The following is a 56,499-nucleotide window of genomic DNA, read 5'->3' as shown; positions in this document are numbered from 1 at the left end:
CGCTGCCCTTCGCGCTGTACGACCTGGCGTTCTGGCGGATCGTCGGCGGCTTCGCGATCGGCATGGCGTCCGTGATCGGCCCGGCCTACATCGCCGAGGTCGCCCCGCCCGCCTACCGCGGCCGCCTGGGCTCCTTCCAGCAGGCCGCCATCGTCATCGGCATCGCCGTCTCCCAGCTGGTCAACTGGGGGCTGCTGAACGCCGCCGGCGGGGACCAGCGGGGCAAGCTGATGGGCCTGGAGGCCTGGCAGGTCATGCTGGGTGTGATGGTGGTCCCGGCCGTCCTGTACGGCCTGCTGTCCTTCGCCATCCCCGAGTCCCCGCGCTTTCTGATCTCCGTCGGCAAGCACGAGCGGGCCCGCACCATCCTCGCCGAGGTCGAGGGCGACAAGATCGACCTGGACGCGCGGGTGGCCGAGATCGAGCACGGCATGCGCAGCGAGCACAAGTCGACCTTCAAGGACCTGCTCGGCGGCTCCTTCTTCTTCAAGCCGATCGTCTGGGTCGGTATCGGCCTGTCGGTCTTCCAGCAGTTCGTCGGCATCAACGTCGCCTTCTACTACTCCTCGACGCTGTGGCAGTCGGTCGGCGTGGACCCGACGGACTCGTTCTTCTACTCCTTCACCACGTCGATCATCAACATCCTCGGCACCGTGATCGCCATGATCTTCGTGGACCGGATCGGCCGCCGGCCGCTGGCCCTGATCGGCTCCGTCGGCATGGTGATCGGCCTGGCGCTGGAGGCCTGGGCCTTCTCCCACCACCTCGTCGACGGCAAGCTGCCCGCCACCCAGGGCTGGATCGCCCTGATCGCCGCCCACGTGTTCGTGCTCTTCTTCGCCCTGTCCTGGGGCGTGGTCGTGTGGGTCTTCCTGGGCGAGATGTTCCCCAACCGGATCCGTGCCGCCGCCCTGGGCGTGGCCGCCTCCGCGCAGTGGATCGCCAACTGGGCCATCACCGCGAGCTTCCCGTCGTTGGCCGACTGGAACCTCTCCGCCACCTACGTGATCTACACGGTCTTCGCCGCGCTCTCCATCCCGTTCGTCCTCAAGTACGTCAAGGAGACGAAGGGCAAGACGCTGGAGGAGATGGGCTGAGCGCCCGCACGAACTCGGGGGGAAGGGCCTTCAACCCCGCCGCCCCTCCCCTCGTCACCCGCCGTCGCCCCCGGTCCGGCCACTGCCCGGACCGGGGGCGACGGTGCGTGGGGGCCGACCGCGGCGGGCAGGTCAGCCGCCCAGCTCCGGCACCACCCGCTCCGCGAACAACCGCAGACTCCGCCACCCCTCCTCCAGCGGCATCCCGCCCGCCAGCGGATGCAGCACGAGGTTGTCCAGGCCGAGCTCCACACACTCCCCGGGAGTCAGGATCCGGTACACGCCCTCCGCGCGCAGTTCGTCGACCGTCGTGGCCGCCGACCGCACCGCGGAGCGGATGTCACCGGACTGCCAGGAGGCGTATGTGCGGGCCTCGTGCAGGAAGTGCTCCCCGTGCCGCTCCCACGCCTCGTCCGGGTCCTCGGCGATGTGCAGCAACGGCGTCTCGGCGGCGGGCATCATGGTCCAGCCCTCGGTGCCGTACTCCACGAGCCGCTCCTTGTAGTACGCCTCCAGCTCGGGCAGGTGCGCGCTGGGGAAGAAGGGCAGACCGAGCCGGGCGGCCCGGCGGGCGGCGGCCCGGGACGAGCCGCCGACCAGGAGGAGGGGGTGCGGGTCGGTGTACGGGCGCGGGGTGACCCGTACCGTACGGCCCCGGTACGTGAACTCCTCGCCGGACCAGGCCTTGAGCAGCGTCTCCAGGACCTCGTCCTGGATCCTCCCGCGCCGCTTCCACTCCACGTCGAAGAGCGCGTACTCCTCGGGCCGGTAGCCGATCCCGGCGACCGTGACCAGCCGGCCGCCGCTCAGCAGATCCAGTACGGCGATGTCCTCGGCCAGGCGCAGCGGGTCGTGCAGCGGGCCGATGACCGCCGAGACCGTGACCGCGATCCGGCGCGTGGCCCCGAAGACCGCGCCCGCGAAGGCGAACGGCGAGGGCAGCCAGTTGTTCGCGACGCCGTGGTGCTCCTCGGTCTGCACGGTGGTGATCCCACGGGCGTCGGCGTACGCGGCCATCTCCAGGGCGGCCCGGTAGCGGGCGCTCAGGGAGGCGGAGGTCGCGCCGGGTTCGACGAGGTTGAAACGGACGACCGTGACGGGCATGGGTGCCCCCTTTGCCGGGCGGATGGGGTTCCGGTGCGGGGACGTTAGCTGACGAGGCGTCAGATCGCCATGGGGATGAGCGTGCCGCGAAGGAGCGAGGGCGTGTCGCAGCCCACTGCATGGACCACGACACGCCCTGGGTGACGCTTCAGTGCGCACCCGACCCGTTCCGATACTGGACGGGTTGTGACTCCGCTCCTGAGGAGCTTCCGGCCGACACGAAGTCGGACCGCGGGCCAGCCCGACCCGGTGGGACCGCAAGCCCACGCGCATGTAACGAAGGCGCGAGAGGGGGGTCACGCCATACTGGACCTGTTATGGAAATCGTCATCCTTGCTGTAGTCATCGCCGTGGTCGTGCTCGGTGCGCTCGGCGGGCTGGTCGTCGGCAGCCGGCGCAAGAAGTCGCTGCCCCCGCCGCCGCCCGCCGCGCCCGACATCACCGCCCCTCCGGCCGAGCCGCATGTCGGCGACGAGGCCGAGACGCCCCGCGAAGAACCGCGCCGGACGATAGAGGAGGTGGATCTTCCGGACGGCTCCGCACCGGTCGTCGTCGAGGAGCCACCCTCGCTCGAAGTCCCCGAGATCGAGGTCCCGGAGCCGACGGCCGGACGTCTCGTCCGCCTCCGCGCCCGCCTCTCCCGCTCACAGAACGCGCTCGGCAAGGGGCTGCTCACGCTCCTGTCGCGCGAGCATCTCGACGAGGACACCTGGGAGGAGATCGAGGACATCCTCCTCACCGCCGACGTCGGCGTGACCCCCACCCAGGAACTGGTCGAGGGCCTGCGCGAGCGCGTGAAGGTGCTCGGTACCCGTACCCCCGACGAGCTGCGCGGGCTGCTCCGCGAAGAGCTGCTCAAGCTGGTCGGCACCGGCTTCGACCGCACCGTGCGGACCGAGCCGGAGACCTCCAAGCCCGGCATCGTGATGGTCGTCGGTGTCAACGGCACCGGCAAGACCACCACCACCGGCAAGCTCGCCCGCGTCCTGGTGGCCGACGGCCGCAGCGTGGTCCTGGGCGCCGCCGACACCTTCCGTGCCGCCGCCGCCGACCAGCTCCAGACCTGGGGCGACCGGGTCGGCGCCCACACCGTGCGCGGACCGGAGGGCGGCGACCCGGCCTCCGTCGCGTTCGACGCGGTCAAGGAGGGCAAGGAGACCGGAGCCGACGTCGTGCTCATCGACACCGCGGGCCGCCTGCACACCAAGACCGGTCTCATGGACGAGCTCGGCAAGGTCAAGCGCGTGGTGGAGAAGCAAGCTCCGCTCGACGAGGTGCTGCTCGTGCTCGACGCCACCACCGGGCAGAACGGCCTGGTGCAGGCCCGCGTGTTCGCCGAGGTCGTCTCCATCACCGGCATCGTGCTCACCAAGCTCGACGGCACGGCGAAGGGCGGCATCGTGATCGCGGTGCAGCGCGAACTCGGCGTACCGGTCAAGCTGGTGGGTCTGGGGGAGGGCGCCGACGACCTGGCGCCGTTCGAGCCGGAGGCGTTCGTGGATGCGCTCATCGGCGACTGACCGTCCGTATACGCGAAGAAGCGCCCGCCCCAAGGTGCAGTTGGAGCGGGCGCTTCGCTGTGTACGCCTCTGCTGTGTGTGCCGGTGCTGTGTCCGGCCCCGTAGGACCTACGCCCGCGACCGATGCGCCACGTACGCCAGCGTCCCCAGCAGCAGCCTCGCCGCCGGAGGCTTGGTCGCCGTGTCCAGGGACGGGGGGCGGAGCCAGCGGGCGGGGCCCAGGCCGGCGCGGTCGGACGGGGGTGCGGTGATGTGGCTGCCGGGACCGAGGCCGTGCAGGTCGAGGGAGGTCGGGTCGTCCCAGCCCATGCGGTAGAGCAGCTCGGGGAGTTCGGCGGCGGCGCCGGGGGCGACGAAGAAGTGGGCGCGGCCGTCGGGTGTGGCGGTCACCGGGCCGAGCGGGAGGCCCATGCGTTCGAGCCGGACCAGGGCGCGGCGCCCGGCGGGCTCGGCCACCTCGATCACGTCGAACGCCCGGCCGACCGGCAGCATCACCGCGGCGCCGGGGAACTCGGCCCAGGCCCTGGTGACCTCGTCGAGGGTGGCGCCCGCCGGGACGGGGGGCGCGAAGTCGAGGGGATGCGCGCCGGGGGCGGCGCAGTCGGCCCGCCCGCACGAGCAGTCGCCCGCCGCGGCCCGTGCGCCCGGGACGACGTCCCAGCCCCAGAGCCCGGTGAACTCGGCGACCGCGGTGCACTCCGACGAGCGACCGCGCCGACGTGAACCGGAGCGGATCTCCCGAATGCCGCCGATCGTGAAGCCCATGCCCCCTCCAACGTGTCCGGCGCGCCGGTGGTTACGTGACGAACGCGAACTGTGACTCTCCGTCGCCGACCCGGTGAACACGTAGCGCTCGGAGGCGTACAGGGTGGTGCGCTCGGATGCGCGCGCCCCTGAGTGCATCGCTCCGCCCACTCCCGGTCGGCCTATGTCAAGTGAATCGTGTGGAGACGACCGTGAGTTCATTCGAAGGGGTGGCGAATGGTGGCGTTTCCGGGATCGCCATGGCTGGACCAGTGATCGTAGGATTACTTTGAGTGCACGAGTCCTGGGGGCACATGCACGCGTGGGTATGCCGGAGGCAAGTCGGGTTCCCGTTCGAAGGGTGACAACTGCCGGACGGGCGGCCGTATTTACCGGCATTCTGATAAGGCTTGGCGCACTCAGTGACAAGTGGTCTCAGGGATGGGGGCGTTCCAGTGAGCGGCAACGGCGGTGGCGGATCGAGCGCGACGAATGCCGGCAACACGGACAAGCGCCCCAACGAGCTGCTCACCTCGTGGTTCGTGCGCAGCGGCTGGTCCAAGGGCGAGCTGGCCCGGCAGGTGAACCGGCGGGCCCGCCAGCTGGGGGCCAACCACATCTCCACCGACACCTCGCGCGTACGCCGCTGGCTGGACGGTGAGAACCCCCGCGAACCCATCCCCAGGATCCTGTCCGAGCTGTTCTCGGAGCGGTTCGGCTGTGTCGTCTCCGTGGAGGATCTCGGACTGCGCGCCGCCCGCCAGTCACCCTCCGCGACCGGGGTCGACCTGCCCTGGACGGGTCCGCAGACGGTGGCCCTGCTCAGCGAGTTCTCGCGCAGCGACCTGATGCTGGCGCGGCGCGGCTTCCTCGGAACCTCGCTGGTCCTGTCCGCGGGCCCGTCCCTCATCGAGCCCATGCAGCGCTGGCTGGTGCCGGCGCCCTCCGCCGCGCGGCACGAACCCGAGCCGGCGCCGTCCTCGGCCCGCCGCGGCCGGCTCTCCAGGCCCGAGCTGGACCTCCTCGAATCGACGACGGCGATGTTCCGCCAGTGGGACGCCCAGTGCGGCGGCGGTCTGCGCCGCAAGGCGGTCGTCGGCCAGCTGCACGAGGTGACCGACCTCCTCCAGGAGCCCCAGCCCGAGGCCACCACCCGCAAGCTGTTCAAGGTCGCCGCCGAACTCGCCGAACTGGCCGGCTGGATGTCGTACGACGTGGGGCTCCAGCCCACCGCGCAGAAGTACTTCGTCCTCGCCCTGCACGCGGCCAAGGAAGCCGGTGACAAGCCGCTCGGCTCGTACATCCTCTCCAGCATGAGCCGCCAGATGATCCACCTCGGGCGGCCCGAGGACGCGCTGGAGCTGATCCACCTCGCGCAGTACGGCAGCCGCGACTGCGCGAGCCCGCGCACCCAGTCGATGCTGTATGCGATGGAGGCCCGCGCCTACGCCAACATGGGCCAGCCCGGCAAGTGCAAGCGGGCGGTCCGGATGGCCGAGGACACCTTCGGTGAGGCCGACGAGTGGGACGAGCCCGACCCCGACTGGATCCGCTTCTTCTCCGAGGCCGAGCTCTACGGCGAGAACTCCCACTCCTACCGCGACCTCGCCTACGTCGCCGGACGCAGCCCCACCTACGCCTCCCTGGCCGAGCCCCTGATGCAGCGGGCCGTCGAGCTCTTCGCCAAGGACGACGAACACCAGCGGTCGTACGCACTGAACCTGATCGGCATGGCCACCGTGCACCTGCTGCGGCGCGAGCCCGAGCAGAGCACGGTGCTGGCCGCCGAGGCCATGCAGATCGCCAAGAAGGTGCGCTCCGAGCGGGTCAACACTCGTATTCGAAAGACGGTCGACACGGCCGTACGCGATTTCGGTGATCTCGCCGAGGTCGTCCACCTCACCGACCAGCTCGCCATCGAGCTGCCCGAGACCGCGGAGGCGGTCTGACACCGTAGGAGAACCCCTGAACCCCGGCCGCGGCCGGCCCTCCCGAACTGCCCGACTCGGCTCCCCCATGCCAGGTCATCGGAAGGCCGACCGCGGCCGGCCTCGTTCCCCGGCCGAAGGTTGCGCCACGATAACGATCGATGCGGCCCGATTCCGCCAGTTCATCTACGTGTAACACCCGAGGTGCCTTCGTCACGGCGGCGAAACAACGAGGGGCGTCCACCGAAACCGCGCTGCGCCAATCTCTTGCCGCATAACCGGCCCGCCCCTCAATCCGCTCAGGCTTCGCCCGCACGGGGCCGTACCAATGACGAGGAGACGCCGATGGCACCAGCCATCATGATGGCGGCAGACAAGGTAGAGCTGTCGCCCGCCAACACAGGTTTCATGCTCATCTGTTCCGCCCTGGTGATGCTCATGACCCCGGGCCTGGCCTTCTTCTACGGAGGCATGGTCCGCGTCAAGAGCACCCTGAACATGCTGATGATGAGCTTCATCAGCCTCGGGATCGTCACCATCCTGTGGACGCTCTACGGCTTCTCCATGGCCTTCGGTACGGACTCCGGCAGCCTCATCGGCTGGAACTCCGACTGGGTGGGCCTCAGCGGCGTCGACAAGGGCGAACTGTGGGGCACGTACAACATCCCGCTGCTCGTGTTCTTCGTCTTCCAGCTGATGTTCGCGATCATCACGCCCGCCCTGATCAGCGGCGCGCTCGCGGACCGCGTGAAGTTCAGCGCCTGGGCGCTGTTCATCGCGCTGTGGGCCACCGTCGTGTACTTCCCCGTCGCCCACTGGGTCTGGGGTGAGGGCGGCTGGGCCTTCGACATGGGCGTGATCGACTTCGCCGGTGGTACGGCGGTCCACATCAACGCCGGTGCCGCGGCCCTCGGCGTGATCCTGGTCATCGGCAAGCGCGTCGGCTTCAAGCGCGACCCCATGCGCCCGCACAGCCTCCCGCTGGTCATGCTCGGCGCCGGTCTGCTGTGGTTCGGCTGGTTCGGCTTCAACGCCGGTTCGTGGCTCGGCAACGACGACGGCGTCGGCTCGCTGATGTTCGTCAACACGCAGATCGCCACCGCCGCCGCCATGCTGGCCTGGCTCGTCTACGAGAAGATCCGCCACGGCGCGTTCACCACGCTGGGCGCCGCCTCCGGCGCGGTCGCCGGTCTGGTCGCCATCACCCCCTCCGGTGGTGCGGTCACCCCGGTCGGCGCGATCTGCGTCGGCGCCATCGCCGGTGTCCTGTGCGCCATGGCCGTCGGCCTGAAGTACAAGTTCGGCTACGACGACTCGCTCGACGTCGTCGGTGTCCACCTCGTCGGCGGTGTCGTCGGCTCGGTCCTGATCGGCTTCTTCGCCAGCGGCAAGGGCCAGTCCGACGTCGCCGGTGTCTTCTACGGCAAGCACGAGTGGGCCCAGCTGTGGAAGCAGCTCGCCGGTGTCGGCGGTGTCCTCGCCTACTCGCTGATCGTCTCCGCGATCCTCGCCCTCATCCTCGACAAGACCATCGGCATGCGGGTCACCGAGGACGAGGAAGTGGCCGGCATCGACCAGGCCGAGCACGCCGAGACCGCATACGACTTCAGCGGCGCCGGCGGCGGTTCCGCCAAGCCCGCCGCCCCCTCCCCGGTCGCCGCAGGAGCAGGCAAGAAGGTGGACGCATGAAGCTCATCACCGCCGTCGTCAAGCCGCACCGGCTCGACGAGATCAAGGAAGCCCTCCAGGCCTTCGGGGTCCACGGCCTGACGGTCACCGAGGCGAGCGGCTACGGTCGTCAGCGGGGCCACACCGAGGTCTACCGCGGTGCCGAGTACACCGTCGACCTGGTCCCGAAGATCCGCATCGAGGTGCTGGCCGAGGACGACGACGCCGAGCAGCTGATCGACGTCATCGTCAAGGCGGCCCGCACCGGCAAGATCGGTGACGGCAAGGTCTGGTCCCTCCCGGTCGAGACCGCCGTACGGGTACGCACCGGCGAGCGCGGCCCGGACGCGCTCTGACCGAAGAGAAGAACCGAACAGGAGCTGCTGGGTGACGAGCACGGACGTGCACAAGGACGTAGAGGACTCGGGACCCAGCGGCTATGCGGCGGCCCGGCTGCGCCTCCTCCAGGAGGGGGTGCGGTCCGGGCCGCCGCGCCGTTCGGCGCTCTCCGAACTGACGGACGACTGGCTGTCCGGGCTGTTCGCCGCGGGCGCCGAGCAGCTGCGCGGCGTCTCCCTGATCGCCGTCGGCGGCTACGGCAGAGGCGAGCTGTCCCCCCGCAGCGACCTGGACCTCGTCCTGCTGCACGACGGCGGCGACTCCGCCGCGGTGGCCGCGCTGGCCGACCGCATCTGGTACCCCGTGTGGGACCTGGGCCTCGCCCTCGACCACTCGGTCCGCACCCCGGCCGAGGCGCGGAAGACGGCCGCCGAGGACCTGAAGGTCCAGCTCGGCCTGCTGGACGCCCGGCACATCGCGGGCGACCTCGGCCTCACCGCCGGACTGCGCACCGCCGTCCTCGCCGACTGGCGCAACCAGGCCCCCAAGCGCCTGCCCGAACTCCAGGAACTGTGCGCCGAGCGCGCCGAACGCCAGGGCGAACTCCAGTACCTCCTGGAGCCGGACCTCAAGGAAGCCCGCGGCGGCCTGCGGGACGCCACCGCGCTGCGTGCCGTCGCCGCCTCCTGGCTGGCCGACGCCCCGCGCGAGGGCCTCGACGACGCCCGCCGCCGGCTCCTCGACGTCCGTGACGCCCTGCACCTGGCCACTGGACGCGCCACCGACCGGCTCGCCCTCCAGGAGCAGGACCAGGTCGCCGCCGAGCTGGGGCTGCTGGACGCCGACACCCTGCTGCGCCAGGTCTACGAGGCGGCGCGGGTCATCTCGTACGCCAGTGATGTCACCTGGCGCGAAGTGGGACGCGTCCTCAGGTCGCGCGCCGTGCGGCCGAGGCTGCGCGCCATGCTCGGGGGCGGCAAGCAGGTCGCCGAGCGCTCCCCGCTCGCCGAGGGGGTGGTGGAGCAGGACGGCGAGGTGGTGCTCGCCCGCGCCGCCCGCCCCGACCGCGACCCGGTGCTCCCGCTGCGCGCCGCGGCCGCCGCCGCGCAGGCCGGACTCCCGCTCTCCCTGCACGCCGTACGGCGCATGGCGGCCGGCGTGCGCCCGCTGCCCACGCCCTGGCCCGCCGAGGCGCGCGAACAGCTCGTCACCCTGCTCGGCTCCGGGCAGCCCACCATCGACGTCTGGGAGGCGCTGGAGGCCGAGGGCCTGATCACCCGGCTGCTGCCCGACTGGGAGCGGGTCCGCTGCCGTCCGCAGCGCAACGCCGTGCACATCTGGACCGTCGACCGGCACCTGATCGAGACCGCCGTCCGCGCCTCCGAGTTCACCCGCCGCGTGCACCGCCCCGACCTGCTCCTGGTCGCGGCCCTGCTGCACGACATCGGCAAGGGCTGGCCCGGCGACCACTCCGTGGCCGGTGAGATCATCGCCAAGGACGTGGCCGCCCGGATCGGCTTCGACCGCGCGGACGTCGCGGTGCTCTCCACCCTCGTACGCCACCACCTGCTGCTCGTCGACACCGCCACCCGGCGTGACCTGGAGGACCCGGCCACCGTGCGCTCGGTCGCCGAGGCGGTCGGCTCGCAGGGCACTCTGGAGCTGCTGCACGCGCTCACCGAGGCGGACGCGCTGGCCACCGGCCCGGCCGCCTGGTCGTCCTGGCGCGGCTCGCTCGTCGCCGACCTGGTCAAGCGGGTCTCGGCGGTCCTCGCCGGCGACGAGCCGGACGACCCCGAGGACGCCGCGCCCACCGCCGAACAGGAACGGCTCGCGATCGAGGCGGTCGCCACCGGCAGCCCCGTGCTGTCGCTGCGCGCGCAGACCGAGGCGCCGGCCGTCGCGGAGGACCAGCCGCCCGGGGACCCGGAGCCGCTGGGCGTGGAACTGCTGATCGCCGTCCCCGACCAGTCGGGTGTGCTGCCCGCGGTCGCCGGCGTCCTCGCCATGCACCGCCTCACGGTCCGCACCGCCGAACTGCGCACCCTGGACCTGCCGGACGGCGTCGAGGGCTCCGTGCTGCTGCTGAACTGGCGGGTCGCCGCCCAGTACGGCTCCCTGCCCCAGGCCGCCCGGCTGCGCGCCGACCTCGTCCGGGCCCTGGACGGCTCGCTGGACATCGCCGGGCGCCTCGCCGAGCGCGACGCCGCCTATCCGCGCCGCCGGGGCGTCGTGGCGCCCCCGCCCCGGGTGACGGTCGCCTCGGCCGCCTCCCGCCACGCCACCGTCATCGAGGTCCGCGCCCAGGACGCCCCGGGCCTGCTCTTCCGCATCGGCAGCGCCCTGGAGGACGCGGGCGTCCGTACCCGCAGCGCTCATGTGTCCACACTGGGCGCGAACGCCGTCGACGCCTTCTACGTCACCGGCCAGGAGGGCACGCCGCTGCCGAGCGGGGAGGCGGCGAGCGTGGCACGCAAGCTGGAGGAGACGCTGCGGGGGTGACCCCGCGAGGAACCGCGCTCCCTCGTCCCCGCCCGCGGTATGCACCGGGCGGGGACGATTGTCTTGCGGGGCCCGATACCCTGGAAGACGCTCACACTGCCACCGACCCCGAGGACCGACGCCGCCGTGTTCGATACTCTCTCCGATCGCCTCTCAGCGACTTTCAAGAACCTGCGCGGCAAGGGACGGCTCTCCGAGGCGGACATCGACGCCACCGCGCGCGAGATCCGCATCGCCCTCCTCGAAGCGGACGTGGCGCTGCCGGTCGTCCGGACGTTCATCAAGAACGTCAAGGAGCGTGCCCTCGGCGCCGAGGTCTCCAAGGCGCTGAACCCGGCCCAGCAGGTCCTGAAGATCGTCAACGACGAGCTCGTCACGATCCTCGGCGGCGAGACCCGGCGTCTGCGCTTCGCCAAGCAGCCCCCGACCGTGATCATGCTCGCGGGTCTCCAGGGTGCCGGTAAGACCACCCTCGCGGGCAAGCTCGGCCGCTGGCTGAAGGAGCAGGGCCACTCGCCCCTCCTGGTCGCCGCCGACCTCCAGCGCCCGAACGCCGTCAACCAGCTCAGCGTGGTCGCCGACCGCGCCGGCGTGGCCGTCTTCGCGCCGGAGCCGGGCAACGGCGTGGGCGACCCGGTCAAGGTCGCCAAGGACTCCATCGAGCACGCGAAGTCGAAGGTCCACGACATCGTGATCGTGGACACCGCCGGCCGCCTGGGCATCGACCAGGACATGATGCGCCAGGCCGCGGACATCCGGGACGCGGTCTCGCCCGACGAGATCCTCTTCGTCGTCGACGCGATGATCGGTCAGGACGCGGTCAACACCGCCGAGGCCTTCCGCGACGGCGTCGGCTTCGACGGCGTGGTGCTCTCCAAGCTCGACGGTGACGCCCGCGGTGGTGCGGCCCTGTCGATCCGGCAGATCACCGGCAAGCCGATCATGTTCGCGTCGAACGGCGAGAAGCTCGAGGACTTCGACGCCTTCCACCCGGACCGGATGGCCTCCCGCATCCTCGACATGGGTGACCTGCTCACCCTGATCGAGCAGGCGGAGAAGACGTTCAGCCAGGAAGAGGCCGCTCAGATGGCCTCCAAGCTGGCGTCCAAGAAGGGCCAGGACTTCACCCTGGACGACTTCCTGGCCCAGATGGAGCAGGTCAGGAAGATGGGCTCCATCTCGAAGCTCCTCGGGATGCTGCCCGGCATGGGCCAGATCAAGGACCAGATCAACAACCTGGACGAGCGGGACGTCGACCGCACGGCCGCCATCATCAAGTCGATGACCCCGGCCGAGCGCGCCGACGCCACGATCATCAACGGCTCGCGCCGCGCCCGTATCGCCAAGGGCTCCGGCGTCGAGGTCAGCGCGGTCAAGAACCTGGTCGAGCGGTTCTTCGAGGCCCGCAAGATGATGTCCCGCATGGCCCAGGGCGGCGGCATGCCGGGGATGCCCGGGGTGCCGGGCATGGGCGGCGGCCCCGGCCGGCAGAAGAAGCAGGTCAAGAAGGCCAAGGGCAAGCAGCGCTCCGGCAACCCGATGAAGCGCAAGCAGCAGGAGCAGGAGGAGGCCGCACGGCGTGCCGCGGCGGCCCAGGGCGGCGCCTTCGGCGTGCCGGGCCAGCAGCAGCCGCAGGACTTCGAGCTGCCGGACGAGTTCAAGAAGTTCATGGGCTGAGGTCACTTTCTGCGCATGCCAAGGGTTGGTCCGTGTCGTAACGTCCCGATATGACCAACCCTGCGCCGCCGCGCAAGTCCCCCGATCAGCCCTGGCGTACCGAAGGCACCCCCGAGGAGCCGCCGAAGCCGTCACCGGGCGGACGGAAGATGCGCGGCGGCTGGTGGAGCCTGGCCCTCACCGCGCTGGTCGTGTACCTGATCGCCAACCTCGTGCTGTCCTTCTTCAACGACGGTGACGAGCCGACGATCTCCTACACCGAGTTCAGCAAGCAGGTCGACGACGGCAACGTCACCAAGATCTACGCCAAGGGTGACGCGATCCAGGGCCAGCTGAAGAAGAAGCAGGACAATCCCGAGGGCGACGGGACGTACACCAAGTTCAAGACCGAGCGGCCGACCTTCGCGGACGACCAGCTCTGGGAGGACCTGACCAAGCACGGCGTCACCGTCACGGCCGAGCCGGTCGTCCAGCAGCGCAGCTTTCTGGCCAATCTGCTGATCGCGCTCGCCCCGATGCTGATCCTGGTCGTGCTGTGGATCGTCATCGCCCGCCGGATGCGGGCGGGTCTGGGCGGCGCGGGCGGCATGCTCGGCCGCAAGGCCCCGCCCAAGCCGGTCGAGCTGGAGGCGGGGGAGCAGCGCACCACCTTCCAGGACGTGGCCGGCATCGACGAGGTCGAGGGCGAGCTCAACGACGTCGTGGACTTCCTGAAGAACCCGGACGCCTATCGCCGTATGGGCGCCAAGATGCCGCGGGGCGTGCTGCTGGCGGGACCGCCCGGTACCGGCAAGACGCTGCTGGCCCGTGCGGTGGCCGGTGAGGCGGGCGTGCCGTTCTTCTCCGCGTCCGCCTCCGAGTTCATCGAGATGATCGTCGGTGTCGGCGCCTCCCGGGTGCGGGAACTGTTCGCCGAGGCCCGCAAGGTGGCCCCCTCGATCATCTTCATCGACGAGATCGACACCATCGGCCGGGCCCGCGGCGGCGGTGCCGGCATGGGCGGCCACGACGAGCGCGAGCAGACGCTGAACCAGATCCTCACCGAGATGGACGGTTTCTCCGGCTCGGAGGGCGTCATCGTGATCGCCGCGACCAACCGGGCCGACGTCCTGGACCCGGCCCTGACCCGCCCCGGCCGCTTCGACCGGGTGGTCATGGTCTCGCCCCCGGACCGCGGTGGCCGCGAGGCCATCCTGGAGATCCACACCCGGCAGATCCCCCTCGCCGAGGACGTCGACCTCGCCCAGGTCGCCCGTACGACCCCCGGCATGACCGGCGCCGAACTGGCCAACCTCGCCAACGAGGCCGCCCTGCTCGCGGTCAAGCGGCAGCAGGACAAGGTCACCCGGACCGACCTCTCGGAGGCGCTGGAGAAGGTCCAACTGGGCGCCGAACGCCCGCTGGTGATGCCCGAGGAGGAGCGCCGGCGCACCGCCTACCACGAGAGCGGACACGCCCTGCTCGGCATGCTGCAGCCCGGTGCCGACCCGGTCCGCAAGATCACCATCGTCCCGCGCGGGCGCGCGCTCGGCGTGACGCTCTCGACGCCGGACGCGGACAAGTACGCGTACACCGAGGAGTACCTGCGCGGCCGGATCATCGGCGCCCTCGGCGGCATGGCGGCCGAGCAGGTCGTCTACGGCGTGGTCACCACCGGTGCCGAGAACGACCTCGAACAGGTCACGGGCATCGCCCGGGGGATGGTCGCCCGCTGGGGCATGAGCGACCGCGTCGGCCGCCTCTCCGCCCTCCCGAACGACGCCCAGCAGGCGTACGGCCTGTCCGCCGCGCCCCAGACCCTCGACGTGATCGACAGCGAGATGCGCCGGATCGTCGACGAGTGCTACGACGAGGCGTGCCGCAAGCTCGCCGAGCACCGGGGACAACTGGACGCGCTCGCCGAGGCGTTGCTGGCGAACGAGACGCTGGAGGAGGCGGACGCGTACCGGATCGCGGGGATCTCCCGGCTGACCAAGGACGACTGACGGTGGGTCAGGGCACCCGTGCGATCAGATACCGGAACACGTTCGGCATCCACACCGTGCCGTCCCGGCGCTGGTGCGGGTGCAGGGCCTCGGTGAGCTCCTTGTCCACCTGCACCTGGTCGGTCGCCGCGATCGCCGCGTCGAAGAGTCCCGTCGAGAGCAGTCCCCGTACCGCGCTGTCCAGGTCGGCGTACCCGAACGGGCAGGCGACCCGGCCGGAGCCGTCCGGCCTGAGCCCGGCCCGATGGGCGACCTCCTCCAGGTCGTCACGGAGGGCGGGGCGCCAACTGCCCGTGCTGCGCAGCGGATCCGCCAGCTTGGTGGCCACCCGCAGCACGGACGAGGTGGCACAGCGCTCCGGCGGACCCCAGCCGACCAGCACCACGGGCGTCCCCCGCTCGGCGAGCGGCACCGCCGCGGCGAGCCGTTCCCCGAGCCCCTCCGAGTCACCCGCCAGACACCCGATGGGCTCGAAGGAGGTCACCAGGGTGTACGCGGGCGAGTCCGCGTCGGCCACGTCCTCGGGCGTGCCCTCGACGAGCCGGGTGTCGGCACGCGTGCGCGTGCCCCAGGACTCCGGCAGCAGCCTCTGGCGCGCGAGAGCCAGCCGTTCGGGGCGGGACTCGTCGACACCGGTCACCGCGGCGCCTCTGGCGGCCGCCATCAGCAGGGCGAGCCCACTGCCGCAGCCGAGGCCCAGCACCCGGGTCGCGGGGCCCACGTCCAGTCGCTCGTAGACGGCCTCATAGAGCGGGACCAGCATCCGCTCCTGGATCTCGGACCAGTCACGCGCGCGTGCACCGCGGTCCACGCGGGGTAGTCCTCCCGCGGACGGCCGGTGCTGCCGCACGAGCGTAGGTGTCATAGGTAAGCGCCCCAATCCGCCGAGAGTTTCCCCTGTGCCCGTTTGCATGGCCCCCGTGCCAGTGCGCTCGCACTCCCCCCGTATGCCAGGTAACTCCGCACTCGACCGCTCGTCCAGGGGTTGTCGGGCCCCGGCTTGTGGGTTCGCTGTGCTTGTGGCGAGAATTCACATCCCGGCAACGTGGGCCCGTACGATCACGCCATGGCCAAGGCACCCGTTCTCACGCCGCGGGCGGACGACTTCCCCCGCTGGTACCAGGATCTGATCAACAAGGCCGAGCTGGCCGACAACGGTCCGGTGCGCGGCACCATGGTCATCCGACCGTACGGGTACGGCCTCTGGGAGCGGATGCAGGCCGAGATGGACGCCCGCATCAAGGCGACGGGTACCCAGAACGCGTACTTCCCCCTCCTGATCCCGCAGTCGTACCTCACCCGCGAGGCCGACCACGTCGAGGGCTTCGCGCCGGAACTCGCGGTCGTCACGCACGGCGGCGGCAAGGAGCTGGAGGAGCCGGCGGTCGTCCGCCCCACCTCCGAGATGATCATCAACGACTACTTCTCCAAGTGGGTGCAGAGCTACCGGGACCTGCCCCTGCTGATCAACCAGTGGGCGAACGTGGTGCGTTGGGAGCTCCGGCCGCGCCTGTTCCTCCGTACGACCGAATTCCTGTGGCAGGAGGGGCACACCGCGCACGCCACCTACGAGGACGCGCGGGACTTCGCCGCGCACATCCACCGCGAGGTCTACGAGGACTTCATGGTCGACGTCCTCGCGATGGACGTCGTCCCCGGCCGCAAGACCGTCAAGGAGCGGTTCGCCGGTGCCGTCAACACCCTCACGCTGGAAGGCATGATGGGCGACGGCAAGGCCCTCCAGATGGCCACCAGCCACGAGTTGGGCCAGAACTTCGCCAAGGCCTTCAACACCTCGTACCTGTCGAAGGACGGCACCCAGGAACTGGTCTGGCAGACCTCCTGGGGTTCGACCACCCGCATGATCGGCGCCCTGGTGATGATGCACGGCGATGACAACGGCCTGCGTGTCCCGCCGCGGCTGGCGCAGATCCAGGTGGTGGTTCTCGCCATCAAGGGGGACGAACAGGTTCTGGCCAAGGTCCGCGAGGTCGGCGACCGGCTGAGGGCCGCGGGCGTCCGGGTCCAGGTGGACGACCGGGTGGACACCCCCTTCGGGCGCCGCGCCGTCGACTGGGAACTCAAGGGCGTCCCGGTGCGGATCGAGATCGGGCCCCGTGACCTGGAGAACGGCACCGCGATGCTGGCCCGCCGGATCCCGGGCGGCAAGGAACCGGTCTCCCTGGACTCGTTGGTGGCGCTGCTTCCCGGGATCCTGGAGGAGGACCAGGCGCTGCTGCTGACCCAGGCCCGGGAGCGCCGCCTGTCCCGGACGTCCGAGGTGTCGACGGTCGAGGAGGCGGTCGAGGCGGCCGTCGCCGGCGGCTGGGCGCGCATCCCGTGGGCGGTCCTCGGCGAAGAGGGCGAGGCCAGGCTGGGGGAGCACGTGGCGACCGTACGGTGTCTGGTCGCCGAGGACGGGTCGGTGCCCGACGCCGACGACGCTCCGGGTAACGTCGCGATCGTGGCGCGCGCTTACTGAGGTGACGGCCTTCCGGTGGGAGAGCGACCGAAACGCCCCTTGCGCACCGGCCGACCACACTCGCACCGGCGCGTGGACACGATCTACGCGCCGGGTCGTACCTCACACTACGCACCAGCTTGTTACGAGCTGCGAGGCTTCTCCGCAGATCAGCGCACCCGCCCTCGTCAGGACGCATCAGCGGCAACTGACGGGTACGTGCAAATTATTTGGGATGCCCCGGAATAGGAACACAGCGGCACCCTGGCTCGTTGTCATTACGTGAGCACGACACAGACACCACCTGTTCTCGCCGCAGAGCTGGCACAGGCGTGGGCCGACATTCAGCGGTACCACCCCGAGCTGCCGGACCTTGCCGCGCCAGAGTCCCTGATCGGGGAGTCGTCGTCCGCGTGCGGTCACGAGCTCTCCTTCGAGCGACTGCTTCACGAGGCAGTCCATGGCATCGCCGCCTCGCGCGGCATCCGCGACACCTCCCGTGCCGGCCGCTACCACAACCGCAGATTCCTCGCGATCGCCGAGGAGCTGGGCCTGGACCACCCCGAGGAGCCGCACCCCAGCAGCGGCTTCTCCCTGGTCACGCTCACCCCCGAGGCGAAGCGTCGTTACCGCCCGACCATCGAACACCTCCAGCGCGCCCTCAAGGCGCACACCGCGGCGACCGCGGCGGACACGGCCCGCTCCTTCCGCGGACCGGCCGCCCGGCACGGCTCCTCCGGGGGCGGCGTCCGGGTCAAGGCGGTCTGCGACTGCGGTCGCAACGTCCGCGTCGTCCCCTCGGTCCTGGCCCAGGCCCCGATCGTGTGCGGCGGCTGCGGGAAGCCGTTCCGTATCCCGGAGGTCGTGGGGGCGGCGGCGAGCTGACGCGGCCGATCCAGCACCGGCATCTCGTGGCTGCCGGTCGAGCGTGAGGCCCCGGGCGGGGTGCCGCCGCCATCAGGCGGCACCCCGCGAGCGCCCGTCCCGCGCACCCGAGCCGTTCACCACGGCGCCGGGTGCCGCTCAGGCGTGCCTCACCACGGGCTCGGTCCGAGGCGACCCGCGGGGTGTGGCACAATGGCTAGCTGTACTCGACAGCCGCACAGGACCCCTCTCTCCTCCGGCTGACGCGTCCATCGGGCACTCGGGTACCGCAACCCCACGCGGCAATCTCGCCGTGCCCAACCACGTCAAGACCAGGAGACACCACTTCCGTGGCAGTCAAGATCAAGCTGAAGCGTCTGGGCAAGATCCGCGCGCCTCACTACCGCATCGTTGTCGCCGACTCCCGCACGCGCCGTGACGGCCGTGCGATCGAGGAGATCGGTCTGTACCACCCGGTGCAGAACCCCTCGCGCATCGAGGTCGACGCCGACCGCGTCGCCTACTGGCTCGGTGTCGGCGCCCAGCCGACCGAGCCCGTGCTCGCCATCCTGAAGAAGACCGGCGACTGGCAGAAGTTCAAGGGCGAGCCCGCCCCGGCGCCGCTGCTCCAGCCGGCCGAGAAGGCGGCGCGTCCGTCCTTCGAGGCGCTCGGTGGCGACGACGAGGGCAAGGGTGAGGCGATCACCCAGAAGAAGAAGGCTGAGAAGAAGGACGAGGCTCCCGCCGAGTCCGCGTCGACCGAGGCCTGAGCATGCTCGAGGAGGCTCTCGAGCACCTCGTGAAGGGCATCGTCGACAATCCTGACGATGTGCAGGTCGCGTCGCGCAACCTGCGTCGCGGGCGTGTGCTGGAGGTCCGGGTCCACCCCGACGACCTCGGCAAGGTGATCGGCCGCAACGGCCGCACCGCACGCGCTCTGCGCACCGTCGTGGGCGCCATCGGCGGCCGTGGTGTCCGCGTCGACCTCGTCGACGTCGACCACGTCCGCTGACGCCAAACGCAGCACCGGCTCGGGCCGGGGAGGGCCACAGGGCCGTTCCCGGCCCGACGTCGTAAGGACGGCCGGTCGTAGGGACGGCCGTATGACAGGAGATCTAGAGAAGTGCAGCTGGTAGTCGCTCGCATCGGCCGCGCCCATGGCATCAAGGGCGAGGTCACCGTCGAGGTCCGCACCGACGAGCCGGAGCTCAGGCTCGCCCCCGGCGCCGTCCTGGCCACCGACCCGGCCGCCACCGGCCCGCTCACCATCGAGACGGGCCGCGTGCACAGCGGTCGCCTCCTGCTGCGCTTCGAAGGCGTCCGCGACCGGACCGCCGCCGAGGCGCTGCGCAACACCCTCCTGATCGCCGAGGTCGACCCGGAGGAGCTGCCCGAGGAGGAGGACGAGTACTACGACCACCAGCTCATGGATCTCGACGTCGTGACCAAGGACGGCGTCGAGGTGGGCCGGATCACAGAGATCTCGCACCTGCCCTCGCAGGACCTCTTCATCGTCGAGCGGCCCGACGGCAGCGAGGTGATGATCCCGTTCGTCGAGGAGATCGTCACCGAGATCGACCTGGAGGAGCAGAGGGCGGTCATCGACCCGCCCCCGGGACTCATCGACGACCAGGCGGAGATCGCCTCGTCGCGGGAAGAGTCGTAGCCGATGCGCCTCGACGTCGTCACGATCTTCCCCGAGTACCTCGAACCGCTGAACGTCTCCCTCGTGGGCAAGGCACGCGCGCGTGGCCAGCTGGACGTGCGGGTGCACGACCTGCGCGCGTGGACCTACGACCGCCACAACACCGTCGACGACACCCCGTACGGCGGCGGGCCCGGCATGGTCATGAAGACCGAGCCCTGGGGCGACGCGCTGGACTCCGTGCTGGCGGACGGCTACGAGGCGGGTTCCCACGCGCCCGCCCTCATCGTCCCCACCCCGAGCGGCCGCCCCTTCACCCAGGAACTCGCCGTGGAGCTCTCCGAGCGGCCCTGGCTGGTCTTCACGCCCGCCCGCTACGAGGGCATCGACCGCCGGGTCATCGACGAGTACGCGACCCGGATGCCGGTCTACGAGGTCTCCATCGGCGACTACGTCCTCGCCGGCGGCGAGGCGGCCGTGCTCGTCGTCACGGAGGCCGTGGCGCGGCTGCTGCCCGGAGTCCTGGGCAACGCCGAGTCCCACCGGGACGACTCCTTCGCGCCCGGCGCGATGGCCAACCTCCTGGAGGGCCCCGTCTACACCAAGCCGCCCGAGTGGCGCGGCCGCGGTGTCCCGGACCTGCTGCTCAGCGGGCACCACGGGAAGATCGCCCGCTGGCGGCGCGACGAGGCCCTTCGGCGGACGGCGGCCAACCGGCCCGACCTGATCGAGACCTGCGACCCCAAGGCCTTCGACAAGAAGGACCGCGAGATGCTCTCCATCCTGGGCTGGGCACCGGACCCCGAGGGCGAGCCGTACGGCCGATTTTGGCGCAGGCCAGAGGGCATGGAACAATAGGTCGCTGTTGTGCGCCGTCCGGCGTGCGCCCCTGCCACAGGGGGACACGACGCCCGCCCCGACGTGGACAGCATCCTTCAGAACATCTATCTCCCGTTGATGACCTGTGGCATCAGCGAAGAAAGCAGACGACATGTCTCACCTGCTCGACACCGTCGACTCCGCGTCGCTGCGCAGCGACGTCCCGGCCTTCCGCCCGGGTGACACGGTCAACGTCCACGTGCGCGTCATCGAGGGCAACCGCTCCCGTGTGCAGCAGTTCAAGGGCGTGGTCATCCGTCGCCAGGGCGCCGGTGTCCGCGAGACCTTCACGGTCCGCAAGGTCTCCTTCTCCGTCGGCGTCGAGCGCACCTTCCCGGTGCACACCCCGATCGTCGAGAAGATCGAGCTCGTCACCAAGGGTGACGTGCGTCGCGCCAAGCTGTACTACCTGCGCGAGCTGCGCGGTAAGGCCGCGAAGATCAAGGAGAAGCGCGAGAACTGATCTCGCGTTCAGGGGTCCGAGCAGGGGCCGGATAACATCTGGCCCCGATGGACACCGAAGCACAGCCGACGGAGCGCGACCGCTCCTCCCGCCCTTCCCCGACCGAGCAGACCTCGGCCGTGGAGGGACCGGAGGGCCGGTCGCGTTTCGCGTTGGTGTCCCGGCTCGCGGAATGGGTCCCCGGCGGCCGGATCACCCTGACGCTGCTGGTCTGCCTGCTCTTTCTGCTGCTGCTGAGCACCTTCGTGGCGCGGCCCTTCCAGATTCCCAGCGGATCCATGGAAAACGGATTGAGGATCGGGGACCGCGTTCTCGTAAATAAGTTGGCGTACCGTTTCGGTGCCGAACCGCTCCGCGGTGACGTGGTGGTGTTCGACGGAACTGGGTATTTCGGGGATGCGGACTACGTCAAACGCGTCGTGGGCGTGGGGGGCGACCACGTGGTCTGCTGTGACAAGGAGGGGAGGATCGAGGTGAACGGCCGGTCCGTCGACGAGTCGACGTTCCTGTACCCCGGCGACAGCCCGTCCTCGGTGCCTTTCGACGTCGTCGTGCCCGCGGGCACCCTGTTCGTCCTCGGCGACCACCGCAGCGACTCCAGCGACTCCCGCGACCACCTGGGCTCACCCGGCGGCGGCATGATCCCCGTCGGCGACGTCATCGGCCGGGCCGACTGGATCGTCTGGCCCGCGGGGCACGCGGCCCGTCTGCACCGCCCCGACGCCTACGCGCGCGTGCCCGCCCCCGGCGCGCGGACCCCGGCGGGCGCCCATGGGTAACCGTGGCAAACCGCGCGGCGCGTCGAGCAGCGCGGCCGACAACCTGCTGCCCACAGGGGCCCGGCGCACCGCCGGACCGGCCGGCGGCCGCAGCCGCGCCGAGCGGCGCAAGCTCCAGCGCAAGGTCAAGCGACGCCGCAGGCGCTCCGCGATCAAGGAGATACCGCTCCTCGTCGGCGTCGCGGTCCTCATAGCCCTCGTGCTGAAGACCTTCCTCGTCCAGGCGTTCGTGATCCCGTCCGGCTCGATGGAGCAGACGATCCGGATCGGCGACCGCGTCCTGGTCGACAAGTTCACCCCGTGGTTCGGCTCCAGGCCGACGCGCGGGGACGTCGTCGTCTTCAAGGACCCGGGCGGCTGGCTCCAGGACGAGCAGACGACCACGAAGAAGGAGGACCCCGTCGTCGTCAAGCAGGTCAAGGAAGGTCTCACCTTCATCGGTCTGCTGCCGTCCGACAACGAGAAGGACCTCATCAAGCGGGTCGTCGGCGTCGGCGGCGACCGCGTCAAGTGCTGCGACACTCAGGGGCGGGTCACGGTCAACGGCGTTCCCCTGAGCGAGACGGACTACCTCTACCCGGGGAACGCCCCCTCCACGACCGAGTTCGACATCACCGTCCCGCAGGGACGGCTGTGGGTCATGGGCGACCACCGCGCCAACTCCGCGGACTCGCGCGCCCACCAGGACACCGACTACGGCGGCACGGTCTCCGAGGACTCGGTGGTCGGCCGGGCCATGGTCATCGCCTGGCCGTTCGGCCACTGGACCTCGCTCAAGGAGCCGAAAACCTACGCTTCCGTCACCGACTCGGCATCCGGGGCGACCGCCACCGCTCCGCCGTCGCTTAGGGTTGCACCCGACAATCCGAATCGATCGATTCAACTCCCGAGCCCTGCGGAACTCCCGCTCGTTATGGGAGTGGTGGGCCTGCGCCGTGTCTGGGGCAGGCAGCGGCGCAGAGTAAGGAGTTGGCGTGGGGGATGTGGCGGTAGGCGCACGGTCCGGGCACGATGGCGAGGAACACCGCGGAGGATCCGCGGAGACTCCCGTCCAGGCCGCGGACGGCGCCGTGACCTCCGGGAATGACTCCGGGGCGCCCGAGGACGGCACGGTGAGCGAGCACAGCGGGACGGGCGACCAGGGGTCCGGCGGCTCGGCCCCCGGGCCGAAGAAGCCGCGCTCCTTCTGGAAGGAGCTGCCCATCCTGATCGGTATCGCGCTCGTGCTCGCGCTGCTGATCAAGACGTTCCTCGTGCAGGCGTTCTCGATCCCGTCCGACTCGATGCAGAACACCCTCCAGGAGGGTGACCGCGTCCTGGTCGACAAGCTGACCCCGTGGTTCGGTTCCGAGCCCGAGCGGGGCGAGGTGGTCGTCTTCCACGACCCGACCAACTGGCTGGTGGGCGAGGCGCCGCCCGAGCCGAACGCCTTTCAGACGGTCCTCAGCTGGGTCGGCCTGATGCCGTCCGCCGAGGAGAAGGACCTGATCAAGCGGGTCATCGGCGTGGGCGGCGACACCGTCTCCTGCGAGGGCAGCGGCCCGGTGAGGGTCAACGGCAAGGCGCTGAACGAGGCGTCGTACGTCTACCCGGGCAACACCCCGTGCAGCGTCGACGACCAGGGCGGCCAGTTCACGGTGAAGGTGCCCAAGGGCTTCATCTGGGTGATGGGCGACCACCGGCAGAACTCGCGGGACTCGCGCTACAACCAGAACGACAAGTACCACGGCATGGTGCCGGTCGACGAGGTCGTCGGGCGGGCCATCGTGAAGGCCTGGCCGATCAACCGCTGGGGCACACTGCCGGTCCCGGACACCTTCGGCCAGGACGGCCTGAACGCCGCCGCGCTCACGGTCGCGCCGAACGCCCTCGCCTTCGTCGGTGTGGTGCCGGTGGCGCTGTGGCGCCGCCGGAAGGCCGGGGCCGACGACAAGCGCTGAGCGCCCCCGATCGCCCGGCGGGGCGGGACGGTCCCCGGTTCGTCAAACCTTGCTAAAGCCTCGTCCGGCGGATGACCTTGGTCGGCCCGGAAGGGCTGACCGGGTCAGGTACCGCCGGGTAGGGTGCGGACCCATGGGTGGCGAGAGCACGACACGTACGGCCCCGCGCAGCGGAGGCACTGGCACGGGCCCGGTGGGCAGCCGGACCGGACGGATGGTGTCCGGAGTGGCCGTCGCACTGGGCTTTGTGCTGTTCGTCGCGGGATTCGCCTGGGGAGCGGTGCTCTACAGGCCCTACACCGTGCCCACCAGCTCGATGACGCCGACGATCGACGCCGGTGACCGGGTGCTCGCCGAGCGCGTGGACGGCGACGAGGTACGCCGGGGCGACGTCGTCGTCTTCAAGGACACCTCCTGGGTGACCAACGCCCTGGTCGTCAAGCGGGTCGTCGCCGTCGGCGGGGACACCGTGGCCTGCTGCACCGACGGCAGGCTGACCGTGAACGGCAAGCAGATCGACGAGCCGTATCTGCCCGCCGGCACCGCGGCCGAGATCTCGAACTTCCCGACCGTGACCGTGCCCAAGGGCCGGCTGTTCCTCCTCGGGGACGAGCGCCAGGGCTCCCTGGACTCCACGGCCCACCTCACCGACGCGGCCCAGGGCACGGTGGCGCAGAGCGCCGTGTCGGCCCGTGTGGACGCCGTCGTGTGGCCCATGAACGGCATGCTGCAGCGGCCCACCGGCTTCGAACCGCTCGGCGCGCTCTCCACGCCCGGGCCGCTGCGTCTGATCCTCACGCTGATCGTCGCGGGCGGGGTGCTGGTCCTCGCCGGCGGCGCGTACGGTCCGGTCGCCAAGCGGCTCGGGGGCCGCCGGTCCCCGGGGCGGACGGAGCCCGCCGGTGCCCACTGAGGCGGTGGACACCGGCTCCTTCGAGGGCGGCGGGCTGCGCAAGGTCGCCCGCGTGGTGCTGCTCGACCCGCGGGACCGCATCCTCCTGCTGCACGGCCACGAGCCGGACGACCCGGCCGACGACTGGTGGTTCACCCCCGGCGGCGGACTGGAGGGCGAGGAGACTCGTGAAGAGGCCGCGCTCAGGGAACTCGCCGAGGAGACCGGCATCACCGAGGTCGAGCTCGGCCCGGTGCTGTGGCGGCGGACGTGCTCCTTCCCGTTCGCGGGCCGCCGCTGGGACCAGGACGAGTGGTACTACCTGGCCCGTACCACCCAGACGGCCACCGTGCCCGTGGGCCTGACCGAACTGGAACGGCGCAGCGTCGCCGGAGCGCGCTGGCGGTCGTGTCGGGAACTGAGCCGGTCACATGAGACGGTGTATCCGACCAGACTCGCCGAGCTGTTGCAGAGGCTGCTCGACGAAGGTCCCCCGGCCGGGCCCGTGACCCTGGACACCGAAATCGTCTAGGGGCTCATGGGACTGGCGCACAATGGTGGGACCGCACGGCTGAAGGGGAACATGCCATGAGCGCCGAGGACCTCGAGAAGTACGAGACCGAGATGGAGCTCAAGCTCTACCGGGAGTACCGCGATGTCGTCGGTCTGTTCAAATACGTGATCGAGACCGAGCGGCGCTTCTATCTCACCAACGACTACGAGATGCAGGTCCACTCGGTCCAGGGTGAGGTGTTCTTCGAGGTGTCCATGGCGGACGCCTGGGTGTGGGACATGTACCGGCCGGCGCGGTTCGTGAAACAGGTGCGCGTGCTCACGTTCAAGGACGTGAACATCGAGGAGCTGAACAAGAGCGACCTGGAGCTTCCCGGCGGGTGAGCGTCCCTCGCCCGGGTGACGGAGTTATCCACAACCGGCGAGTAACCCACCAAGATCAACTCGGTGGGTCGGGATGCGTGATCGTCGGTGCCGGAGGTGGTGCCGACATGAACGCACGAAGCGCACTCGGCAAGTACGGCGAGACCCTGGCCGCGCGGCGGCTGGTCGAGGCCGGTATGACGGTCCTGGAGCGCAACTGGCGCTGCGGCAGGACGGGCGAGATCGACATCGTGGCCAGGGACGGCGACGTCCTGGTCGTCTGCGAGGTCAAGACACGGCGCGCGGGTCCCTTCGAGCACCCGATGGCCGCCGTGACCCCCGAGAAGGCCGAACGGCTCCGGGGCCTCGCCGAACGCTGGATCCAGGCCCACGGAGGCGCACCGCCGGGAGGTGTCCGCATCGACCTGGTCGGCGTCGTGCTGCCCAGCCGCGGCGCGCCCCGCGTCGAGCACGCGCGGGGGGTGGCCTGACATGGGATTCGCACGCACCTGTTCCGTGGCGCTCGTCGGTGTCGAGGGCGTGGTGGTCGAGGTCCAGGCCGACCTCGAACCGGGAGTCGCCGCGTTCACGCTGGTGGGGCTGCCGGACAAGAGCCTGACGGAGAGCCGGGACCGGGTCCGGGCGGCGGTGGTGAACGCCGGGGCGGAGTGGCCGCAGAAGAAGCTGACCGTGGGGCTCAGCCCCGCGTCGGTGCCCAAGGCGGGTTCGGGGTTCGACCTCGCCGTCGCGTGCGCGGTGCTCGGCGCCGCCGAGCGGATCGACCCGCGCGTCCTCGCCGACATCGTGATGATCGGGGAACTGGGCCTGGACGGGCGGGTGCGGCCGGTCCGGGGCATCCTGCCGGCGGTGCTCGCCGCGGCGGACTCCGGCTACGAACAGGTGGTCGTGCCCGAATGCGCCGCCGCCGAGGCCTCGCTGGTGCCGGGCGTGTCCGTGCTCGGGGTGCGCAGCCTGCGCCAGCTCATCGCGGTCCTCGCGGACGAGCCCGTGCCCGAGGAGGAACCGGTGGACGCCGGCCGTCCCGACCCGCTCCTCGCCGGACTGCGCGTACCGGGGACGGGCGCGGCCACCGGGATGCACAGCATGGGGGCCGCCCAGCTCGACCACGGCCACGACCTCTCCGACGTCGTCGGCCAGATCTCCGCCCGTACGGCGGTGGAGGTCTCGGCGGCGGGCGGGCACCACCTGTTCCTGGAAGGACCGCCCGGCGCCGGGAAGACCATGCTGGCGGAGCGCCTGCCCGCCATTCTGCCCAGGCTCAGCCGGCAGGAGTCGCTGGAGGTCACGGCCGTGCACTCGGTGGCGGGCCTGCTGCCCCCGGGCAAACCGCTGATCGACGTCGCCCCGTACTGCGCGCCGCACCACTCGGCCACCATGCAGGCGCTGGTCGGCGGCGGCCAGGGCATCGCACGGCCCGGGGCGGTCTCGCTCTCCCACCGGGGAGTGCTCTTCCTGGACGAGACCCCCGAGTTCAACAGCCAGGCCCTGGACGCCCTGCGGCAGCCCCTGGAGGCGGGGCACGTGGTGATCGCGCGCAGTGCGGGCGTCGTGCGCTTCCCGGCGAGGTTCCTGATGGTCCTCGCGGCCAATCCCTGCCCGTGCGGTCGCTTCTCCGTCACCAACGACCTGTGCGAGTGCCCGCCCTCGGCGATCCGGCGCTACCAGGCCAGGCTGTCCGGTCCGCTCCTCGACCGGGTCGACCTCAGGGTCGAGGTGGACCGCGTCACCCGCGCCGAACTGGCGGGGTGCGCGGCGCGGGGAGAGTCCACGGCGACGGTGGCCGACCGGGTGCGGGAGGCCAGGGCGCGGGCGGCGGCCCGTCTGGCCGGCACTCCGTGGCGCACCAACAGCGAGGTCCCCGGCCGTGAGCTGCGCAGTCGATGGCACCCCGCGTCCGGGGCCATGGACGAGGCGGAACGGAACCTGGAGCGGGGCGTGCTGACCGCCCGGGGGCTCGACCGGGTCCTGCGGGTGGCCTGGACCGTCGCCGACCTGGTCGGCCACGAGCGCCCGGACGCGACGGACGTGGCGCTGGCCCTGCAACTGCGCACGGGGGTGCCGCGCGGTGTGCCCATGGCCATCGGGGCGCTGACGTGAGCATCGGCGACGCCCCGGACACCGAGGTGCTCGGCCGGGTCTTTCTCGCGCGGGTGATCGAGCCCGGTGACGAGGTCGCCGGGCGGTGGGTGCGGGAGTTCGGGGTGGGGGAGGTGGTGCGGCGGCTACGGGCGGGGCAGGACGCTCTGCCCGGGGTGAGCGGGAAGCGCTGGGCCGGACTGCTGGCCAGGGCCGGGCGGGCCGAGCCGGAGCGGGATCTCGCCGTGGCGCGGGAGGCCGGGGTGCGGTTCGTGGCGCCGGGGGACGGCGAGTGGCCGGGGCAGCTCGACGATCTCGGGGACGCGCGTCCCCTGGGGCTGTGGGTACGGGGCCGGGCCAGTCTGCGGATGTGGGCGCTGCGGTCGGTGGCCGTGGTCGGCGCCCGCGCCTGCACCGAGTACGGCGCCCACATGGCGGCCACGCTCGCCGCCGGCCTCGCCGAGCGCGGCTGGGTCGTGGTCTCCGGCGGTGCCTACGGTGTCGACGGCGCCGCCCACCGCGGTGCCCTCGGGGCCGGCGGTGCCACCGTCGCCGTCCTCGCCTGCGGTGTCGACCGGCCCTACCCGCGCGGACACACGCAGTTGATCAGCAGGCTCGCGGAACAGGGGCTGGTGGTGGGGGAGTTGCCGCCCGGCGACCATCCGACACCCAGCAGGTTCGTGCTGCGCAACCGGGTGATCGCGGCGCTCACCCGGGGCACCGTGGTCGTCGAGGCGGCGCACCGGAGCGGTTCGCTCGTCACGGCACGGGCGGCGCAGCGATTGGGCCGTCACACGATAGGGGTGCCCGGGCCGGCCACCAGCGGTCTGTCGGCGGGCGTGCACGAACTCCTGCGGCAGGACGCGGTGCTGGTCACGGACGCCGCCGACGTCGTCGAACTGGTCGGCGACATGGGGGAGCTGGCTCCGGACCGCCGCGGGCCCGTGCTCCCCCGCGACCTGCTGGAGGCGCCGGCCCGACGGGTCCTGGCCGCGCTGCCCGGGCCCCGGGCGGCGACCGTGGAGGAGATCGCGCGCGGTGCGCTGACCACCGAGGACGACGCGATCGCGAGACTGTACGAACTCCGATCACTTGGTTACGTCGAACGACACGGCGACGGCTGGAAGTTGACACGCCAGGCGATGATCTCCGTACAGGGAGGTCGACGTGAGTGTTGACCGGGGGTGTTCGGCCGTCCGGGGGAACCCTGACGCCCTTGTGAATCACCGCAGTTGACGCGATTCCGCCCTCACGCGCGGAGAGGGACATGACTCGGCGGGGCGGTCAGCGGAACGTATCTGCGCATCGGTCGGGCCACCTTCTTCGCTCACCGCGACACTCCAGTCACGCTACGCTCACGAGGATTCCGACGCAGACCACCAACTCGGCATCAGACCGACAGCTCACCCAGGCAGTGCCGCTCCACGGCAGTTCACGGCACTTCACGGCAGAACGGCACAAGGCGACGAATGCCCCAGCACACCTCCGGGTCCGACCGGGCGGCGATCCCCCCAGCCGCCCGCGAGGGTGGCAGCGTGCGACCGCCCGCTCCCTCGACGCTCGACGAGCTGTGGCGGTCGTACAAGTCGACGGGGGACGAGCGGCTGCGCGAGCAGCTGATCCTGCACTACTCACCGCTGGTGAAGTACGTGGCGGGACGGGTCAGCGTCGGGCTGCCGCCCAATGTGGAACAGGCCGACTTCGTCTCGTCGGGGGTGTTCGGGCTGATCGACGCGATCGAGAAGTTCGACATCGACCGGGAGATCAAGTTCGAGACCTACGCGATCACGCGGATCCGGGGCGCGATGATCGACGAGCTGCGGGCGCTGGACTGGATCCCGCGGTCGGTGCGGCAGAAGGCGCGCAACGTCGAGCGGGCGTACGCGACGCTGGAGGCGAAGCTCAGGCGGACGCCGAGCGAGGGCGAGGTGGCCGCCGAGATGGGGATCGCGGTGGACGACCTCCATGCCGTCTTCAGCCAGTTGTCGCTGGCCAACGTGGTGGCCCTGGAGGAGCTGCTGCACGTCGGCGGTGAGGGTGGCGACCGGCTGAGCCTCATGGACACGCTGGAGGACACCGCCGCCGACAACCCCGTCGAGGTGGCCGAGGACCGGGAGCTCCGGCGGTTCCTGGCACGGGCGATCAACACGCTGCCCGAGCGGGAGAAGACCGTCGTGACGCTGTACTACTACGAGGGACTCACGCTCGCCGAGATCGGCAACGTGCTCGGTGTCACCGAGAGCCGGGTCAGTCAGATCCACACCAAGTCCGTGCTCCAGCTGCGGGCGAAACTGGCTGGCTTCGGTCGGTGACCTGGCCGGATGAAGTCCGGTCGGGGCAGTGACTCCCGTCCGGGGTGGTCCGTCCGTAGAGTGTTTGACGTGCCAAGGATTCGAGCGGCCTCCGTGGCCGAGCACCGGTCGATGCAGCGAGCCGCCCTGCTGGACGCGGCTCGTTCCCTGTTGTCCGAGGGTGGGACGGAGGCGCTGACCTTCCCCGCCCTCGCCGAGCGGACGGGCCTCGCGCGGTCGTCCGTGTACGAGTACTTCCGGTCGCGGGCCGCCGTGGTCGAGGAGCTGTGCGCGGTCGACTTTCCGGTCTGGGCGGCGGAGGTCGAGGCGGCGATGGCCGCGGCCGAAGGGCCGGAGGCCAAGGTCGAGGCGTATGTGAGGCAGCAGCTGACGCTGGTCGGGGACCGGCGGCACCGGGCCGTGGTGGCGATCTCCGCGAGTGAGCTGGACGCGGGGGCCCGGGAGAAGATCCGGGCGGCGCACGGCGGGCTCGTCGCGATGATCGTCGAGGCGCTCGGGGAGATGGGACACGGGCAGCCCCGGATGGCGGCGATGCTGCTCCAGGGAGTGGTGGACGCGGCCGTGCGGCGGATCGAGCTGGGAGCCGCGGAGGAGCCGTCCGTGATCGTCGAGGCCGCGGTGTCCATGGCGTTGCGGGGCGTGCGGGGCTGAGGCGCATGGTGGGCCCGGGGCGTGTGGGGCTGAGGCACGTGGCGGCCCCGGGGCGCGGTCAGGGCAGGGGGACTCCCAGCACCGGCAGCAGTCTTGAAGGACCCCGGCGCAGGAGCCACGGCGGGAGCAGGGACAGCGGGTCCAGGTAGGTGTCGCCCCTGCGCAGGCCCCAGTGCACGCAGGTGGCCGTGCAGTGCGAGCCCGTCGGTTCCACCCACCCGATGACCTCGCCCGCCGTCACCTCGGCGCCTTTCTCGACGCCCGCTCTCACCGGTTCGTACGTCGTCCGCAGGTCCGTGCCGGTCAGGGCGACCGAGACCACCGCCTTGCCCGCGACCCGGCCCGCGAAGGACACCCGGCCCGCCGCCACCGCCCGTACCGGTGTCCCGGCGGGGGCCGCCAGGTCCACACCGCGGTGGCCCCGGCCGTAGACCGTCGCCGGGGGTTCCCAGCCCCGTAGGACCGGGGGACGGGTGCCCACCGGCCAGGTGCGGGCCAGGGCCGGCACCGGGACGTCCGTGCCGGTCGGCTTCAGCAGGGCCGGCGCCTGGGGCGCGCGGAGCGGAAGCGCCGCCAGAACCAGCAGCAGCAACCCCAGCGCCGTACCCGCACATCGTTTCGCTCGCATGCCGGAACCGTCCCGCACCCGGCCGCGTCCCGGCCGGGACCTGTGGACAACTCCCCGGTTGTGGACAGCGGCGTCACCCGGAACCCAGCGGCGTCACCCGGCACCTCGCGGGTCCCGTACACTTCTTCTGGCGATCCGGGTCACCGGGTCGACTTCGCACGCCCCGACACGAGGCCGTCACACGGTCGGTGTCAGCGCCTCTCGGTCCCTAGCGGCAAGGCGCGTCGCGGGCGTCAGGCGTGGGTGCCGGCCGGTACCCACGGCACAACCGAGAACAACCAAGGAGAACGGCCATGGCCGTCGTCACGATGCGGGAGCTGCTGGAAAGCGGCGTCCACTTCGGTCACCAGACCCGTCGTTGGAACCCGAAGATGAAGCGCTTCATCTTCACGGAGCGCAACGGCATCTACATCATCGACCTGCTCCAGTCGCTGTCGTACATCGACCGCGCCTACGAGTTCGTCAAGGAGACCGTCGCCCACGGCGGCACGGTCATGTTCGTCGGCACGAAGAAGCAGGCGCAGGAGGCCATCGCCGAGCAGGCCACCCGCGTCGGCATGCCCTACGTCAACCAGCGCTGGCTGGGCGGCATGCTCACCAACTTCTCGACCGTCTACAAGCGTCTGCAGCGCCTCAAGGAGCTCGAGCAGATCGACTTCGAGGACGTCGCCGCGTCGGGTCTCACCAAGAAGGAGCTTCTCGTGCTCTCGCGCGAGAAGGCCAAGCTGGAGAAGACCCTCGGTGGTATCCGCGAGATGTCCAAGGTTCCCAGCGCCGTCTGGATCGTGGACACCAAGAAGGAGCACATCGCGGTCGGTGAGGCCCGGAAGCTCAACATCCCGGTCGTCGCCATCCTCGACACCAACTGCGACCCCGACGAGGTCGACTACAAGATCCCCGGCAACGACGACGCGATCCGCTCCGTCACGTTGCTCACCCGTGTGATCGCGGACGCGGTCGCCGAGGGCCTCATCTCCCGCTCCGGTGTCGCCACCGAGGGCAAGGGCGACAAGGCCGCGGGCGAGCCGCTGGCCGCGTGGGAGCGCGACCTGCTCGAGGGCGAGAAGAAGGCCGACGAGGCCGAGGCTCCCGCCGCCGAGGCCGCTGCTGAGGCTCCGGCCGACGAGACCCCCGCCGCCGAGGCTCCGGTCGCCGAGGCCGCCGCTGAGGCTCCGGCCGACGAGGCTCCGGCCGCTGAGGCCCCCGCCGCGGACGCCGAGCAGGCCTGACCCCTCACCACCTTCGGGTTCTGGACGGCGGGGGCCCACGAAGCCCCCGCCGTCCGGCCCGTAGATCTTCAGACTTCGAGAGAGATTCCACAATCATGGCGAACTACACCGCCGCCGACGTCAAGAAGCTCCGGGAGCTCACCGGCGCCGGCATGATGGACTGCAAGAAGGCGCTGGACGAGGCCGAGGGCAACGTCGACAAGGCCGTCGAGGCGCTCCGTATCAAGGGCCAGAAGGGCGTCGCCAAGCGCGAGGGCCGCTCCGCCGAGAACGGCGCCGTGGTCTCCGTCATCGCCGACGACAACACCTCCGGTGTCATCGTCGAGCTGAAGTGCGAGACGGACTTCGTCGCCAAGGGTGACAAGTTCCAGGCCGTCGCCAACCAGATCGCCGAGCACGTCGCCAAGACGGCCCCGGCCGACCTCGACGCCCTGCTCGCCTCCGAGATCGAGGCCGGCAAGACCGTCCAGGCGTTCGTGGACGAGGCCAACGCCAACCTCGGCGAGAAGATCGTCCTGGACCGCTTCGCGCAGTTCGCCGACGGCTTCGTGTTCGCCTACATGCACCGCACCATGCCCGACCTGCCCCCGCAGATCGGTGTCCTGGTCGAGCTGGACAAGGCCGACGCCGACCTCGCCAAGGGTGTCGCCCAGCACATCGCCGCCTTCGCGCCGAAGTACCTCGCCAAGGAGGACGTGCCGGCCGAGGTCGTCGAGTCCGAGCGTCGTATCGCCGAGGAGACCACCCGCGCCGAGGGCAAGCCCGAGGCCGCGATCGCCAAGATCGTCGAGGGTCGTGTCAACGGCTTCTTCAAGGACGCCACGCTGCTCGGCCAGCCGTACGCGCTCGACCCCAAGAAGTCGGTCCAGAAGGTTCTGGACGAGGCGGGTGTCACCCTGAAGCGCTTCACGCGCATCAAGGTCGGCATCTGAGTCCGTGCCGCGATCGGCGCGCGACCCCGATAGGGTCGGGTGCAGTCGTCCGGTACGCCGTCACGCGCGCGCGTGACGGGCGACAGCAGATCTGACGAGGAGGCCATTGCCGCGCATGGGTTGCGACCGACACCCCACCGGCAGTGGCCTTCTTCGTATGTGCACCACGTGAAAGAGGCGGGATCCTCCATGACCACCAAGCCCCAGAAGAGCGACGACGGCAAAGTACGCGGCCGGTTTCTGCTGAAGCTGTCCGGAGAGGCCTTCGCCGGTGGCGGGGGTCTCGGTGTCGACCCCGACGTGGTGCACAAGATCGCCCGCGAGATCGCGGCCGTCGTGCGCGACGGCGCCCAGATCGCGGTCGTCATCGGCGGCGGCAACTTCTTCCGTGGTGCCGAACTCCAGCAGCGCGGCATGGACCGGGCCCGCTCGGACTACATGGGCATGCTCGGCACCGTGATGAACTGCCTCGCCCTCCAGGACTTCCTGGAGAAGGAGGGCATCGACAGCCGGGTGCAGACCGCCATCACCATGGGCCAGGTCGCCGAGCCGTACATCCCGCTGCGGGCCGTGCGCCACCTGGAGAAGGGCCGTGTGGTCATCTTCGGCGCCGGTATGGGCATGCCGTACTTCTCCACCGACACCACCGCCGCCCAGCGCGCCCTGGAGATCGACGCCGAGGCGCTGCTGATGGGCAAGAACGGCGTGGACGGGGTCTACGACTCCGACCCGAAGGCCAACCCGGACGCGGTCAAGTTCGACGCCCTCGGCTACGGCGAGGTCATCACCCGCGACCTCAAGGTCGCCGACGCCACCGCCGTCACACTGTGCCGCGACAACAAGCTCCCGATCGTGGTCTTCGAGCTTCTGACGGAGGGCAATATCGCGCGCGCCGTCAAGGGTGAGAAGATCGGCACGCTTGTGGGTGACCAAGTCAGCCAGGGCTGATGACCCTGACCGGGGGATGGACAATGTTCTGCCGGTCGGGAACCGTGCAGGAAGAAGACGCGACGCAGCCGGCCGCCGCCCCACCATGGAACCGCAGCCGGGCCTCACTCAAGACACGCAGGAGCAAGTGGTGATCGAAGAGACCCTCCTCGAGGCCGAGGAGAAGATGGAGAAGGCCGTCGTGGTCGCCAAGGAGGACTTCGCCGCGATCCGCACCGGCCGTGCGCACCCGGCGATGTTCAACAAGATCGTGGCCGACTACTACGGTGCGCCGACGCCGATCAACCAGCTGGCTTCGTTCTCCGTGCCGGAGCCGCGCATGGCCGTGGTGACCCCGTTCGACAAGACCGCCCTGCGCAACATCGAGCAGGCGATCCGCGACTCCGACCTGGGCGTCAACCCCAGCAACGACGGCAACATCATCCGGGTGGTGTTCCCCGAGCTCACCGAGGAGCGCCGCCGCGACTACATCAAGGTCGCCAAGGGCAAGGCCGAGGACGCGCGCGTGTCCATCCGCTCGGTCCGCCGCAAGGCCAAGGACGCGATCGACAAGCTGGTCAAGGACGGCGAGATCGGTGAGGACGAGGGCCGCCGTGCGGAGAAGGAACTCGACGACGCGACGCACAAGTACGTCGCTCAGGTGGACGAGCTCCTGAAGCACAAGGAAGCGGAGCTGCTCGAGGTCTGATGAACGACTCTTCCTGGGGGGCGCCGCCACAAGCCGGGTACTGGGGGCCGTCCGACCAGGGGCCTGTCCAGGGGGCTGCCCCGGCGGGTCCCGCGTACGATGCGCCTGAGGCGCAGCAGACTCGCCCCATGCCCATCGTGCCCGACGGACCCGCCGTACCCCGATACGGCGACGACCAGGATGACGACCGGGGGGCCGCTCGGCTGAGCGGCCCCTTGTTCCGCGACGACACGTTCCGCAACGACACCCCGTCGGCGCAGCCCCGTGCGGCGGCGCCGCAGAATCCGGAGCCCATGCCCGACGCCTCGCAGCCGGCGTCCGCGCCGCAGAAGAAGAGCGCGGGCCGTGATCTGGGTGCGGCCATAGGGGTCGGCGTCGGGCTCGGCGCGGTGATCGTCGCGTCGCTGTTCGTCGTCAAGGCCGTGTTCGTCGGCGTGATAGCGGTCGCCGTCGTGGTGGGCCTGTGGGAACTGACCAGGCGGCTGGAGGAGCGCAAGGGCATCCGGGCGCCCCTCGTGCCGCTGGCACTGGGCGGTGCCGCGATGGTCGTCGCCGGATACGTCCGGGGCGCCGAGGGCGCGTGGGTCGCCATGGCGCTCACGGCACTCGCGGTGCTGGTCTGGCGGATGACGGAACCGCCGGAGGGCTATCTCAAGGACGTCACGGCGGGTGTCTTCGCCGCCTTCTACGTCCCGTTCCTGGCCACCTTCGTCGCCATGATGCTCACCGCCGACGACGGGGCGAGCCGCGTTCTGACGTTCCTGCTCCTCACGGTCGTCAGCGACACCGGCGCGTACGCCGTCGGCTGGCGCTTCGGCAGGCACAAGCTCGCTCCGCGCATCAGCCCCGGCAAGACCCGCGAAGGGCTGCTCGGTGCGGTGTCGTTCGCCATGGTGGCGGGCGCGCTGTGCATGGAGTTCCTGATCGACGACGGCACGTGGTGGCAGGGCCTGCTCCTGGGCCTCGCGGTCGCGGCCAGCGCCACGCTCGGCGACCTCGGCGAGTCGATGATCAAGCGGGACCTGGGCATCAAGGACATGGGCACTCTGCTCCCCGGCCACGGCGGCATCATGGACCGGCTGGACTCGCTGTTGCCCACGGCTCCGGTGGTGTGGCTGCTGCTGGTGCTGTTCGTCGGCTCCGGCTGAGCGGGGTCCACGAGGCTTGAGCGAGCGGTATCCACGAGGTTGGCGCGGGCCCCCGTCCTGTCCAGGGCGGGGGCCCGTGTCCTGTCCCGGAGCGGGGCCCGTTCGCCATGGCTCCCCGGGCGGTCGAGTGGGAGGATTTCCCTGGAGGCCCTCGCAGGGGGGACCACTCTCGAAGGGGGCGGGCACCATGTCCGACTTCCGTGAATCGATCGACATCGACCGCAGCCCCGCAGACGTCTGGGACTACGTCGTCGACTCCTCCCACATCCCCGAATGGCAGGCGAGCGCGGTCTCGGTCGAGCCGCTCACCGAAGGGCCGGTCGGCGTCGGCTCCCGGGTCCGCGTGATCCGGCACATCGGCCGTCGGGAGATCCCGATGACCATGGAGTACACCGAGTACGACCCACCGCACGCCTGGGGGCTGCAGGGCGTCGACGGCCCGATCCGCGGACACGTCCACGGTGAGATCGACCCCATCGACGACGGCCGCCACTCCCGGGTCACCATCGAGCTCGACTTCGAGGGCAAGGGGATCGGCAAGGTCCTGCTGCCCCTCGTCGTCCGCCCCCAGATCCGCAAGGAGCTGCCGCTCAACGAGCGCACACTGAAGGAGCGCCTGGAGCGGGACGTGGCGTAGACCACGCCGGGCAGGGCATCGGTGTGGATCTGCGACACTGGTATGACCATGCCCAAGCCCGGAGAACTCACCTTTGTCGCGCCGCGCGGAGCCCAGAAGCCGCCGCGGCACCTCGCCGATCTCACGCCTGCCGAGCGCAAGGAGGCGGTGGCCGAGATCGGGGAGAAGCCGTTTCGTGCCAAGCAGCTCTCGCAGCACTACTTCGCGCGGTACGCGCACGACCCGGCGGAGTGGACCGACATCCCGGCCGGGTCGAGGGGCAGGCTCCAGGAGGCGCTGCTTCCGGAGCTGATGACCGTCGTACGGCATCTGTCGACCGACGAGGGCACCACCCGCAAGACGCTGTGGCGGATGTTCGACGGGACGCTGGTCGAGTCGGTGCTCATGCGGTACCCGGACCGGGTGACCATGTGCATCAGCTCGCAGGCGGGGTGCGGGATGAACTGCCCGTTCTGCGCGACCGGGCAGGCGGGGCTGGACCGGAATCTGTCGACCGCCGAGATCGTGCACCAGATCGTGGACGGGATGCGGGCGCTCAGGGACGGCGAGGTGCCCGGCGGGCCCGCCCGGCTCTCCAACATCGTCTTCATGGGGATGGGCGAGCCGCTCGCCAACTACAAGCGGGTCGTCGGTGCCGTCAGGGCGCTCACCGACCCCGCTCCGGACGGGCTCGGGCTCTCGCAGCGCGGGATCACCGTCTCGACGGTCGGACTCGTCCCGGCGATCCACCGGTTCGCCGACGAGGGCTTCAAGTGCCGGCTCGCGATCTCGCTGCACGCCCCGGACGACGAACTGCGCGACACCCTCGTCCCCGTGAACACGCGGTGGAAGGTGCGCGAGGTGCTGGACGCCGGTTTCGAGTACGTCGAGAAGAGCGGGCGTCGGCTGTCCATCGAGTACGCCCTCATCCGCGACATCAACGACCAGGCCTGGCGGGGCGACCGGCTCGGGCGGCTGCTCAAGGGCAAGCCCGTGCACGTCAACCTCATCCCGCTGAACCCGACCCCGGGCTCGAAGTGGACCGCGTCCCGGCCCGAGGACGAGAAGGCGTTCGTCGAGGCGATCGCCGCCCATGGTGTGCCGGTGACGATCCGGGACACCCGTGGTCAGGAGATCGACGGGGCGTGTGGTCAGCTGGCGGCCACCGAGCGGTAATCTTCACCTGTACGAACATCTTCATATCCGACAGGGGAGCGCATCAGCGCTGAGAGTGCGGCAACCGGGCCGCAGACCCTCTGAACCTCGCCCAGGTCATTCTGGGTAGGAAGTTCGGTCATCACCGTGAACATCAAGAAGTACTGTGCTGTCCTCGTGGGCCTCGGCCTGGTCACGCTGTCCGCGTGCGGCTCGTCCTCCGACAGCGGGGACGGCGGCGACTCCAAGACCGTCACCCTCGTCAGCCACGACTCATGGGCCGTGTCGAAGAACATCCTCGCGGACTTCGAGAAGCGGTCCGGCTACAAGGTCCGGGTCCTCAAGGACGGCGACGCCGGACAGGCCGTCAACAAGGCCATCCTGACCAAGGACAACCCCCAGGGCGACGTCTTCTTCGGCGTCGACAACACGCTGCTCTCCCGGGCGCTGGACAACGGTCTCTTCCAGTCCTACGAGGCGAAGGGCTCCGATCTGGTCCGGCCCAAGTACCGGGTCGACCAGGACAAGCACCGGGTCACGCCCGTCGACACCGGCGACATCTGCGTCAACTACGACAAGGCCTACTTCAGCGAGAAGAAGCTGGCCCCGCCGGCCTCCTTCGACGACCTGGTCAAGCCCGCGTACAAGAACCTCCTCGTCACCGAGAACGCCTCCACCTCCTCGCCGGGCCTCGGCTTCCTCCTCGGGAGCGCCGCGAAGTACGGCGACGACGGCTGGCAGGACTACTGGAAGAAGCTCAAGGCCAACGGCGTGAAGGTCGTCGACGGCTGGGAGCAGGCCTACAACGAGGAGTTCTCCGGCTCCTCCACCGGCAAGAAGGCCGGTGGCGACCGGCCGCTCGTCGTGTCCTACGCCTCCTCGCCGCCCGCCGAGGTCATCTACGCCGACCCGAAGCCGACGACCGCGCCCACCGGGGTCGCCGAGGGCACCTGCTTCCGGCAGGTCGAGTACGCGGGGCTGCTGAGCAACGCGGGGAACAGCAAGGGCGGCAAGGCGTTCCTCGACTTCCTGCTCGGCAAGGAGTTCCAGGACGACATGCCGCTCAACATGTTCGTGTACCCGGTGCGGGAGGGCGCCCAGGTGCCCGAGGAGTTCGTGAAGTTCGGGCCGCAGGCCAAGGATCCCGAGACCATGGACCCGGCGAGGATCGCCGAGCACCGTGACGACTGGGTCAAGTCGTGGACCTCGCTCGTACTGAAGTAGGGCCACGCCGGAAGGGGACCGCGGCGCGGTTCGGCCTCGTCGCCGTGCCCGTCGCGTTCTTCGCGGTCTTCTTCGCCTACCCCGTCGCCGCGATCGTCGCGCGCGGACTCAAGGTCGACGGGGTCTGGCGGCTCGGGCGCATCGCGGACGTGCTCGGGCAGTCCGACGTCCGGCACGTCCTGTGGTTCACCACCTGGCAGGCGCTCGTCTCCACCGCGCTCACCCTGCTGGTGGCACTGCCCGGCGCGTACGTCTTCGCGCGCTTCACCTTCCCCGGCAAGCAGGTCCTGCGGGCCGTCGTGACGGTGCCGTTCGTGCTGCCGACGGTCGTCGTCGGTACGGCGTTCCTGGCGCTGGTCGGGCGCGGCGGACTCCTCGACGAGTTGTGGGGCGTACGCCTGGACACCACCGTGTGGGCGATCCTGCTCGCGCACGTCTTCTTCAACTACGCGGTGGTCGTCCGGACCGTCGGCGGGCTCTGGGCCCAGCTGGATCCACGGCAGGAGGAGGCCGCGCGGATGCTCGGGGCGTCCCGGGCGCGGGCCTGGCGGCAGGTGACCCTGCCCGCGCTGGCGCCCGCGGTGGCCGCCGCCGCGCTGATGGTGTTCCTGTTCACCTTCACCTCCTTCGGTGTGGTGCAGATCCTCGGCGGTCCGACCTTCTCGACCCTTGAGGTGGAGATCTACCGGCAGACCTCGGAGATCTTCGACCTGTCCACGGCCGCCGTGCTGACGATGGTCCAGTTCGTCGCGGTGGGCGCGGTCCTCGCCCTGCACGCGTGGACCGTACGGCGACGGGAGAGCACGCTGCGGCTGGTGGACGCGGCCACGACCGCGCGCCGGCCGCACGGGGCCGGGCAGTGGGCGCTGCTGGCCGGGGTGCTCGCCTCGATCGCCGTGCTGCTCCTGCTGCCGCTCGCCGTGCTGGTGCAGAGGTCGCTGGACGCGCCCGACTTCGCCTACTACCGGGCCCTGACCAGCGACGAGGGCGGAATCTTCCTGGTCCCGCCGATCGAGGCGATCGGCAACTCGCTCCAGTACGCCGTCGCCGCCACCGCCATCGCCGTGCTGATCGGGGGTCTCGCGGCCGCCGCGCTGACCCGGCGGGACGCGGGCCGGTTCGTACAGGGCTTCGACGCGCTGCTGATGCTGCCGCTCGGGGTGTCCGCGGTGACCGTCGGGTTCGGGTTCCTGATCGCGCTGGACGAGCCGCCGCTGGACCTGAGGTCCTCGTGGATCCTGGTGCCGCTCGCGCAGGCGCTGGTCGGCGTCCCCTTCGTCGTACGGACCATGCTGCCCGTGCTGCGGGCCGTGGACGAGCGGCTGCGGGAGGCGGCGGCCGTGCTCGGGGCGTCGCCCTGGCGGGTGTGGCGGGAGGTCGACCTGCCGATGGTGCGGCGGGCGCTGCTGATCGCGGCCGGGTTCGCCTTCGCGGTGTCGCTGGGGGAGTTCGGGGCCACGGTGTTCATCGCGCGGCCCGACAACCCGACCCTGCCGGTCGCCGTGGCGCGGCTGCTCGGGCGGCCCGGCGAGCTCAACTACGGGCAGGCGATGGCCCTGTCGACGATTCTGATGATCGTGTGTGCCGTGGCGCTGCTGGTGCTGGAACGGCTGCGCACCGACCGGACCGGGGAGTTCTAGATGCGCCCACCCCTGCTCAGCCTCGCGGACGCGACGGTACGGTTCGGCGGCCGGGCCGTGCTGGACGGGGTCGGCCTCGATGTCGCCGAGCACGAGATCGTGTGCGTGCTGGGGCCCAGCGGCAGCGGCAAGTCGACGTTGCTGCGGGCGGTGGCCGGACTGCAGCCCCTGGACGCGGGGAGGGTGTCGCTCGACGGGCGCGACCAGGCGGGCGTGCCCGCGCACAGGCGGGGCGTCGGCCTGATGTTCCAGGACCACCAGCTGTTCCCGCAGCGGGACGTGGGCGGCAATGTCGCCTTCGGGCTGCGGATGCACGGCGTATCACGACCCCAACAGCAGGAGCGGGTACGGGAGTTGCTCGACCTCGTCGGGCTGCCGGGCGCCGCACGGAGGGCCGTGGCCGCGCTGTCCGGCGGTGAGCAGCAGCGGGTGGCGCTGGCCCGGGCCCTCGCACCCCGGCCGCGGCTGCTGATGCTCGACGAGCCGCTCGGCCAGCTGGACCGCTCGCTGCGGGAGCGGCTGGTGGTCGAACTGCGGGAGCTGTTCGGCCGGTTGGGCACGACCGTGCTCGCCGTCACCCACGACCAGGGCGAGGCGTTCGCGCTCGCCGACCGGGTGGTGGTGATGCGGGACGGGCGGATCGCCCAGTCCGGTACGCCCCTTGAGGTCTGGCAGCGCCCCGCGGACGAGTTCGTGGCCCGCTTCCTCGGCTTCGAGAACGTGGTCGAGGGCACCGTCGCCGGGGAGGCCGCGGACACGCCCTGGGGCAAGCTGCCCGTCCCCGCGGGCGAGGAGGCGGGGGCGCGCACGCTGCTCGTACGGCCCGCCGGAGTACGGCTGGTGGCGGCCGACGCGGGCCTGCGCTGCACGGTGGCCGCGCGGACCTTCAAGGGCACCCATGTGGCCGTACACCTTCAGCCTCGGGACGACGGGCCGCGCCTGGAGGCGGCGTGCGCGCTGCGGGAGGCGCCGGAGGTCGGGGACGTGGTCGGAGTCGCGTTCGACGCGGCCGAAATCGTGGTGCTGGGGCGGGGCGCCCGCCCCTAGGGTGCGAGGCATGACGCTACTCGCCCATGACCGTTACTGTGACGAGATCGCTCACCAGGTCGGCCAGCTGAGAGCGCTGGTGACCTCCGGGGCGGATCTCTCCGCCACCGTGCCGACCTGCCCGGACTGGTCGCTGGAGGAGCTCGTACGGCACACGGGGGGCGCCCTGCGCTGGGTCGAGCTGATGGTGCGGACACGGGCCGAGGAGGAGATCCCCGAGGAGCGGGTGCCGCTGGGCGACGGTCCCCAGGCGCGGGGTGATGCCGGCGTGCTGGACGCCTGGCTCGCCGAGACCGGCGAGATGCTCGTCGACGCGCTGCGGGAGGCCGGGCCCGACGCCAAGGTGTGGGGCTGGGCCGGGATCCTCAACGCCGGGTTCTGGGCCCGTCGTATGACGCACGAGCTCACCATCCACCGCGCCGACGCCGTGTTCGCCGCCGGGCTGCCCTACGAGGTCGCTCCGGAGGTGGCCGCCGACGCGATCGACGAATGGCTCCAGATCGTGGAGTTCGTGCAGCGGACCGAACCGCACGACGCGGCGAGGGAGCTGCGGGGGCCCGGCCGCAGCATCCACCTGCACGCCACCGACACCGCGCCCGAGATCAACGCCGAGTGGGTGATCGAGCTCACCGAGGACGTCCTCGTCTGGCGTCGCGGCCACGAGAAGGCGACGGTCGCGCTCAGGGGGCCGCTCACCGCCGTACTGCTCGCCTTCTACCGGCGGCTGCCGCTGGACAGTGCGGAGGTGGAGGTGCTCGGCGAGCGCGAGCTGCTGGAGTTCTGGCTGGAGCGGGCGAGCTTCGGCTGAGTCCTCGGGGCCGTCCCGCACGACGGGCCGCCCCGCACGACGGTGGCCCGCCCCCGTGGTGGGGACGGGCCACAGCCTGTGGTGCGCGCGGGTCAGCGACCGTTGCTCGCGCCGCGACGGCGCATGCCGAAGAACACGGCACCGCCACCGAGGGCGACCAGGGCCACCGCGATGCCGGCGATGATCGGCGTGTTGGAGTTCGCACCGGTCTCGGCGAGGTTGGAGTCACCGGCCGCCGGGGACGGGGCGTTGCTCGGGACGTTCCCGGCCGGGGAGGGGCTCTCCGGGGCCGACGGGGTCGGGGTGCCGGGCTCCTCGGCCGGGGTCGAGGCGGAGTCCGACGGGGTCGGGGTGGGCGTGGGGGTCGGGGTGTCCTCGGTCTTGCAGGCCGTGGACGGGGTCGTCAGGTTCGGCGTGATGTCCTCGTCCACGTAGGACGCGGCCTTCACGTGGATGCGGTACTCGGCGTTCGGCTGCCAGTCCTCCGCGAAGGTGATCGTGGTGCCCTCGCGGGTGCCCTTGACCACCTGCTCGCCGATCTTCTTGACGTCGGCGCCGTTGTTCTCGAGGAACACCGAGACGGTGGCCGGGATGCCCGCGGGGTCCACGTCCGTGACGGTGATGACGCCCTTGTCTCCGTCGCACTTGGCTTCGGCGGAGAACTCGTTGATGTTGCAGGCAAGCGCGTTGCCCGAGGCACCGAGCGCGATCGCGGCCGTGGCGGTGGCGACACCGAGGATGCGCGCGGAACGTGCGACGGTACGGCGAGTTATGGACACTTTTGTCCTTTACAAGTTGCGCAACTGCGGGGGGTGGGCGGGGTGTTGATGGAACACCAACATCCCCAGGAGGTTCACAGGTCTATAAGTGCCACATAAGTACTGTCAATGCGGAAGCGGCCTGGGAGCGGTTGCTTTGCTCTCTTATTAATCTCCGAGACGTTTCAACGCCTCCGGAACCTCCTCGATCCGGTCGACCAGGGCGATCCGGGACTCCATCGACCGCTCCCGCGCCAGCGCCTGGAGAAGCGGCCACGTCGGCAGTCTCTCCGTCCAGTGCGCGCGGTTCACGAGCACCATCGGCGTGGGCTCGCCCCGGGACTCGTAGTAGTTCGGCGTCGCGTTGTCGAAGATCTCCTGCACGGTGCCGGCGGCGCCCGGCAGGAACACCACGCCCGCGGTGGAGCGGGCCAACAGGCCGTCCTCGCGGGTGGCGTTGGCGAAGTACTTGGCGATGTGCGAGGCGAAGGCGTTCGGCGGTTCGTGGCCGTAGAACCAGGTCGGGATGCCGACCGAGCCGCCGCCCCCGGGCCAGCGGCCGCGGACCTCGAAGGCGGCGCGCGCCCAGTCCGTGATCGAGGGCGTGAACGACGGTGCCGCGGCGAGGAGTTCGCAGGCATCGTCGAGCATGGCGTCCTCGAACGGGGCGGCGTACGCCCCGAGGTTCGCCGCCTCCATCGCGCCCGGTCCGCCGCCCGTGGCGACGGTGAACCCGGCGCGCGTCAGCTCCCGGCCCAGGCGGGCGGCACCGGCGTACCGCTCCGTGCCGCGGGCCATCGCGTGGCCGCCCATCACGCCCACCACTCGAGCACCGCGCAGGAGTTCGTCGAGCGCGTCGGAGACGGAGTCGTCGTGGACGGAGCGCAGCATCGACGCGTAGATGTCGCCGTCGGCCCTGGTCCGCTGGAACCAGGCGTAGGCGAGGGCGTCCGGTGTCTCCTCGTAGCCCTTGTCGAGGCCGGTGAACAACTCGCCCGGCGTGTAGAGCAGTCCGCGGTACGGATCGAAGGGGAGCTCCGGGACGGGCGGGAAGACCAGGGCGCCGTCCGAGCGGATCTTCGCCGCCGCGTTCTCCCGCATCGGGCAGCCGAGGAAGACGGCGCCGGCGGTGTCGGTGGCGAGCAACTCCCGGGTCCGGTCGGTCAGATCGACGGCCTGGACACGGAATCCGGCGAGGGTGCCGCGGGCCGAGACGGTCGCGTCGAACTCCTCCAGCGTCTCGATCTCACGGTCGTCGTGGTGGGCCGCATGGGCGGGGCTGGTCTGCACCCGCCCATGCTAGGCACGTCCGTCGCCCGCACGGGCGGGGATCAGCCCTCGACGGCGGCCGGGTCCATCCACACGACCTCCCAGGTGTGGCCGTCCGGGTCGTCGAAGGAACGGCCGTACATGAAACCGTGGTCCTGGGTCTCGCCCGCCGGGCCGCCACCCGCCGCGAACGCCTTCTCGACCAGCTCGTCGACCTTCTCGCGGCTCTCGGCGCTCAGCGCGATCAGCACCTCGCTGCTCTGCTTCGCGTCCACGATCGCCTTCTTCGTGAACTCGGCGTAGCGCGCCTTGGTGTGCACCATCGCGACGATGGTCTCGCTGATCACGACGGAGGCGGTGTTCTCGTCGCTGAACTGGGCGTTGATCTCGAAGCCGAGCTCCGTGAAGAACTTCTTCGAGGTGTCGAGGTCGTTCACGGCCAGGTTCACGAAGATCATCTGCTGGTACGTCGCGGTCATCTCGGTATCTCCCATCGGGTGGTGATGTTCGGTGGGTAGACCAGCGTCTCGTACGGAACTCATCGGCGTTCGGGAAATTTGTTCGTACGAGTTCTCAGCGGGCCAGCGGAAGCGCGGCCAACTCGGCGACGACCAGCGTGAGCGGGCCGAACAGGGCCAGCAGCGCGCCGGCGCGGACGGCGGCGGCGCCGCGGAGCATCGCGGCGGGGGCGCCGAGCCGCAGCAGGGCCTGGGTGGTGTCGGCGCGGGCGTGCTTGGCCTCCACGGCGGCGGTGAGAAGCGTCGCGAGGGTGCAGCCGGTGACCAGGAGCAGGCCGAGGGTCGTCAGCGGGCCGAACTCCGCGCCGTCCGGGCCGTCGAGGGCCGTCATGGCGTACGCGCCCGAGGCCACCGCGCAGACGACGCCCAGGGGGCGGCCGACGCGGGTCGACTCCGTCATCAGGACACGGCCGGCGAGGAGGCGCAGGGCGCCGGGGCGGGCGGTCTGCAGGAGCCGGCCGCACAGGTGGGTGAGGCCGGGGCCGGCCAGCGCCAGGCCGGTGGCGGTGAGGAGCCAGCCGATGAGGACGGCGGGGGTGCCGGTGGCCAGGCCGCCGGGGAGGGGGGTGGTGGGGGTGGTTCCGGAGCGGGTTGCGTACGCCTCCACGGCCAGGCCCGCGGCGAGTACGGCGATGCCCCAGGGGAGGCCCTTGGGTGGGGCTGTGGGGGGTGCGGGGAGGGTGTCGGGGGGCAGGCCGGGCTGTGCGTCGCCCTGGGTGGGGGCGGGGATGCCGGTGTCCGGGTGGGGGGCCGTGTCGGCCTGGGGCCGGGGTTCGCCCGCCTGCGCTTGCGGGGTGCCGCCCCTGCCCGGGCGAGCCGGGACCCGCAGACGGGCGCCGAACCGTCCGTACGCGCCGAAGGTCTCCCGTGCCGTTCCGCTGCCGTACGCCCCGAAGCGGCCGAAGGCGCGGCGGGTGCCCGGTGGGGTGGGGCGGTCGTCCCGGGGGCGCAGGGTCAGGGCCACCGAGAGGGACGCGATCACCGGGGTCAGGGACAGCAGGGTCAGGGCGGCCGGCAGCGGGAGGGGAGAGTCCGCGGCCAGGAACTCCGCCGCCGCTCCGTCGAACGGCATGCCCGTGAGGTCGCCTCTGAGGTGAAGGAAGAACAGGAGGGCGAGCATGGAGCCGAGGGTGCAGGCGAGGGCCGTGGTCGTGGCCGAGAAGGCCATCAGGCGGGTCGGCCCGAGGCCGATGGCGGAGAGGCCGGGGCGCGGGCTGGTGGCCGGGTCGGTGCGGGCCACGGCGACCGCGAAGTAGACCGTCGCGGCGAGCGGGGTCGCGCACCAGGCGAGGCGGAGGAGGGGCCCGGAGCCGGCGTCCGGGTGGCTCACCGCGTACCCCAGGGTGCACAGCAGGAGGAAGCCCGTGCCCGCCGACGCCGCGGCCACCAGGAGCCGGCGGAGCTGTACGGCGGGGTGGGCCCCGCGGGTCAGACGGAGAGCGAGCACGTGGCCCGGCCTTCCGTCTCGGCGACCGGCGGGAGATGGACCGTGTTCACCCGTCGGCCGTCCAGCAGCGAGACCGTGCGGTCCGCGAGGGCGGCCGTCTCCGCGTCGTGGGTGGCCAGCACCACCGTGATGCCGTGCGAGCGGGCCGCCGTGGTGAGGGTGCGCAGCACGTGGCCGCGGTCGGCGCGGTGCAGGGGGGCCGTCGGCTCGTCGGCGAACAGGACCGTGGGGGCGGGGGCCAGGGCGCGCGCGATGCACACGCGCTGGCGTTCGGACTGGCGCAGTTCGTGCGGGTGCCTGCGGGTCTTGTCGCCGATGTCGAGGCGCTCCAGCCACTCCAGGGCGGCGGTCTTGGCGCGGCGGCGGCCGGTGCCGCGCAGCATCAGGGGGAGGGCGGCGTTCTCCCACACGTTCAGCTCGGGGACCAGCGCCGGCGCCGGGTCGATCCAGCCGAAGCGGTCGCGGCGCACGCGTTCGCGGGCCATCGGGCCCAGGGTGTGCAGGGGCGCGCTGTTGAACCAGACCTCGCCGCGCTGTGCCGGGACCAGGCCGGACAGGCACCGCAGCAGGGTCGTCTTGCCGCTGCCGCGCGGGCCGCCGACGGCGAGGATCTCGCCCTCGCGGACGCCGAGCGAGACTCCGGCGATGCCGGGTGAGCCGTCGCGGTGGGTGAAGTGCAGGGACCGTGCCCAGAGCACGTCGTTGTCCGGCGGAGCCTCCATGGGCGTACACCTCGTTCTGGTTCCGTTGTGCCTTGCAATCCCCCGTGCGGGGGAACGAAAGCAGGGCCGATCGGTTACCAGGCACGCTAGGGAGCCGGGGCGGCGAGGCCGGACAGCACGCGGCCCGGGGTGCGCCCTTGTCACTCGGACGGGTGCACCCCGGGCCATGCGGTCGGCTGAGCCGCCGGACGTGCTAGAGCTTCGTCCACGCCTCCGTCAGCGTCGCGCGCAGGATCTGCTCGATCTCGTCGAACGTGGACTGGTCGGAGATCAGCGGCGGGGCGAGCTGGACGACCGGGTCGCCGCGGTCGTCGGCCCGGCAGTACAGGCCGTTGTCGTACAGCGCCTTGGACAGGAAGCCGTACAGGACCCGCTCGGTCTCCTCCTCGTCGAAGGACTCCTTCGTCGCCTTGTCCTTCACGAGCTCGATGCCGTAGAAGAAGCCGTTGCCGCGGACGTCGCCGACGATCGGCAGGTCGTACAGCTTCTCCAGCGTCGAGCGGAAGGCGCCCTCGTGGTCCAGGACGTGCTGGTTGAGGTTCTCGCGCTCGAAGAGGTCGAGGTTGGCGAGGCCGACGGCGGCGGAGACCGGGTGGCCGCCGAAGGTGTAGCCGTGCAGGAAGGTGTTGTCGCCCTTGTAGAACGGCTCGGCCAGGCGGTCGGAGATGACGCAGGCGCCGATCGGGGAGTAGCCCGAGGTCATGCCCTTGGCGCAGGTGATCATGTCCGGGACGTAGTCGAACTTGTCGCAGGCGAACGTCGTGCCGAGGCGGCCGAAGGCGCAGATCGTCTCGTCCGAGACGAGCAGCACGTCGTACTGGTCGCAGATCTCGCGCACCCGCCGGAAGTAGCCGGGCGGCGGCGGGAAGCAGCCGCCCGCGTTCTGTACCGGCTCCAGGAAGACCGCGGCGACCGTGTCCGCGCCCTCGAAGAGGATCTGCTGCTCGATCTGGTCGGCGGCCCAGCGGCCGAAGGCCTCGGGGTCGTCGCCGAAGAGGGGCGCCCGGTAGATGTTGGTGTTCGGGACCTTGTGCGCGCCCGGCACCAGCGGCTCGAAGGGGGCCTTCAGGGCCGGCAGGCCGGTGATGGACAGGGCGCCCTGGGGGGTGCCGTGGTAGGCGACCGCGCGGGAGATGACCTTGTGCTTGGTGGGCTTGCCGGTCAGCTTGAAGTACTGCTTGGCGAGCTTCCAGGCGGTCTCGACCGCCTCACCGCCGCCGGTGGTGAAGAAGACCTTGTTCAGGTCGCCCGGCGCGTGGTGGGCCAGGCGCTCCGCGAGCTCCACGGCCTTGGGGTGGGCGTAGGACCACACCGGGAAGAACGCCAGCTCCTGCGCCTGCTTGAACGCGGTCTCGGCCAGCTCCGTGCGGCCGTGTCCGGCCTGCACCACGAACAGGCCCGCGAGACCGTCGAGGTAGCGCTTGCCCTTGTCGTCGTAGATGTAGGTGCCCTCGCCCCGGACGATGGTGGGGACGGGGGCGTGCTCGTACGAGGACATGCGGGTGAAGTGCATCCACAGGTGGTCGTACGCGGTGCGGCTGAGGTCCTTGGAGCTCACGGTTATCGGGTCCTCACGGTTATCGGGTTCCCCACATGTAGGTCTGCTTCTTGAGCTTCAGATAGACGAAGCTCTCGGTGGAGCGCACCCCGGGGATGGCCCGGATGCGTCCGTTGATGACGTCCAGGAGGTGGTCGTCGTCCTCGCAGACGATCTCGACCATCAGGTCGAAGGAGCCTGCGGTCATCACCACGTACTCGCATTCGGGCATGGCGGTCAGCGCGTCGGCCACGGACTCGACGTCGCCCTCGACATGGATGCCGACCATCGCCTGGCGGCGGAAACCCACGGTGAGCGGGTCCGTGACCGCGACGATCTGCATCACGCCCTGGTCCAGCAGCTTCTGCACGCGCTGACGCACGGCCGCCTCGGAGAGGCCGACCGCCTTGCCGATCGCGGCGTACGGCCGGCGGCCGTCCTCCTGGAGCTGCTCGATGATGGCGAGGGAGACGGCATCCAGGTGAGGAGTGCCGTTCCTGGACGCGCGGGAGTCCCGTGGGTCCCTGGGGTCTGCGCTTCGACTGGCCACGAGCTCACTGTGCACGACGTCTCGACACTTCCGCAAGGCCGTATCGATGAAATTCGTTGTTCACGCGACCGAGACCTGCGGATTTCGCAGCCATGGCGCGATCAGGGGTGTTGAAAACGTCGCCCACCGGATTAGGGTGGGTGTCTCAGTCAATGGACACCTCGACCTGACACAGGAGGCCGGCAGTGAGCACCGAGCTGCGTCGTCTGCGTAACTACATCAACGGTGAGTTCCGGGACGCCGCCGACGGACGGACCACGGACGTGGTCAACCCCGTGACGGGCGAGGCGTACGCGACCGCGCCGCTGTCCGGGCAGTCGGACGTGGACGCGGCGATGGCCGCCGCTGCCGCCGCCTTCCCCGCCTGGCGCGACACCACTCCCGCCGAGCGCCAGAAGGCCCTGCTGAAGATCGCCGACGCCTTCGAGGAGCGCGCCGAGGAGCTCATCGCCGCCGAGGTGGAGAACACGGGCAAGCCGATCGGGCTCACGCGGTCCGAGGAGATCCCGCCGATGGTCGACCAGATCCGGTTCTTCGCGGGCGCGGCCCGGATGCTGGAGGGGCGCTCCGCCGGCGAGTACATGGAGGGCCTCACCTCGATCGTGCGGCGCGAGCCCGTCGGCGTCTGCGCGCAGGTCGCGCCGTGGAACTACCCGATGATGATGGCCGTGTGGAAGTTCGCGCCGGCGCTCGCGGCGGGCAACACGGTGGTGCTGAAGCCGTCGGACACGACGCCGGCGTCGACGGTGCTGATCGCGGAGATCATCGGCGGGATCCTGCCCAAGGGCGTCTTCAACGTCATCACCGGCGACCGGGACACCGGCCGGCTGATGGTCGAGCACCCGACCCCGGCGATGGCCTCCATCACCGGCTCGGTGCGGGCGGGCATGTCGGTCGCCGAGTCCGCGTCCAGGGATCTGAAGCGGGTCCACCTGGAGCTGGGCGGCAAGGCCCCGGTGGTGGTGTTCGAGGACACCGACATCGCCAAGGCCGTCGAGGACATCTCCGTGGCGGGGTACTTCAACGCGGGGCAGGACTGCACGGCGGCCACGCGCGTGCTGGTGCAGTCGTCGATCCACGACGAGTTCGTGGCCGCGCTGGCCAAGGCCGCCGCCGAGACGAAGACCGGGCGGCCGGACGACGAGGACGTGCTCTACGGGCCGCTGAACAACCCCAACCAGCTCAAGCAGGTCTCCGGGTTCATCGAGCGGCTGCCCGCGCACGCCAAGGTCGAGGCCGGCGGCCACCAGGTCGGTGAGAAGGGGTACTTCTACGCGCCGACCGTCGTGTCCGGGCTGAAGCAGGACGACGAGATCATCCAGAACGAGGTCTTCGGGCCGGTCATCACGGTCCAGTCCTTCACGGACGAGGACCAGGCGGTGGAGTGGGCCAACGGCGTCGAGTACGCGCTGGCGTCCTCCGTCTGGACCAAGGACCACGGCCGTGCGATGCGGATGTCCAAGAAGCTGGACTTCGGATGCGTGTGGATCAACACGCACATCCCGCTGGTCGCGGAGATGCCGCACGGCGGGTTCAAGAAGTCGGGCTACGGCAAGGACCTGTCGGCGTACGGCTTCGACGACTACACGCGGATCAAGCACGTGATGACGTCGCTGGACGCCTAGGTCGGTACGGGCTCTTCGGGGTTCGTCGGGCTTTGCCGTCTCTTTACAACCCGCCCCGGGGTCGCCTCGTCTCTCCCGTCGATCTGTGATTCCGCCCGCCGAGCCGGTGGGCGGGCGGACCGACGAGAGGGAACGATTCATGCGCCGAACCGTGCTGAGCGTCTTGGCACTTGCGGGGACCGCCGTCCTGGTGGCCACGGGGCCCGCGTTCGCCGACGGGGCGTCGACGCCGACCCCGGCCCCCACCGCCACCCCGAGCGTCTCCGCGGAGCCGTCCGCGGTCCCGTCGCCCACCACCGCGCCGTCGGAGGCGCCGACCGACGAGCCGCCGAGCGCCGAGCCGACCCTCGCGCCGTCCCCGGGCGACCAGGTGTCGGTCGTGCCCAGCGGCGCGCCCGACACCGGTGCCGGGTCCGAGGCGAACGGCTCGGGGGACAACGGGGCGTTGATCGGCGGGGGCGCCGCCGCGGCGTGCGCGGTGGGCGGCGCGGCCTTCTATGTCGTACGGCGTCGGAGGGCGACCGGGGCATGACCTCGCCCTCCAGGCGTGCCGCGGGCCGGTGCCGTACGGGTGACCGACGGCGCCGCCGCGGGGTGTGCGTCGCCGTCGTGGCGGCGGCCGCCCTGCTCGTGGGCTGTGGCGGCGGCGGTTCGGGGGGACCTGCCGCCGGCCACGGCTCCACGGGCACGCGTACGACGACCGAAGACCCCACGGGCACGCCGTCGGCGGGGGACTCGCGCGCCGCCGCCCAGTCGCCGCGCGCGCGTTCCGTCCCCGTCGGGCTGCGGATCCCGGCGATCGGGGTCGACACCCCGGTGATGCGGCTGGGGCTGGCCCCGGACGGCAGTGTGCGGGTCCCGCCGATCACCGCGGACGACCGGGCCGGCTGGTACGAGCACTCGCCGACGCCCGGGCAGACCGGTCCGTCGGTGATCCTCGGTCATGTCACCGTCGGTAAATACGGGGACGGGGTGTTCCGGCACCTCGACCGGCTGCGCCGGGGCGAGCGGATCGAGGCGCGCCTGGAGAACGGGACGACGGCCGAGTTCGCCGTCACCGACGTACGGACCGTCGCCAAGGCGGACTTTCCCGCCGAGGACGTCTACGGGAACGTGAACCGGCCGGAGTTGCGTCTCATCACCTGCGGCGGGCCCCTCGACGAGGACGGCTACCGCGACAACGTGATCGTCTTCGCCGTGGCGACCTCGGCGACGAACTCCGCGGGAGAACGGTGAAGCGGTCCCGTGAGAGGGCGGCGGCGTCGGAGCTGTTCGCCGCCCTCTATCCGCGCCTCGCCGGCTGGTGCCGCCGGCTGGTGGACGACGACGAGACGGCCCACGAGATCGCCTCGGAGGCCTTCACCCGGCTCTGGGGCCGCTGGACCGCCGTGACGGAACCCCGGGGCTTCCTCTACGTCACCGCGGCCAACCTCGTCCGCGACCACTGGCGCAAGCTGGAGCGCGAACGACGAGCCGTGCAGCGGGTCACCGTCGAGGCCGCCGTCCGGCCGCACGCCGAACCGGCCGATCCCTCGGTGCGGTTGCTCGTGCAGTCGCTGCCGGAACGGCTGCGGGTCCCGATCCTGCTGCACTACTACGCTGACATGCCGATCCGGGAGGTGTCCGCGCTGACCGGTCGCAAGGAAGGAACCGTCAAGGCCGATCTGCACGCGGCCCGTGAACTGCTCCGCGCCCATCTGGGGAGAAGCCTTGATCACACACTCTGACGAGAGCCCGGAGTTCGAGCCCGACGACCCCCTCGCCGTCATCCTGCGGCCCTCCACCGACTATCTGGGCCCGCCTGCGGGCCGTTACGAGGCGATCCGCCGCCGTGCCGCCCGGCGCCGGCTCGTGCGCGCGGCGGTCGGGGTGGGCGGGGCGTGCGCGGTCGCCGCCCTCGTCGCGCTGCCGCTGCGCCTGGCCTCGCCGGACGCGCCCGCGAGGCCGACGGTCCCGCTCGCCCCGCCGGCGAGCAGCGGCCCCTCGGACCGGCCCACCGCGCCGACCACGCCCACGACCGGTCCTACGACGACTCCTGCGCCCACTCCCACGCCGGTCGCGCCCAGTCCCAGTCTCGGCCCCGGCCTCGGTCCCGGCGAGGGGCGGCCGACCACCGTGCCGACGCCCACCGCCACGCCCACCGGCGAGCCCACCGACGAGCCCGCGGACGCGCCGTCGGCCGTTCCGACCGCCTCGCCCTCACGCTCGCCGACCACTGAACCCTAGTTTTTGAACATGTTCAACCATGGGCGTACGCTGCCGCCATGAGCGACAGAGTGAGCGACAGAGCCGCCCTGCTCCGGGGCATCCGCGCGTGGTTGGCCGTGTTCGTCGTCTGCCTGGTGCTGAGCGGCGCCACGGCCTTCCCCCTGGTGCACGAACTGCGCTGGACCGAGGACCTGTTGAGGGCCCTGTCCGTGCCCGAGCACCTGCCCGCGCTCATGGAGTGGATAACACGCGTCCGCGAGGGCCTCGACACGGTCGACGCCGAGTACCCCTTCGTGCTCTACGGCACGGACTGGCTGGCCTTCGCCCACCTCGTCATCGCCGTGGCCTTCTACGGTCCCTACCGCGATCCGGTCCGCAACATCTGGGTGATCGAGTTCGGGATGATCGCCTGCGCCGGGATCATCCCGCTCGCGCTGATCTGCGGACCGATCCGCGGGATCCCCTTCTGGTGGACCGTGATCGACATGTCGTTCGGCGTGTTCGGGGTGATCCCGCTGTATGTGGTCCGGCAGCGGATCAAGCGCCTGGAGGCCATTATTTCGGGGACTGCTTCAGGGCCTGCTTCCGGGCCTACTTCAGGGCAGCCCGCGCTATCCGCTCGGTGACCGGGTTCATGCCCTCGCTCTTCGCGTCCGTCGCGCCGACGGAGACGACCAGGGTGCGGGAGAGATCGCGGGTCGCGGCGACGACCGTGCCGTAGCCGTACCGGGCGCCCGACTTGAGCCAGTAGACGCGGCCCTCGAACTCGAAGCGCTGCAGCCCGGCGCTCATGGTGGCGCCCTCGATCCGCGAGGGGACGGTGAACATCTCCTTCAACTGCGGCCGGGGGACCAGGTCGCCGCGGAACAGGTGGCCCACCAGCCGCTCCAGGTCGGCGGTGGTGGAGATCATGTCCCCGGCCGCCCAGCGGTCCGCCTGGTTCCACTCGGTGACGTCCAGGAAGCCGGTCGAGCCGTCGGCCCGCTCCACGGCCTGGTAGCCGCGGTTGTGCGGGCCCCGGATCGCGGGGTCGGTGCCGGGGAAGTACGTGTCCCGCATCCCGGCCGGGCGCAGGATCCGGTCGGTGGCCTCCGCGGCGTACGTGTGCCCGGTGACCCTCTCGATCAGCATGCCGAGGACCGTGTAGTTGATGTTCAGGTAGTGCTGCTTCCGCCCCGGGCGGAACTCCGGGCCCTTCGCCACCGCCGTCGCCACGACCTCCTGGGGCGTCAGGGTGTCGAAGCGGTGCGCGTACACCTCCTCGAAGGTGTCCCCGAGGCCGGCGCCGGGCTGGATGCCGCTGGTGTGGTTCAGCAGCTGCCGTACGGTGATCGGCTCGAACGCGCGGGGGAGCAGGCCCGGGAGATAGCGCTGGACGGGCGCGTTCAGGTTCACCCTGCCCTCCGCCGCGAGCTGGAGGACGACGGCCGCCGTCACCACCTTCGTCGTCGAACCGGCGCGGAAGCGGGCGTCCGGATCCGACGCACGGCCGCTCGCCAGGTCGTGCACGCCCGCGCTGCCGCGCCATCGGCCGTCCGTGCCGCCGACCCGGACCAGGGCGTAGGTGGCGTCCTTGTCCGGGAGGTTCTTCAGGGCCGCCGCCAGGGCCGCCGTGTCCGGACCGCTCGTCGTGGCGTGGGGGGAGGCGGAGGCCGGTGCCGCCGAGGCGAAGGCCGGGGCGGCCAGCGGGCCCGCGCCCAGGGCGAGGACGAGGGAGGCGGCGAGGACGGTCGTGTGTCGGCGGGTGGGCACGCGGCGGCTCCAGGGGTCGACGGAAGTCGGTGAAGGCGTTCGTGATCATTCTTCGGCCGTACGGGACTCCGCGGATCCTCACTGAGAAGGGCACCGCCCCTGGTGCGTCCCCGAGCAACGTCCGTAGCGGGCAAGGGTGTTGTCAGGGGAAGCCCCCTAGGGGCGGCCCCGGCCCGCGAAAAACTGTTATCCCCGGGCCCTTCACACCGTCTCCGCAGGTGTGATCTCCGACATTGCCAACAGCGGGGCCCCGGCTGAGAGGGTGCGGCCATGAGGACGTACGCCGAGGCCGGCCGGAGCTGGCGCGACACCATCGCGGCCGCACAGGCCGGCGACCGGCGTGCGCTGGACGAGCTGGTCGCGGGCTGGTTGCCGCTGGTCTACAACATCGTCGGCCGCGCCCTGAACGGTCACGCCGACGTCGACGACGTCGTCCAGGAGACCATGCTCCGGGCCGTCGACAACCTCGGCTCCCTGCGCGACCCGGACAGCTTCCGGTCCTGGCTGGTGGCGATCGCCATGCGCCAGATCCGGGACCGGGCCCGCCGCCGCACCCCCGCCCCGTCGGCCGACCCGGAGCCCTCCGGTGCCGCCGACTTCGCCGAGCTGACCGTCCTCAGACTCCAACTGGAGGGGCAGCGGCGCGAGGTCGCGGAGGCGGTGCGCTGGCTCGACGAGGAGGACCGGCAGCTGCTGTCCCTGTGGTGGCTGGAGGTCGCCGGCGAACTCACCCGCCGCGAGCTCGCGGCGGCCGTCGGCATCAGCCGGCAGCACGCCGCCGTCCGCGTGCAGCGGATGAAGGAACGCCTGGAGACCTCCCGCGGCATCGTGCGCGCCCTGGACGGCGCCTGCCCCGACCTGCGCGAGCTGACCGGACGCTGGGACGGCCGTCCCGACTCGGTCTGGCGCAAGCGGCTGGCCCGGCACATCCGCGGCTGCGGCTACTGCGGCGACACCCGCGAGACCGTCGTACCGGCGGAGCGCCTGCTCGTCGGGATCGCCCTCGTGCCGATCCCGGTGGGCCTCACGCTCTCGCTGGCCCTCGGCGGCAAGACCGCTGCGGCCGCCACCGCCGTGGGCACCTCCGTCGGCTGGTCCGCCAAGGTGCTGAGCGCGCTCACCAAGCCGGCCGTCGCCATGACCGCGGGCGCCACCCTCGTCGCGGGCGGCGCCTACGTCGTCACCCGGCCCCCGGACGCCCCGCCCCCGCGCATCACCGTCACCCCCACGGCGACGACGGCCGCCCCCGTCCCGCCACCGGACCCCGCCCCGACGCCCTCGCCCTCCCCGTCGGCGACCCCGACGAAGAAGGCCGACCTCTACGGCACGGTCGTCGATGCCGTCGACCGGGCGCCCGATCCCAACGCGAAGCCCGGGCCCCTGCCGCACCGGCCCGAGACCGGCATCACCAGCACGGGCGGCGCGCACGCCGTGATGAACCACCGCGGGGACAGTGTCACGTTCACCGGCCGGGGCTATGTCCTCGTCCGCTGGCAGATATCACCGCAGTACCGTGCAGGCTCCCTGGTGATGCCGACCTGGACCGGCCTGGACGGCAGGCTCTTCCACGTGGCCTCGGGCGGCGGCCGCCGGATGGACGACCCCGTCAGCTCCACCGACCCCTCCG

Annotated in this window: 56 protein-coding genes (2 of these 56 cut by a window edge); 44 read left to right on the top strand and 12 right to left on the bottom strand. The window is 71.1% G+C overall.

Annotation, left to right across the window (positions count from 1 at the left end):
- Nucleotides 1-1,097 carry the 3' portion of a sugar porter family MFS transporter gene (locus K4B79_RS38790; RefSeq protein WP_232032131.1) on the top strand. The gene continues 322 nt to the left of window position 1, outside the view, so only the last 1,097 of its 1,419 coding nucleotides appear in the window; the start codon falls outside the window, past its left edge; it ends in the stop codon at nt 1,095-1,097.
- Between the two features lie 132 nt (nt 1,098-1,229).
- Here the strand turns inward: K4B79_RS38790 and K4B79_RS38785 are convergent, their stop codons facing one another.
- Nucleotides 1,230-2,201 carry an LLM class flavin-dependent oxidoreductase gene (locus tag K4B79_RS38785; protein WP_232032130.1) on the bottom strand — a complete coding sequence of 324 codons (972 nt, stop codon included), beginning with the start codon at nt 2,199-2,201 and terminating at the stop codon, nt 1,230-1,232.
- A gap of 317 nt (nt 2,202-2,518) precedes the next feature.
- Between K4B79_RS38785 and ftsY the strand changes: the two genes are divergently transcribed.
- Nucleotides 2,519-3,721: a signal recognition particle-docking protein FtsY gene (gene ftsY, locus K4B79_RS38780; RefSeq protein ID WP_232032129.1), complete on the top strand. Its 1,203-nt coding sequence runs from the start codon at nt 2,519-2,521 to the stop codon at nt 3,719-3,721.
- 108 nt (nt 3,722-3,829) lie between these two features.
- Here the strand turns inward: ftsY and K4B79_RS38775 are convergent, their stop codons facing one another.
- Nucleotides 3,830-4,486 (bottom strand): bifunctional DNA primase/polymerase, encoded by a 657-nt coding sequence (locus tag K4B79_RS38775; protein WP_232032128.1) that lies wholly within the window; start codon nt 4,484-4,486, stop codon nt 3,830-3,832.
- 434 nt (nt 4,487-4,920) lie between these two features.
- Here K4B79_RS38775 and nsdA point away from each other — a divergent pair, with 434 nt between their 5' ends.
- The 6 genes from nsdA to ftsH all read left to right on the top strand — a co-directional run bounded on the left by nsdA (nt 4,921) and on the right by ftsH (nt 14,564).
- Entirely contained in the window at nt 4,921-6,414 is a 1,494-nt protein-coding gene (gene nsdA, locus K4B79_RS38770; protein WP_232032127.1) for a transcriptional repressor NsdA, read from the top strand.
- A 324-nt stretch (nt 6,415-6,738) separates the two neighbouring features.
- Nucleotides 6,739-8,082 (top strand): ammonium transporter, encoded by a 1,344-nt coding sequence (locus tag K4B79_RS38765; protein WP_232032126.1) that lies wholly within the window; start codon nt 6,739-6,741, stop codon nt 8,080-8,082.
- On the top strand, nt 8,079-8,417 hold the full coding sequence (locus tag K4B79_RS38760) for a P-II family nitrogen regulator (RefSeq protein WP_003997576.1): 339 nt from the start codon (nt 8,079-8,081) through the stop codon (nt 8,415-8,417). Before K4B79_RS38765 ends, K4B79_RS38760 begins: the two co-directional genes overlap by 4 nt.
- Nucleotides 8,418-8,448: 31 nt before the next feature.
- Nucleotides 8,449-10,902 (top strand): [protein-PII] uridylyltransferase, encoded by a 2,454-nt coding sequence (locus tag K4B79_RS38755; protein WP_232032125.1) that lies wholly within the window; start codon nt 8,449-8,451, stop codon nt 10,900-10,902.
- A 126-nt stretch (nt 10,903-11,028) separates the two neighbouring features.
- Entirely contained in the window at nt 11,029-12,579 is a 1,551-nt protein-coding gene (ffh, locus tag K4B79_RS38750) for a signal recognition particle protein (RefSeq protein ID WP_232032124.1), read from the top strand.
- Between the two features lie 50 nt (nt 12,580-12,629).
- Nucleotides 12,630-14,564 (top strand): ATP-dependent zinc metalloprotease FtsH, encoded by a 1,935-nt coding sequence (gene ftsH / locus K4B79_RS38745; RefSeq protein WP_232032123.1) that lies wholly within the window; start codon nt 12,630-12,632, stop codon nt 14,562-14,564.
- 7 nt (nt 14,565-14,571) lie between these two features.
- On the opposite strand, the gene K4B79_RS38740 is transcribed toward ftsH, so the two are convergent.
- The gene (locus K4B79_RS38740) at nt 14,572-15,429 is read right to left on the bottom strand and encodes an SAM-dependent methyltransferase (RefSeq protein WP_232032122.1); all 858 of its coding nucleotides are present in this window, start codon (nt 15,427-15,429) and stop codon (nt 14,572-14,574) included.
- A gap of 201 nt (nt 15,430-15,630) precedes the next feature.
- On the opposite strand from K4B79_RS38740, the gene proS reads away from it, so the two are divergent.
- From proS to K4B79_RS38650, 18 genes are all read left to right on the top strand, one after another.
- Complete coding sequence (gene proS / locus K4B79_RS38735) at nt 15,631-17,046, top strand: proline--tRNA ligase (RefSeq protein WP_232032121.1); 1,416 nt, start codon at nt 15,631-15,633, stop codon at nt 17,044-17,046.
- A 261-nt stretch (nt 17,047-17,307) separates the two neighbouring features.
- Nucleotides 17,308-17,910: a hypothetical protein gene (locus K4B79_RS38730; protein ID WP_067440433.1), complete on the top strand. Its 603-nt coding sequence runs from the start codon at nt 17,308-17,310 to the stop codon at nt 17,908-17,910.
- A 329-nt stretch (nt 17,911-18,239) separates the two neighbouring features.
- A complete protein-coding gene (gene rpsP, locus K4B79_RS38725; RefSeq protein ID WP_232032120.1) occupies nt 18,240-18,659 on the top strand; it encodes a 30S ribosomal protein S16 in 420 nt (139 codons plus the stop codon).
- Nucleotides 18,660-18,661: 2 nt separating this feature from the next.
- The gene (locus K4B79_RS38720) at nt 18,662-18,901 is read left to right on the top strand and encodes an RNA-binding protein (protein WP_003973401.1); all 240 of its coding nucleotides are present in this window, start codon (nt 18,662-18,664) and stop codon (nt 18,899-18,901) included.
- A 111-nt stretch (nt 18,902-19,012) separates the two neighbouring features.
- Nucleotides 19,013-19,555 carry a ribosome maturation factor RimM gene (gene rimM, locus K4B79_RS38715; protein WP_232032119.1) on the top strand — a complete coding sequence of 181 codons (543 nt, stop codon included), beginning with the start codon at nt 19,013-19,015 and terminating at the stop codon, nt 19,553-19,555.
- A 3-nt stretch (nt 19,556-19,558) separates the two neighbouring features.
- Nucleotides 19,559-20,392 (top strand): tRNA (guanosine(37)-N1)-methyltransferase TrmD, encoded by an 834-nt coding sequence (gene trmD / locus K4B79_RS38710; protein WP_232032118.1) that lies wholly within the window; start codon nt 19,559-19,561, stop codon nt 20,390-20,392.
- 133 nt (nt 20,393-20,525) lie between these two features.
- A complete protein-coding gene (gene rplS, locus K4B79_RS38705) occupies nt 20,526-20,876 on the top strand; it encodes a 50S ribosomal protein L19 (RefSeq protein ID WP_010044485.1) in 351 nt (116 codons plus the stop codon).
- A gap of 47 nt (nt 20,877-20,923) precedes the next feature.
- A complete protein-coding gene (gene lepB, locus K4B79_RS38700; RefSeq protein ID WP_232032117.1) occupies nt 20,924-21,655 on the top strand; it encodes a signal peptidase I in 732 nt (243 codons plus the stop codon).
- Entirely contained in the window at nt 21,648-22,742 is a 1,095-nt protein-coding gene (gene lepB, locus K4B79_RS38695; RefSeq protein WP_232032116.1) for a signal peptidase I, read from the top strand. The genes lepB (K4B79_RS38700) and lepB (K4B79_RS38695) overlap by 8 nt, the downstream gene beginning before the upstream one ends.
- A complete protein-coding gene (lepB, locus tag K4B79_RS38690) occupies nt 22,630-23,595 on the top strand; it encodes a signal peptidase I (RefSeq protein ID WP_232032115.1) in 966 nt (321 codons plus the stop codon). The genes lepB (K4B79_RS38695) and lepB (K4B79_RS38690) overlap by 113 nt, the downstream gene beginning before the upstream one ends.
- Before the next feature lie 133 nt (nt 23,596-23,728).
- Nucleotides 23,729-24,508, top strand: a complete 780-nt coding sequence (gene lepB / locus K4B79_RS38685) for a signal peptidase I (protein ID WP_232032114.1) — start codon at nt 23,729-23,731, stop codon at nt 24,506-24,508.
- Nucleotides 24,498-25,019 carry an NUDIX hydrolase gene (locus K4B79_RS38680; protein WP_232032113.1) on the top strand — a complete coding sequence of 174 codons (522 nt, stop codon included), beginning with the start codon at nt 24,498-24,500 and terminating at the stop codon, nt 25,017-25,019. Before lepB (K4B79_RS38685) ends, K4B79_RS38680 begins: the two co-directional genes overlap by 11 nt.
- A 56-nt stretch (nt 25,020-25,075) precedes the next feature.
- Nucleotides 25,076-25,384 (top strand): DUF2469 domain-containing protein, encoded by a 309-nt coding sequence (locus tag K4B79_RS38675; RefSeq protein ID WP_003965949.1) that lies wholly within the window; start codon nt 25,076-25,078, stop codon nt 25,382-25,384.
- Nucleotides 25,385-25,491: 107 nt separating this feature from the next.
- Complete coding sequence (locus K4B79_RS38670; protein WP_232032112.1) at nt 25,492-25,854, top strand: YraN family protein; 363 nt, start codon at nt 25,492-25,494, stop codon at nt 25,852-25,854.
- 1 nt (nt 25,855) lies between these two features.
- Nucleotides 25,856-27,481: a YifB family Mg chelatase-like AAA ATPase gene (locus K4B79_RS38665; protein WP_232032111.1), complete on the top strand. Its 1,626-nt coding sequence runs from the start codon at nt 25,856-25,858 to the stop codon at nt 27,479-27,481.
- Nucleotides 27,478-28,638 carry a DNA-processing protein DprA gene (gene dprA, locus K4B79_RS38660; RefSeq protein WP_232032110.1) on the top strand — a complete coding sequence of 387 codons (1,161 nt, stop codon included), beginning with the start codon at nt 27,478-27,480 and terminating at the stop codon, nt 28,636-28,638. Before K4B79_RS38665 ends, dprA begins: the two co-directional genes overlap by 4 nt.
- A 291-nt stretch (nt 28,639-28,929) precedes the next feature.
- A complete protein-coding gene (gene whiG / locus K4B79_RS38655) occupies nt 28,930-29,772 on the top strand; it encodes an RNA polymerase sigma factor WhiG (protein WP_232032109.1) in 843 nt (280 codons plus the stop codon).
- A gap of 93 nt (nt 29,773-29,865) precedes the next feature.
- On the top strand, nt 29,866-30,423 hold the full coding sequence (locus K4B79_RS38650; protein ID WP_232032171.1) for a TetR/AcrR family transcriptional regulator: 558 nt from the start codon (nt 29,866-29,868) through the stop codon (nt 30,421-30,423).
- Nucleotides 30,424-30,481: 58 nt separating this feature from the next.
- On the opposite strand, the gene K4B79_RS38645 is transcribed toward K4B79_RS38650, so the two are convergent.
- Nucleotides 30,482-31,051 carry a M23 family metallopeptidase gene (locus K4B79_RS38645; RefSeq protein WP_232032108.1) on the bottom strand — a complete coding sequence of 190 codons (570 nt, stop codon included), beginning with the start codon at nt 31,049-31,051 and terminating at the stop codon, nt 30,482-30,484.
- Nucleotides 31,052-31,344: 293 nt separating this feature from the next.
- Here K4B79_RS38645 and rpsB point away from each other — a divergent pair, with 293 nt between their 5' ends.
- The 11 genes from rpsB (at nt 31,345) to K4B79_RS38590 (ending at nt 42,486) form a co-directional block, all read left to right on the top strand.
- The gene (gene rpsB, locus K4B79_RS38640; RefSeq protein ID WP_232032107.1) at nt 31,345-32,280 is read left to right on the top strand and encodes a 30S ribosomal protein S2; all 936 of its coding nucleotides are present in this window, start codon (nt 31,345-31,347) and stop codon (nt 32,278-32,280) included.
- A gap of 95 nt (nt 32,281-32,375) precedes the next feature.
- Nucleotides 32,376-33,212, top strand: a complete 837-nt coding sequence (gene tsf, locus K4B79_RS38635) for a translation elongation factor Ts (RefSeq protein ID WP_232032106.1) — start codon at nt 32,376-32,378, stop codon at nt 33,210-33,212.
- Between the two features lie 189 nt (nt 33,213-33,401).
- Nucleotides 33,402-34,160, top strand: a complete 759-nt coding sequence (pyrH, locus tag K4B79_RS38630; protein WP_067440483.1) for a UMP kinase — start codon at nt 33,402-33,404, stop codon at nt 34,158-34,160.
- Between the two features lie 130 nt (nt 34,161-34,290).
- Nucleotides 34,291-34,848: a ribosome recycling factor gene (frr, locus tag K4B79_RS38625; protein WP_232032105.1), complete on the top strand. Its 558-nt coding sequence runs from the start codon at nt 34,291-34,293 to the stop codon at nt 34,846-34,848.
- The gene (locus tag K4B79_RS38620) at nt 34,848-35,996 is read left to right on the top strand and encodes a phosphatidate cytidylyltransferase (protein ID WP_232032104.1); all 1,149 of its coding nucleotides are present in this window, start codon (nt 34,848-34,850) and stop codon (nt 35,994-35,996) included. Before frr ends, K4B79_RS38620 begins: the two co-directional genes overlap by 1 nt.
- A gap of 187 nt (nt 35,997-36,183) precedes the next feature.
- Nucleotides 36,184-36,633, top strand: a complete 450-nt coding sequence (locus K4B79_RS38615; protein WP_232032103.1) for an SRPBCC family protein — start codon at nt 36,184-36,186, stop codon at nt 36,631-36,633.
- A gap of 48 nt (nt 36,634-36,681) precedes the next feature.
- Nucleotides 36,682-37,788 carry a 23S rRNA (adenine(2503)-C(2))-methyltransferase RlmN gene (gene rlmN / locus K4B79_RS38610; RefSeq protein WP_232032102.1) on the top strand — a complete coding sequence of 369 codons (1,107 nt, stop codon included), beginning with the start codon at nt 36,682-36,684 and terminating at the stop codon, nt 37,786-37,788.
- Between the two features lie 126 nt (nt 37,789-37,914).
- Nucleotides 37,915-38,991, top strand: coding sequence for a thiamine ABC transporter substrate-binding protein (locus tag K4B79_RS38605; RefSeq protein ID WP_232032101.1), 1,077 nt, complete (start codon nt 37,915-37,917; stop codon nt 38,989-38,991).
- On the top strand, nt 38,967-40,631 hold the full coding sequence (locus K4B79_RS38600; RefSeq protein WP_232032100.1) for an ABC transporter permease: 1,665 nt from the start codon (nt 38,967-38,969) through the stop codon (nt 40,629-40,631). The genes K4B79_RS38605 and K4B79_RS38600 overlap by 25 nt, the downstream gene beginning before the upstream one ends.
- On the top strand, nt 40,632-41,678 hold the full coding sequence (locus tag K4B79_RS38595; protein WP_232032098.1) for an ABC transporter ATP-binding protein: 1,047 nt from the start codon (nt 40,632-40,634) through the stop codon (nt 41,676-41,678).
- A 10-nt stretch (nt 41,679-41,688) separates the two neighbouring features.
- A complete protein-coding gene (locus K4B79_RS38590; protein WP_232032096.1) occupies nt 41,689-42,486 on the top strand; it encodes a maleylpyruvate isomerase family mycothiol-dependent enzyme in 798 nt (265 codons plus the stop codon).
- A 92-nt stretch (nt 42,487-42,578) separates the two neighbouring features.
- On the opposite strand, the gene K4B79_RS38585 is transcribed toward K4B79_RS38590, so the two are convergent.
- The 7 genes from K4B79_RS38585 to K4B79_RS38555 all read right to left on the bottom strand — a co-directional run bounded on the left by K4B79_RS38585 (nt 42,579) and on the right by K4B79_RS38555 (nt 49,302).
- Nucleotides 42,579-43,265: an LAETG motif-containing sortase-dependent surface protein gene (locus tag K4B79_RS38585; RefSeq protein WP_232032094.1), complete on the bottom strand. Its 687-nt coding sequence runs from the start codon at nt 43,263-43,265 to the stop codon at nt 42,579-42,581.
- 147 nt (nt 43,266-43,412) lie between these two features.
- Nucleotides 43,413-44,534, bottom strand: a complete 1,122-nt coding sequence (locus K4B79_RS38580) for an LOG family protein (RefSeq protein WP_232032092.1) — start codon at nt 44,532-44,534, stop codon at nt 43,413-43,415.
- Between the two features lie 41 nt (nt 44,535-44,575).
- On the bottom strand, nt 44,576-44,992 hold the full coding sequence (locus tag K4B79_RS38575) for a VOC family protein (protein WP_232032091.1): 417 nt from the start codon (nt 44,990-44,992) through the stop codon (nt 44,576-44,578).
- Between the two features lie 94 nt (nt 44,993-45,086).
- On the bottom strand, nt 45,087-46,478 hold the full coding sequence (locus K4B79_RS38570; RefSeq protein WP_232032089.1) for a hypothetical protein: 1,392 nt from the start codon (nt 46,476-46,478) through the stop codon (nt 45,087-45,089).
- Nucleotides 46,460-47,200 carry an ABC transporter ATP-binding protein gene (locus tag K4B79_RS38565; RefSeq protein ID WP_232032083.1) on the bottom strand — a complete coding sequence of 247 codons (741 nt, stop codon included), beginning with the start codon at nt 47,198-47,200 and terminating at the stop codon, nt 46,460-46,462. Before K4B79_RS38565 ends, K4B79_RS38570 begins: the two co-directional genes overlap by 19 nt.
- 193 nt (nt 47,201-47,393) lie before the next feature.
- On the bottom strand, nt 47,394-48,758 hold the full coding sequence (locus tag K4B79_RS38560; protein WP_232032082.1) for an aspartate aminotransferase family protein: 1,365 nt from the start codon (nt 48,756-48,758) through the stop codon (nt 47,394-47,396).
- A 19-nt stretch (nt 48,759-48,777) separates the two neighbouring features.
- Nucleotides 48,778-49,302 carry an Lrp/AsnC family transcriptional regulator gene (locus tag K4B79_RS38555; protein WP_232032081.1) on the bottom strand — a complete coding sequence of 175 codons (525 nt, stop codon included), beginning with the start codon at nt 49,300-49,302 and terminating at the stop codon, nt 48,778-48,780.
- Between the two features lie 170 nt (nt 49,303-49,472).
- Between K4B79_RS38555 and K4B79_RS38550 the strand changes: the two genes are divergently transcribed.
- The 6 genes from K4B79_RS38550 (at nt 49,473) to K4B79_RS38525 (ending at nt 53,746) form a co-directional block, all read left to right on the top strand.
- A complete protein-coding gene (locus tag K4B79_RS38550) occupies nt 49,473-50,912 on the top strand; it encodes a gamma-aminobutyraldehyde dehydrogenase (RefSeq protein ID WP_232032080.1) in 1,440 nt (479 codons plus the stop codon).
- Between the two features lie 139 nt (nt 50,913-51,051).
- Nucleotides 51,052-51,444: a Tat pathway signal sequence domain protein gene (locus K4B79_RS38545; RefSeq protein ID WP_232032079.1), complete on the top strand. Its 393-nt coding sequence runs from the start codon at nt 51,052-51,054 to the stop codon at nt 51,442-51,444.
- Complete coding sequence (locus tag K4B79_RS38540; protein WP_232032078.1) at nt 51,441-52,148, top strand: class F sortase; 708 nt, start codon at nt 51,441-51,443, stop codon at nt 52,146-52,148. The genes K4B79_RS38545 and K4B79_RS38540 overlap by 4 nt, the downstream gene beginning before the upstream one ends.
- Nucleotides 52,145-52,639, top strand: a complete 495-nt coding sequence (locus K4B79_RS38535; protein ID WP_232032077.1) for an RNA polymerase sigma factor — start codon at nt 52,145-52,147, stop codon at nt 52,637-52,639. The genes K4B79_RS38540 and K4B79_RS38535 overlap by 4 nt, the downstream gene beginning before the upstream one ends.
- Complete coding sequence (locus tag K4B79_RS38530; protein WP_232032076.1) at nt 52,623-53,138, top strand: hypothetical protein; 516 nt, start codon at nt 52,623-52,625, stop codon at nt 53,136-53,138. The genes K4B79_RS38535 and K4B79_RS38530 overlap by 17 nt, the downstream gene beginning before the upstream one ends.
- A gap of 50 nt (nt 53,139-53,188) precedes the next feature.
- Nucleotides 53,189-53,746: a hypothetical protein gene (locus tag K4B79_RS38525; RefSeq protein WP_232032170.1), complete on the top strand. Its 558-nt coding sequence runs from the start codon at nt 53,189-53,191 to the stop codon at nt 53,744-53,746.
- On the opposite strand, the gene K4B79_RS38520 is transcribed toward K4B79_RS38525, so the two are convergent.
- The gene (locus K4B79_RS38520; RefSeq protein ID WP_232032075.1) at nt 53,712-54,872 is read right to left on the bottom strand and encodes a serine hydrolase domain-containing protein; all 1,161 of its coding nucleotides are present in this window, start codon (nt 54,870-54,872) and stop codon (nt 53,712-53,714) included. The genes K4B79_RS38525 and K4B79_RS38520 overlap by 35 nt on opposite strands.
- Before the next feature lie 270 nt (nt 54,873-55,142).
- Here K4B79_RS38520 and K4B79_RS38515 point away from each other — a divergent pair, with 270 nt between their 5' ends.
- A protein-coding gene (locus K4B79_RS38515) for an RNA polymerase sigma factor (protein WP_232032074.1) crosses the window boundary here: on the top strand, nt 55,143-56,499 show its 5' portion. Its footprint extends 317 nt past the window's final position; only the first 1,357 of its 1,674 coding nucleotides appear in the window; it begins with the start codon at nt 55,143-55,145; the stop codon falls past the right edge of the window.

Source organism: Streptomyces lincolnensis, assembly GCF_021173675.1.
GTDB classification, from domain to species: Bacteria; Actinomycetota; Actinomycetes; order Streptomycetales; family Streptomycetaceae; genus Streptomyces; species Streptomyces lincolnensis_B.
The sequence above is the reverse complement of the archived record's forward strand: the minus strand, read 5'-3'. Positions and strand labels throughout refer to the sequence as shown.

What these genes read in the sequence shown, in the direction of transcription:
- K4B79_RS38765 (WP_232032126.1), top strand. Translation starts at nt 6,739, where the DNA reads ATGGCACCAGCCATCATGATGGCGGCAGACAAGGTAGAGCTGTCGCCC.
- ftsH (WP_232032123.1), top strand. Translation starts at nt 12,630, where the DNA reads ATGACCAACCCTGCGCCGCCGCGCAAGTCCCCCGATCAGCCCTGGCGT.
- K4B79_RS38740 (WP_232032122.1), bottom strand. Translation starts at nt 15,429, where the DNA reads ATGACACCTACGCTCGTGCGGCAGCACCGGCCGTCCGCGGGAGGACTA.
- K4B79_RS38545 (WP_232032079.1), top strand. Translation starts at nt 51,052, where the DNA reads ATGCGCCGAACCGTGCTGAGCGTCTTGGCACTTGCGGGGACCGCCGTC.
- K4B79_RS38775 (WP_232032128.1), bottom strand. Translation starts at nt 4,486, where the DNA reads ATGGGCTTCACGATCGGCGGCATTCGGGAGATCCGCTCCGGTTCACGT.
- K4B79_RS38565 (WP_232032083.1), bottom strand. Translation starts at nt 47,200, where the DNA reads ATGGAGGCTCCGCCGGACAACGACGTGCTCTGGGCACGGTCCCTGCAC.
- K4B79_RS38670 (WP_232032112.1), top strand. Translation starts at nt 25,492, where the DNA reads ATGAACGCACGAAGCGCACTCGGCAAGTACGGCGAGACCCTGGCCGCG.
- tsf (WP_232032106.1), top strand. Translation starts at nt 32,376, where the DNA reads ATGGCGAACTACACCGCCGCCGACGTCAAGAAGCTCCGGGAGCTCACC.
- K4B79_RS38785 (WP_232032130.1), bottom strand. Translation starts at nt 2,201, where the DNA reads ATGCCCGTCACGGTCGTCCGTTTCAACCTCGTCGAACCCGGCGCGACC.
- K4B79_RS38675 (WP_003965949.1), top strand. Translation starts at nt 25,076, where the DNA reads ATGAGCGCCGAGGACCTCGAGAAGTACGAGACCGAGATGGAGCTCAAG.
- K4B79_RS38665 (WP_232032111.1), top strand. Translation starts at nt 25,856, where the DNA reads ATGGGATTCGCACGCACCTGTTCCGTGGCGCTCGTCGGTGTCGAGGGC.
- trmD (WP_232032118.1), top strand. Translation starts at nt 19,559, where the DNA reads ATGCGCCTCGACGTCGTCACGATCTTCCCCGAGTACCTCGAACCGCTG.
- lepB (WP_232032117.1), top strand. Translation starts at nt 20,924, where the DNA reads ATGGACACCGAAGCACAGCCGACGGAGCGCGACCGCTCCTCCCGCCCT.
- ftsY (WP_232032129.1), top strand. Translation starts at nt 2,519, where the DNA reads ATGGAAATCGTCATCCTTGCTGTAGTCATCGCCGTGGTCGTGCTCGGT.
- pyrH (WP_067440483.1), top strand. Translation starts at nt 33,402, where the DNA reads ATGACCACCAAGCCCCAGAAGAGCGACGACGGCAAAGTACGCGGCCGG.
- lepB (WP_232032116.1), top strand. Translation starts at nt 21,648, where the DNA reads ATGGGTAACCGTGGCAAACCGCGCGGCGCGTCGAGCAGCGCGGCCGAC.
- K4B79_RS38590 (WP_232032096.1), top strand. Translation starts at nt 41,689, where the DNA reads ATGACGCTACTCGCCCATGACCGTTACTGTGACGAGATCGCTCACCAG.
- K4B79_RS38720 (WP_003973401.1), top strand. Translation starts at nt 18,662, where the DNA reads ATGCTCGAGGAGGCTCTCGAGCACCTCGTGAAGGGCATCGTCGACAAT.
- rlmN (WP_232032102.1), top strand. Translation starts at nt 36,682, where the DNA reads ATGCCCAAGCCCGGAGAACTCACCTTTGTCGCGCCGCGCGGAGCCCAG.
- K4B79_RS38575 (WP_232032091.1), bottom strand. Translation starts at nt 44,992, where the DNA reads ATGACCGCGACGTACCAGCAGATGATCTTCGTGAACCTGGCCGTGAAC.
- rpsB (WP_232032107.1), top strand. Translation starts at nt 31,345, where the DNA reads ATGGCCGTCGTCACGATGCGGGAGCTGCTGGAAAGCGGCGTCCACTTC.
- K4B79_RS38615 (WP_232032103.1), top strand. Translation starts at nt 36,184, where the DNA reads ATGTCCGACTTCCGTGAATCGATCGACATCGACCGCAGCCCCGCAGAC.
- K4B79_RS38620 (WP_232032104.1), top strand. Translation starts at nt 34,848, where the DNA reads ATGAACGACTCTTCCTGGGGGGCGCCGCCACAAGCCGGGTACTGGGGG.
- K4B79_RS38645 (WP_232032108.1), bottom strand. Translation starts at nt 31,051, where the DNA reads ATGCGAGCGAAACGATGTGCGGGTACGGCGCTGGGGTTGCTGCTGCTG.
- lepB (WP_232032114.1), top strand. Translation starts at nt 23,729, where the DNA reads ATGGGTGGCGAGAGCACGACACGTACGGCCCCGCGCAGCGGAGGCACT.
- K4B79_RS38540 (WP_232032078.1), top strand. Translation starts at nt 51,441, where the DNA reads ATGACCTCGCCCTCCAGGCGTGCCGCGGGCCGGTGCCGTACGGGTGAC.
- K4B79_RS38760 (WP_003997576.1), top strand. Translation starts at nt 8,079, where the DNA reads ATGAAGCTCATCACCGCCGTCGTCAAGCCGCACCGGCTCGACGAGATC.
- whiG (WP_232032109.1), top strand. Translation starts at nt 28,930, where the DNA reads ATGCCCCAGCACACCTCCGGGTCCGACCGGGCGGCGATCCCCCCAGCC.
- rplS (WP_010044485.1), top strand. Translation starts at nt 20,526, where the DNA reads ATGTCTCACCTGCTCGACACCGTCGACTCCGCGTCGCTGCGCAGCGAC.
- proS (WP_232032121.1), top strand. Translation starts at nt 15,631, where the DNA reads ATGGCCAAGGCACCCGTTCTCACGCCGCGGGCGGACGACTTCCCCCGC.
- K4B79_RS38595 (WP_232032098.1), top strand. Translation starts at nt 40,632, where the DNA reads ATGCGCCCACCCCTGCTCAGCCTCGCGGACGCGACGGTACGGTTCGGC.